Below are 57,671 nucleotides of genomic sequence, written 5' to 3'. Positions count from 1 at the left end.
CTCGAAAACCCCCTCGATTCCGAGATCGCAGGCCCCGCGCCCCGGCACCGGACCACCCAGGTCAAGGTCGGCAACGTCGCCGTCGGTGGCGGAGCACCGATCGTCGTGCAGTCGATGACCAACACCGACACCGCCGACATCGACGGCACCATCGCCCAGGTCGCAGCGCTCGCGCGCGCCGGCTCCGAAATGGTCCGCATCACCGTGGACCGCGAGGAGGCCGCAGCCGCCGTTCCGCACATCCGCGACGGCCTCGCCAAGCGCGGCATCACCACGCCCCTGATCGGCGACTTCCATTATATCGGCCACAAGCTGCTCGCGGCCTATCCGGCCTGCGCCGAGGCGCTCGCCAAATATCGCATCAATCCCGGCAATGTCGGCTTCAAGGACAAGCGCGACAGCCAGTTCGCCGACATCATCGAGATCGCCAACAAGAACAACAAGCCGGTCCGCATCGGCGCGAACTGGGGCTCGCTCGACCAGGAGCTGCTCACCAAGCTGATGGACGAGAACGCCGCCTCGCCGAACCCGCGCGACGTGCGCGCGGTGACGCGCGAGGCCATGGTGCAGTCGGCGCTGCTGTCGGCCGCGCGTGCCGAAGAGCTCGGCATGCCCAAGGACCGCATCATCCTCTCAGCCAAGGTGTCCGCGGTGCAGGATCTGATCGCGGTCTATCAGGATCTGGCGTCCCGTTCCGACTATGCCATCCATCTCGGCCTCACCGAGGCCGGCATGGGCTCGAAAGGCATCGTGGCGTCCTCCGCCGCGCTCGGCATCCTGCTGCAGCAGGGCATCGGCGATACCATCCGTATCTCGCTGACGCCGGAGCCGGGCGGCGACCGCACCCGTGAGGTGCAGGTCGGCCAGGAACTCTTGCAGACCATGGGCTTCCGCACCTTCGTGCCGCTGGTTGCGGCCTGCCCCGGCTGCGGCCGCACCACCTCGACCACGTTCCAGGAACTGGCCCGCTCGATCCAGGACTTCATTCGCGACGAGATGCCGAACTGGAAAACGAAATATCCCGGCGTGGAGGAGCTCAACGTCGCGGTGATGGGCTGCATCGTCAACGGCCCGGGCGAATCCAAGCACGCCAATATCGGCATCTCGCTGCCCGGCACCGGCGAAGCGCCGGCCGCCCCGGTGTTCGTCGACGGCAAGAAGTTCCGCACGTTGCGCGGGCCCACCATCTCCGCCGACTTCAAGGCACTGGTGATCGACTATATCGACCAGCGCTACGGCCAAGGCGCCAAGGTGCCGGTGACGGCGGCGGAGTAGGCGCTCCTCAACATCGGATTCGTAGGGCGGGTTAGCACAGCGTAACCCGCCTTATTTTTTGCGGGCGCGAAGTGGCGGGCTACGCTTCGCTAACCCGCCCTACATTGCTACGATCACTTCCAATCAAGAACGATCGGGAGACACGCCATGAGCTCACTCACCGGCAAGCAGGGTCCGCGCTATCGCCACACGGCCGAAGACGGCGCGCCCTACGAGACCATCGCAGTCGAAAAGCTCACGCCCATCATTGGTGCGGAGATCTCCGGCATCGACATCGGCCAGCTGGTCGAGGGTGACAGCCGCTCCAACCGGCAGATGGACGAGATCCATCGTGCGCTCGCCGAGAACCTCGTCATCTTCATCCGCGACCAGCACATCACGCCGCAGCAGCATCTCGCCTTCGGCCGCAAGTTCGGCGAGCTACATTTCCATCCCGCCGCGCCGCATGAGGATGAGGACCCCGCGCTGATGAAGATCTATGCCGACAAGAACTCGCCGCGAGCGAACGGCGAGGGCTGGCATTCGGACGTGTCCTGCGATCTCGAGCCGCCGATGGGCTCGATCCTCTACATCAAGCAGTGCCCGCCGCGCGGCGGCGACACGCTGTTCGCCAACATGTACGCGGCCTATGAGGCGCTATCGGACCGCATGAAGGCCTATCTCGACGGATTGACGGCGCTGCATGACGGCGAGCCGATCTATCGCGGGCTCTACGCGAATTACGGCGTCGCCGACCGGCCGAGCTATCCGCATGCCGAGCATCCCGTGGTGCGCACGCATCCCGTCACCGGCAGGAAGGCGCTCTACGTCAACCGCGGCTTCACCCGGCACATCAACGGCATCCCCCGCGACGAGAGCGACGCGATGCTCGCCTATCTCTATCAGCACGCCGAGAACCCGCTGTTCCAGTGCCGCTTCCGCTGGACCGAGAACGCCATCGCCTTCTGGGACAACCGTTGCACCCAGCACCGTGCGATGTGGGATTACTGGCCGCACACGCGTTCAGGCACGCGGGTGACGGTGAAGGGCGAGCGGCCGGTTTAGGAGGCGGTGCCGTAGGGTGGGCAAAGCAAAGCGTGCCCACAATCTCGCTCCGCATGCAACACGATGGTGGGCACGGCGCGTTGCGCCTTTGCCCACCCTACGAAACCGTTCCTGCGTTGACGCCTTCCGATTCCCGCGCCATCTTCCCCAAAGCAAATCGCGAATCGCGGCAGCGGAGTAGCGCTTGGGGCAATCGCGCAGCATCATCGCAATTTGGATCATGCCGCTTGTTGCATCGATCCTGCTGTCGCCGTTCGCCTTTGTCGATGCGACCGAGGCTGCTGCTACGCGAAAGATCGCGCGATCCAGGCCGAAGCCATCGCCGGCGGCCAAATGCGAGATGCCGAAGTTCAAGATCGTGGTGGATGTCGGGCACACTCCGGACTCCTATGGCGCGTTGAGCGCGCGCAATGATCCGGAGTTCGGCTTCAACTTCCGCCTCGCGAAGCTGATCACGGCAAAGCTCAAATCCGAAGGCTTTGCCGCAACCCGCCTGCTGGTCACGGACGGCAAGGCGAAAGCGAGTCTGTTCAAGCGTGTCAGTGCCGCGAATGACGGCCGGGCCGATCTGTTCCTGTCGGTCCATCACGATTCGGCGCCGGACAAGTTGCTCGAGAGGTGGGAATTCGATGGGACAAACAGCTATTTCAGTGACCGTTTCTCGGGGCACTCGCTGTTCGTGTCGCAACGAAATCCGCACTTCGCCACCAGTCTGAGGCTGGCGCGGATGATCGGCAGACAGTTGAAGGAGCAGGGCCTGAATTATGCGAACCAGTACACGCTGCCGGTGATGGGCCGCTACCGTCGCCAGCTGATCGACAGGAATGTCGGCGTCTATCGCTATGACGGGCTCGTCGTGCTCTCGCGGACGCGGAGTGCCGCCGTGCTGATCGAGGCCGGCTCGATCATCAACCGCGACGAGGAGATGGAAATGAACTCGCCGGAGCGGCAGGAAGCGGTAGCGGCAGCGGTTGCGGCGGCGATGAGGGAGTTTTGCGAGAGGCGATAGTCGTTCATCAATCGTCGTTGTGCTCGCAATGACGAGGAGGCTATAGCGGCGCGCCGCGATACTCCCGGTTCGCCAGGCTCGCCTCCTCCAGATCCAGATCGCGCTCGATCCTTCGTCTTGTCTCGTCGGTGATCTGGCCGTCGCGCAGCAGATCGTGGATGAACTTGCGCTCGGCGACGATCAGCGCGCGGGTCAGCGTGGTGCCGGCGGCCGAGACGTCGTGATGGGTGGGATCAAGCGCGTCGGGCAGCTGGTTGAGTCGGATCTCGTGGCGGGCACGAAGCAGCCGCATTACCTCGTCCGAGACTTCCTTTTCCGCGCTCAGCGCGTCCAGCGATCTCAGCGCGGCATCGAGGGCCTGTCGGCGCGCCGCGATCTCGGCCTCGTGCTCGGCCGCATGCTCGTTGCGGCCCGCCTCGGCGACGCCGAGCCAGCGCACCACCGGCGGCAGTGTCAGCCCGACGCCGACCAGCGTGACGAAGATGACGCCGAAGGCGACGAACAGGATCAGGTCGCGGTACGGAAACGCCTCACCACTTGGCAGCGTGAACGGCAGCGCCAGCGCTGCGGCCAGCGAGACCGCGCCGCGTACCCCGGTGAAGGCGAGCACGAACGGCCATTGCCATGGCGGCGACGGATCGCGCTCGCGCAGCGATTTGCTGAGCACCCGCGGCAGATAGGTCGCGGGATAGAGCCAGGCGAAGCGCGCAACGACGACGATCACGAGGACCACGGCGGTCGCGATGAGGATGTCGTCGAGGGGGAACGACTTCGACTTCTCGTAGAGCGCGCGCATCTGGAAGCCGGTGAGCAGGAACAGCAGGCCTTCGATCAAATAGATGATGAGATCCCAAAAAAAGATTCCTTGCAGGCGCGTTGCCGAGGAGATCAGCAGCGGGCCGTTCCAGCTCACATAGAGGCCACAGGCGACGGTCGCGATCACGCCGGAGCCGCCGACATGCTCCGGCAGCCAAAAGGAGACGTAAGGCGTGAGCAGCGACAGCGTGAGCTCGACCTGCGGATCCCCAGACCATTTGCGCAAGCGCAGGGACAGCCAGCCGACGCCGATGCCGAAGGCGATCTCGCCGGCGATGATGAGCAGGAATTCGCCGGCCGCCAGCGGCAGCGAGAAATGCCCGACCATGATCGCAGCGAGCGCAAAGCGGTAGAGGATCAGCGCGGTGGCGTCGTTGGCGAGCCCTTCGCCCTCGAGCACGACCAGGATACGGCGCGGCATGTGCAGCCGGCGCGCGATCGCGAGCGGCGCCACCACGTCCGGCGGCGCGACGATGGCCCCGAGCAGGAAGGCAAAGGTCCAGGGCAGGCCGATCAGATAATGCGTGGCGGCTGCCACCATCGCCGCCGTGAAGATCACGGCGCCGACTGCGAGCAGCACGATCGGACGCAGATTCTTCCTGAACTCGCGCCAGCTCATCGCGACGCTTGCCGAGTAGATCAGCGGTGGCAGCACGACCAGCAGCACCAGCTCCGGCGGCAGTTCCACCGACGGCATGCCCGGCACGAAGGCGAGGCCGACGCCGGCCAGCATCAGCAGGATGGCAGGAGCGACATTGAAGCGGCGCGCGGTCAGCGCCACGCTCGCCAGCACGGCCAGCAGGATGAGAAAGGTCTGAAATTTGGCTTCCATGATGGTCTGTCTTGACCCGGAAGCGGCCGCACCGTCAATGTGCGCGGCTTACGCCAGCCGCTCGGCCACCATCCGCCCGATCCGCGCGAACACGGCCGCGATCTGCGCCGCGCTCGGCGTACCGCCCTGAACATAGGTCGTGATCAGGATCGGCGTGTCGGGCTTCGGCCATACCACTGCGATGTCGCCCGCGGCGTCCTTGCCGTTGTAGCCGGTCTTGTCGCCGATCTTCCAGCTTGCGGGCAGACCGCCGCGCAGCCGGTTCGCTCCGGTCTTGCAATTCACCATCCAGTCCGTGAGCTGCGCGCGTGAGGCCGGCGACAATGCTGCGCCCAGCACCAGCCGCCGCAGATTTCCGGCCATCGCCGCCGGCGTTGTGGTGTCCCGGGGATCTCCGGGACGAGAGCGGTTGAGCTCGGGTTCGTTGTGGTCGAGCCGGGAGGTGGTGTCGCCGAGCGATCGCCAAAACGCGGTGAGCGCCGCCGGGCCCCCGATCCGCGCCAACAGCAGATTGGCGCAGGTGTTGTCGCTGAGCTCGACGATCGCCTTGCACATCTCGCTGACAGACATCGCGCCGGCCGCGAGATTTTGTCTGGCCACCGGCGCATACTCCAGGAGGTCGGCTTCGCGGTAAGGGATCATGGCCGCGAGTTGCTCCTCGCCGCGATCGGCCCGCGCCAGCACGCAGGCCGCGAGCGAGGCCTTGAATGTCGAGCACATCACGAACCGCTCGTCGGCGCGCCAGGCGAGCTTCGCGCCGCTGGCCAGGTTTTCCGCATGGAGCCCGATCCGCCCGCCGCTCTCCCGTTCATAGGCCTCGAATTCCGGCGGCGCATCCGCGGCCAGCACGGGGGAGGCCGCCATCCAGCACAGGGAGGCGAGCAGGGAGCGGCGGTCGAGAAGCATGAAAGGCCTTCATCAAGACAGACAAGCGGGGATGCGGCGGATGCTTTATCAGCACCGTCATTGCGAGCGTAGCGAAGCAATCCAGGATCTGTCCGCGGCGGGATTCTGGATTGCTTCGTCGCAAGGGCTCCTCGCAATGACGTGTGGCGAGAGTTGGGCTTGCAACTCGCGGAGAATGGAAGAGAGCGCGTGCCAGGTGGGGCAGCGGAGGCCTCACTCCCTCAGGTCATACCGATACGATTTCGACACGATCTGCCAGCCATCGGCGAGCTTCATCGCGACCAGATAGTCGGTGAAATAGCGCGGCGGCAGCTGGCATCGGACCTTGATGAAGGCGGTCTTGGCGTCGGAGCGATCGATGGTGACGATGAAATCCTCCCGCGGCTTGCCTTCGGCCTTGCCGGAGGGGCGCTTGCGCACGCGGTCGAGCCAGTCCGGCACGGTCAGCACCTGAAGCTCGCCCTTCTCGACCCAGCGCAGATCGGCAGAGGGATGGAAGATGGCGCCGAGTTTTTCGGCATCACCCTCGTAAAGGCCGTCGAAATAGGATTGCACGACGGCTTCGACACTCGACCGGTCCTGGCTCATAGGTCATCCTTTTGCATGATGGCTTGAAGCGAACTTAGTCGTATGCATCGAAATGCGCTATGGGTGTGTCTGCCATTTGCGTGAAAGCGTCGCCATGACCGGATCAGAAAATTCGAACGTTCGCATCCTGATCGGCGAATGCTATTGCCGCACCGTGCGCTTCGAGGTCGCAGACGAATTCTCCTATGCGATGAACTGCCACTGCTCGAACTGCCGTCGCACCACCGGCGCCGCCTTCAAGCCGTTCGCCGGCATCGCGCAGGACAAGCTCCGCATCGTCAGGGGCGGCGAACAGCGGATGATTTTCGGCGACGATACTACCCACAATGCCCATTGTGCCCGGTGCGGCTCGCTGCTCTATTCCCTGGTCCGCGAGGGACAATGGGTCCATGTCGCCATGGGAACCCTGGTCGACACCCCCTCGATCCGGCCAAGCGCACATATTTTCGTAGGCTCGAAGGCCCCCTGGCATGAAATTACGGACGATCTGCCGCAACATCGGGAGCACATCGGGGATGTCTGAAGGAACCCGGGGCGCCTGCCTTTGCCGGCGAACCGGGTTGGCGTTGGCGCGACAAACAAAAGGGGCCGTTCGTCCTGTCGTCGGCGTCGCCTTCGTGACCTCCATCACAAGCGCCGGCGGCGGATCCTGCTAAAGCGGTCCCACGGGCTCGAAAGGCCCCCGAACCTTCGGAAGTCGTGTCATGCGCAATCTGCTCAGACTTTGCCCGCTTCTCCTCGCCCTCGCGCTGCTGCTCGGCGCCGGGCCTGCCTTTGCCGGCAAGCGCGTCGCCCTGGTGCTCGCCAACTCGGCCTATCAGCACGCACCGTCGCTGGTGAACCCCGTCAATGACGGTTCGGTGATGGCCAAGACGCTGAAGGAGGCTGGCTTCGATGTCGTCGATTCCCGGCACGATCTGTCGGCGCTGGAGACGCGTCGGGTGCTGCGCGACTTCGCAGATTCAACCCGCGATGCCGACATCGCCGTGGTCTACTATGCCGGCCACGGCATCGAGGTCGAAGGCTCCAACTATCTGATCCCCGTCGACGCCAAGCTCGAGCGCGACACCGACGTGTACGACGAGGCGCTTTCGCTTGATCGCATCCTGGTCGCGGTCGATCCGGCAAAGCAGCTCCGCCTGGTGATCCTGGATGCCTGCCGCGACAATCCGTTCGGCAAGAGGATGAAGCGCACCGTCGCCTCGCGCAGCTTCGGCCGCGGCCTCGCCCAGGTCGAGCCGTCCAGTCCCAACACCTTGATCGCCTATTCGGCCAAGGCCGGCTTCACGGCGCAGGACGGCGACGGCGCCAACAGCCCGTTTACGGTTGCTCTGTCGAAGCATTTGACGACGCCGGGCCTCGATGTCCGCCGCGCTTTCGGCTTCGTGCGCGACGACGTGCTCAAGTCGACCGCTAACAAGCAGGAGCCGTTCGTCTATGGCTCGCTTGGCGGCGAGGACGTGCCGCTGGTGCCGGTCAAGGTGGCAGCTGCGCAAGCGGCGCCGGTGGCGAACCCGCAGGCCGACATCCGCCGCGACTACGAGCTCGCGCTCCAGGTCGGCAACAAGGCGGCATGGGATGCCTTCCTCGCCCAGCATCCCGATGGCTTCTATGCGAGCCTTGCCAAGCTCCAGGTCGAGAAGATCGGCGCCGAGCAGGCCCATGCGGCAGCGATCGCCAAGGCGAAACAGGCCGAGGCCGAGCGCGACCGCCTTGCCGCCCTCGGCGCGCAGAAGGATGCGCAAGCCAAAGCCGCCGCCGATGCGAAAGCCGCCGAGCAGGCACAGCTTGCCGCGCAGAAGGCCAAGGAGCAGGCGCAGCAGCAGGCGGCCGCTGCAGAACAGCAGCGCGTCAACCTCGCCGCCGCGGCGCCGGCTACTGCGCCGGCCAGCACGGCGAGCCCCGCCGGCACCAACGTCGCGGCACTGACGCCCGCGACTGCGCCCGCCGATCTCAGTCGCTCGGTGCAGGCCGAGCTCGGCCGCGTCGGTTGCTTCACCGGACAGGCCGATGGCAATTGGAATACGTCCTCGCAGCGGTCGCTGTCGCAGTTCAACCGCTATGCCGGCACCAAGCTCGACGTGAAGGTGGCCAGCACCGACGCGCTCGATACGGTCAAGACCAAGCAGTCGCGTGTGTGTCCGCTGGTGTGCGAGCACGGCTTCAAGGCCGACGGCGACAAATGCACGAAGATCGTCTGCCGCACGGGTTATGCCGTCAACGATGACAATGAGTGCGAGAAGCAGCGTGCGGCCAAGCCGGCCAAACCTGCGACCGCCAAGCGCGACGACGGCGATGAGCGTCCCGCACGCCAGCGTCGCCAGTCCGCAGGCGCGGCAGGCGGCTATGGCGCCGCTGCCGGCATTGCTGCTGGCGCCGGTCGCGCCGCCGGTGGCGGACAGGTCTACTGCAACAACACTGGTTGTCGTCCGGTCCATCGCGGTTGCCGTCTCGAATATCGCGGCGGCGGGGGCCCCGGCAACGACGCCAACGCCGAGGTGTGTTACTAGGGTTGCGGTATCGCGACATGTCGTCCTGACTTTTCGCCAGGACGACCGCTGAGACTAAGTCGAAATCGCGCTCGCCGCGATATTCACCGTCAGCGCCAGCAATGCCGTGTTGTAGATGAAGGACACGATGCCGTGCGCGGTCGCGGTGCGGCGGATGGTCTTGTCGGTGATGCCAACGTCGGAGACCTGCGCGGTCATGCCGATCACGAACGAGAAATAGACGAAATCCCAATAGTCGGCGTGGTCATCCTTGTCGCCGCTCGGGAATTGCAGGCCGCCCGGCTTGGCGTTGCGGTAATAATCATGCGCGTAATGCAGAGCGAACGTGGTATGCACAGCCGCCCATGACAGCACGATGGTGGTGATCGCCACCGTCAGTTCGAGGACGCCGCGATGCGGCGTGCCGAGCTCGGAGACGATCGCCGCGATGCTGGCGAACGCGCCGATCGCCGTTACCAGCAGGATCACGAAGCGGCCGTCGTCCTGCATGGCCGCGGCGCGACGAATGTGCTTGTGATCGTTGCACAGCATCATCGCGTAGACCAGTACGAGATACACCGCGATCAGCGCGTCCCACCCGAACAACAGCCGCGTCACCAGGCGGTGCGTGCCCGGCAGCAGCAGGCAGACGAGAATGCCGACGGCGAGCGCGATGAAGGTTCGCGGCCGCGCATAGAGCAGCCGCATCGGCCGCGACATCTGGCGGAAGCGGACGAGGGCGGGATCCTCTTTGCCGCCGGCCGCCATCGTCGCGCGTCAGTTCTTCCGTTCGGCGACAAAGCGCGCCGCGGCCTGCAGCACGGCGGCGCGGTCGCCGAAGATCGACACCGCGCTGTCGGCGCGCGCGAGCAGATCGCGTACGCGCTGCTTGGCGCCTTCGATGCCAAGCTGGGTGACGAAGGTGGTCTTGCCGAGCGCGGCATCGGCCCCGGCCGGCTTGCCGAGCGCCGCCGCATCGCCTTCGACGTCGAGCAGATCGTCGGCGATCTGGAAGGCCTCGCCGAGCGCGCGACCGTAATCGTCGAGCGCTTGATACTCTTTCTGCGAGGCCTGGCCGAGGATCGCGCCGGCTATGCAGCCGTAGCGCAGCAGCGCGCCGGTCTTCATCTGCTGAATGCGGGCAACATCGATCGGCTCGTTGCCGCCGAAGCGGCCTTCGCCGGCGAGATCGAGGATCTGGCCGCCGACCATGCCGCCGATGCCGGCGCAGCGCGCCAGCGCCCGCGTCAGCAGCAGCCGCACATTGGCGTCGCGATGGATCTCGTCGCGGGTGACGATGTCGAAGGCGAGCGTGAGCAGGCCGTCGCCGGCGAGGATCGCGGTCGCATCGTCGGTTTTCTTGTGCAGGGTCGGGCGGCCGCGGCGCAGGTCGGAATTGTCCATCGCCGGCAGATCGTCGTGGATCAGCGAATAGCAGTGGATGCACTCGAGCGCGGCGCCGACGAGCAGCGCCGCTTCACGGGGAACGCCGAACACGGCCGCGCTTTCGACCACCAGGAACGGCCGCAGACGCTTGCCGCCGTTGAGGCTTGAATAGCGCATTGCGTCCATCAGTCGCTTGGGCCGGGCGATCTCGTCGTGCAGGATGTCGTCCGACAGCAGGCGGCCGAGCAGGGCCTCGGTGTCATCAGCGGTCTTGTCCAGACGTTTGGCGAAATCGGACGGGGACGTGCCGGTCATCAAGAGGGGCTCCAGAACTAAAATTCGGCGGGACAATCCTTTATGCGCCCGCCCCAGTCAATCGTTTGGAAGGCCTAAAAAGTGCTGGAAAAGGCCCGAATAATCACAGACTTAACAGTCTGGCTCGTAGCCGCGTTTCATTTTGTGCCGGAAAGGTCGATTTGCGCATCGTCAAAATCCTTCTCCTGGCGCTCGTGGTCGCAGCTCTCGCGCCCTATGTGATCGCGCCGTTTTACCGGGTTGGTCATCCGGTTTCGACGCTGATGGCCTGGCGTTCGCTCCGTGGTGCGCCGATGCAGCGGCAATGGATCGATCTGGCGGCGATGTCGCCCTATCTGCCGCGCGCGGTGGTGGCAGCGGAGGACGCGCATTTCTGCAAGCATCACGGCATCGATTGGGGGGCGCTGCGCGAGGCGATCGACGACGCGCAGGAGGACGGCACGCCGTTCCGGGGCGCCTCCACCATCACCCAGCAGGTCGCAAAAAACCTGTTCCTGTGGCAGGGGCGGGACTTCGTCCGCAAAGCGCTGGAGTTCCCGCTGGCGCTCTGGATCGACCTCGTCCTGCCCAAGCAGCGGATCCTGGAGATTTACCTCAACATCGCCGAGCTCGGCCCGCAGGGGCAATTTGGCGTCGAGGCGGCCAGCGCCTTTGCCTTCGGCAAGTCGGCGGCCAACCTTTCGTCCCGGGAAGCCGCCCTCCTGGCCTCGATCCTGCCGAATCCGGTCAAACGCAGCGCCCGAATCCCCGGCCCGGGTGTCCGGCGGCTGGCGGCGACCTATATGGCGCGGGGGCAGGCGAGCTCGCTTGCGACCTGCTGGCGCGAAAATCGCTGATTTCGGGCCTATTTTGGGCCGATTTTCCGGCCCAAAAGCCTAGCTTTAGGGCCAGCCTTCCTCTATAAGCCCGGCCTTGATCGGCATTCAGCTCGCCTCCTATTGCGGGTGCTGAGCCGTCCTTCGCGGACGATGCCCTGATGACACCAATCCCTAGAGGATATTGAAATGGCCGTTCCGAGAAGAAAAACCTCGCCGTCGCGCCGTGGCATGCGCCGCTCGGCAGACGCCATCAAGAAGCCGACCTATGTCGAAGACAAGGACTCCGGCGAGCTCCGTCGTCCGCACCATCTCGACCTCAAGACCGGCATGTACAAGGGCCGTCAGGTCCTGAAAAAGAAAGAGTCCTGAAGGGACCTTTCTTCAGGCGGGACGATCGCGCTGCCTGATTTCAGCCAACCCATGAGCTAGACGGTGACGGCGGCGGAGCAAATGCTTCGCCGCCGCATTGTCCTGTCCGGATATCTTGATCGAGAAGGCGCCTTGCCGATGGTCGGTTTCCCGCTGCTTCTGATCCCGCTCGCGGTCTACAACATCATCGCCTTCCTGATGCCGACCGTGTCCTTCACGGACGTGCTGTTCAAGGTCCCGATGGTGTCCGGCGAGGTCTGGCCGGTCACGCTCGCCGATCTCCTGCTCGCGCTCGGCGTGGTGCTGCTGCTGCTCGAAGTGGTCAAGGGCGCCCGGCCCGGCTCCAAATTCCTCATGGACCATCTGCTGTCGCTGATCGTGTTCGGCGCGGCCGCAGCCGAATTCGTGATGTGGCCCAAATTCGGCAACTCCACCTTTTTCCTGCTGGTGCTGCTCGCGATGGCCGACTTTTTCGCCGGCATCGCCCAGCGCACGCGCCGTCGCGTCACCTATGTCGCCGAGACGACGGTGGCCGCGCCACGCAAGGCCAAGCGCCAGGCCGAAGCGGCCGCAGAGGATGTGGCGGCCGAGCGCAAGTTCGAGCCGGTGATTGCGCCGCAGGCGGCACCGGCCGAGCCGCCCGCACCTTCGGCGCAGTCCGTCGCCGAGTCCGTGCTGATGGATCACCCTGCGCCAAAGCCCGCACAGGGCGCGCCGTCGCCGGAAATTCCCTCGCCGCATCTCCAGCCGGGTAACGGCACGCCACCGTCTTCCGAGACGCCGCCGCGCTGATCGGCCTCAAGCTACCTGCCGTGTCCGCGCGCTGACGCTTTGCAGCGGACGCTTGCTGCCATAGGCAAGCAGCGCATCCTCGGAGGAGCCACGGCGAAGCCGGCTGGTCTGGGGCAGATGCTCGGCATTGGCGATCAGCTGGGTGACGAAGCTGGGATCGGGGCGGGGTAGGGGCATTTTATGGACCCACGCAAGCGTAGGCAGCATCGGCACCAGGTCCGTGCCCGTGCCGTTGTCCGCTTGGTCCAATCGATCGGTACCCAACATCGCCTATCACCGTTGATCCGGCGGAGCCTGTCGCGTTTCGGGACGCTGGCTCCGGTGCGTGTCAGTACTCGCAAGGCCTATGCCGGCTGAGCCTATTTGGTTCCCGACCGCCTTGGGAACGTGGTTTCCAAATTGTTTATGAACTTTGCCTAGGGTCGAAGACGAATCTGGCTTTATCCTGTACCGGCTCAGGACTCCTTGCTGTCCCGAAACGAGGCGATCTTGACCCCTGCATTGCCGCAAGCCTCCGACATTCTGGCCGCGCTCGGCCAGGCCGTGTTCGCCTGGGACATCGCCAGCGACGTCATCGTCTGGGGTGAGCAGGTCAGCGCCGTCTTCCCGGGCATTCCCGCCGAGCGGCTCGCGACCGGGGCCGAGTTCGCCAAGCTGATCGAGCCGGCGCAGTCTTTGCGGACCGCGGCGCTGGCGCAGACCTCCGCCGTGCATGGCGCCGACGGCACGCCCTATCGGGTCGAGTACGGCGTGCGCATGAGTGCCTCCGATCCCGTGGTCTGGGTCGAGGAGACCGGCCGCTGGTTTGCCGGCCCCGATGGCCGCCCCACGCGTGCGATCGGCTCCGTCCGCATCAACAATGAGCGCCATGCCCGCGATGAGGAGCTGTCGAAGCTGGCCCGGCTCGATCCGCTGACCGGCGAGCTCAACCGCTCCCATCTGATCGCGGCGCTGGCCGAGTCGATCGAGGAGACGACCCGCTTCCGCTCGACCGCGGCTTTCATGCTTGTCGGCATCGATCATCTCGCCCGCGTCAATGACGCCTTCGGCTTCGACGTTGCCGATGCCGTGATTCTCGACGTCGCCAAGCGCATTCGTGCGCGCCTGCGCGGCGGCGACGTGCTCGGACGCTTCTCCGGCAACAAGTTCGGCCTGATCCTGAAGAACTGCACCGTCGACGACATGAACGTCGCTGCCGAGCGCTTCCTCGCCGGCATCCGCGACGAGGTGGTGCCCACCAAATCGGGACCGGTCTCGGTCACGGCGTCGATCGGTGCGGTCAGCCTGCCGCGCTATGCGCGCAACACCGACGAAGCCGTCAACCGCGCGCACGAGACGCTGGACGCCGCCAAGCGCCGCCGTGTCGGCTCGTTCGCGGCGTGGCGTCCGGATGCCGCGCGCGACGCGCAGCGCCGCGTCAACATCCGCGTCACCGACGAGATCGTCACCGCGCTGAACGAGCGCCGCATCAAGCTCGCCTATGAGCCGGTGGTGGCGACCGCCTCGCGCGAACGCGCATTCCACGAATGCCTGGTGCGGATGGATCAAGGCGACGGCCAGGTGCTGCTGGCGCCCGATATCGTGCCGGTCGCCGAACGGCTCGGCCTCATTCGCCTGGTCGACCACCGCGTGCTGGAGCTCGTGGTGGCCGAGCTTGCCGCCGCACCCGACATCTGCCTCAGCCTCAACATCTCGCCGGATACGACGATGGATCCGGACTGGTGGGCGGGAATCGAATCGTTGATGCAGGCCCATCCCGGCGTTGCCGAGCGGCTGATCGTCGAGATCACCGAAACGGTCGCGATCCAGGACATCGACGACGTTCGCGCCTTCGTCGGCCGCCTCAAGCACTTCGGCAGCCGCATCGCCATCGACGATTTCGGTGCCGGCTACACCTCGTTCCGCAATTTGCGCAAGCTCGGCGTCGACATCGTCAAGATCGACGGCGCCTTCGTGCAGAACATCACCCGCTCAGCCGACGATCGCGCCTTCGTGCAGACGCTGATCGACCTCGCTCGCCGCCTCGACATCAAGACCGTGGCCGAATGGGTGCAGGACGAAGAAGCCGCAAGCATGCTGCTCGACTGGGGCTGCGACTATATCCAGGGCCGCCTGATCGGGCTGGCCTCGGCGGAGCGCCCGTGGGGCGCGCGGCCGGACAGCGCGCTGCCCGCGGCGGGGTGATGAATCGTAGGGTGGGTTAGCCGCAGGCGTAACCCACCACTTCTCTCATTCGCAAAGACCGAAGAGGTGGATTACGCCTGCGGCTAATCCACCCTACAAGTTCCTCACGCCCCTTCATCCAGCGCCACCAGCTCGCGCTTCTTGCGCAGTGCCGGCAATAGCGGCGCGATCAGCAGCACCAGCGCGAACGCCAGGCACGTCGCCGAGATCGGCCGCTGCACGAAGGTCCAGAGATCGCCTTGTGACAGGATCAGCGACTTGCGCAGATTGTTCTCCAGCATCGGCCCGAGCACGAAGGCGAGCACCAGCGGCGCCGGCTCGTAGCCGAGCTTGCGCATGAAGTAGCCGATGATCCCGAACGCGATCATCACATAGACGTCGAACACGTTGTTGCTCGAACAATAGACGCCGATGATGGTGAAGAGGATGATGAGCGGAAACAGGATGTTGTAGGGCAGCTTCAGCAGCTGCACCCACATGCCGATCATCGGCAGATTGAGCACCAGCAGCATGACGTTGCCGATATACATGCTGGCGACGATGCCCCAGAACAGGCCGGGATTCTGCGTGATCATCAGCGGTCCCGGCTGCAGGCCGTGAACCACGAAGGCGCCGAGTAGCAGCGCCATCACCACGTTCGGCGGGATACCGAGCGTCATCAGCGGAATGAAGGCGCCGCCGGCCGCGGCGTTGTTGGCGGATTCGGGGCCCGCGACGCCTTCGATCGCGCCATGGCCGAACCGCTCCGGCGTTTTCGACAGCCGCTTCTCCAGCGCATAGGAGCCGAACGACGCCACGACAGCACCGCCGCCCGGCAGAATACCGAGCAGGAAACCGAGCAGCGTACCGCGCCCTACCGGGCCTGCGCTCGCCCGCCAATCGGCTTTGCTCGGCAATAGCTGCGTGATCTTCGTGTCGATGATGTCGCGCTTGATCGCCTGCTCGGTGTTGAGCAGCACCTCGGCGACGCCGAACAGGCCCATTACGACCGGCACGAGGCCGATGCCATCGATCAGCTCCATGCGGCCGAAGGTGAGCCGCGGCTGTGCCGTGATGCTGTCGAGCCCGACCAGTCCGAGCACGACGCCGATGCAGGCCATCAGCAGCGCCTTCGGCATCGAGCCCTGGGTCAGGAAGGTCAGCACGACGAGGCCGAGCACCATCAGGCTGAAATATTCGGCCGGGCCAAACGCGATGGCGATGCTGGCAAGCCGCGGCGCCACCAGCATCAAGGCGATCAGCGCGAAAGTGCCGGCGATGAAGGAGCCGAAGGCGGCGATGCCGAGTGCGGGACCGGCGCGGCCCTGCTTGGCCATCTGGTGACCGTCGATGCAGGTGACGACGGAGGCGGCCTCGCCGGGGATGTTGACCAGGATCGACGTGGTCGAGCCGCCATACATGGAGCCGTAATAGATGCCGGCCATCATGATGATGCCGGATTCCGGCGTGCCCGACAATGTCACGGGCAGCAGCAACGACATCGCCGAGATCGGGCCGATGCCCGGCAGGACGCCGACCAGCGTGCCGATGAAGACGCCGATGAAGCAATAGAGGAGGTTGATCCCGGTCAGCGCGACGCCGAACCCGTGCGCGACATTGGCGAGCGTATCCATGGGTCAGCCGATCCCGAACAGGCCGGAGGGCAACTGGATCAAGAGCAGGCGTTTGAGCACCCACCACATGCCCATGGGCACCAGCACCGCGATCGGGATCGCCAGCGTCCAGCGGACGGGGTCGATCAGCCGTAACAGCAGCAGCACCAGAGGGATCGAGGACAACAGGAAGCCCAGCGGTTCCAGCGCAAGGGAGAATGCGGCGAGGCAGGCGATGACGAGGAGCGGCTTGCCCCAGCGTGCATTCTCCCAGCGCGAGGCCAGGGTAGGCCCGCCTTCGGTGACGGCGGAGATGATGATGGAGCCTGCGAACAGGCAGATCAGGATGCCGGTGTAGAACAGCACGTAGCCGGAGCCAGGATCATTGATGGTGCCGAGCTTCAGCTTCAGGCCCTGCCAGATCACGAAGCCGCCGATCGCGAGCCCGATCAAGCCGCCCCAGAGCTCGGAGTTGCTGAGGCGGAGTTTGACGTTGGTTTGGTCGTTCATCGATTCTCTCTCGTGCCCCGGACGCAGCGCAGCGGCCATAAGTACGTTCACGCACGTCTTCAACGTGCTATGGCGGTGCGGCTGCAGAGCCGGGGCCCATCAGTGTGGGCGAAGAAGATGGGTCCCGGCTCTGCGCAGCAGCGTTGCACGCTGCAGCGCGTCCGGGACACAAGCAGTGCGACTCTACTTCTTCGCCAGCCCAAGCGTCTCGATCACCTTGCGTTCGGACTCCGTGACCTCGACGACGAACTTCTTGTAGTCCTCGGTGTTCTTGTAGTTCGGCACCATGTCGAACTTGGCGAGCGTCGCGATCACTGCGGGGTCCTCGAGCGCCTTCTTGAAGGCATCGTGCAGCTTGGCGACGATCTTGGGATCCATTCCCTTCGGTCCGGCAATGCCGAAGGGGGAATCATAGACCATGGAATAGCCGAGCTCCTTCAGCGTCGGCACATCAGGATAGTTCGGCGAGCGGGCACCGGTCCACACCATCAGCAGCCGCAGCTTGCCGGCGTCGACCAGCGGCCGCCATCCCGTGGAATCAGCCTGAAGCATGGTGTGCTGGCCGAGCACGGCGGCATTGGTCTCCGCGCCACCCTTGAACGGCACCTGCGTCAGCTTGATGCCAGCCATCCCGGCGATCTGCTCCATCCCGATATGCAGCGAGGTGCCCGCACCGGGGGTTGCGTAGGTCACCTTGCCCGGGTTGGCCTTGGCGAACTCCACCACGTCCTTCCAGCTCTTGAACTGCGACTCCGCGCTGGTGGTGACACCGAAGGTGTAGCCGGTGAGGTGGACGATGTAGCTGAAATCCCTCGCCGGATCCCATGACACCTCCTGCATCAGGGGCAGGCGGAACACGGTGATCGGAATCTGCGAGATGGTGTAGCCGTCCGGTTTCGCTCCTGCTGCCATGGTCGCAGGTCCGACCGTGCCGCCGCCGCCGGCCTTGTTGTCGATCACGATCGGCTGCCCCAGGGCCTTCGAAGCGCTGTCGGCGATCGCGCGCATCGAGATGTCGGTCGACCCGCCAGCCGGCCATGGCACGATCAGCGTGACCGGTTTGCTGGGATAATCCTGCGCATTGGCGCCAGTGGTGAGCACTGCACCCATGACCGCATGCACGGCGGCAAAGGCAATCGTCTTCAGCCCGTATCGCAACATCGAAAAGCCTCCCTCGCAGCAACGGCGCTCGGGCCGCCGCTCCTCATTCTTGTGGCGGCGATTGTTCACGAAATCACGAGAGAAGAAAAGCGCCATTGCGCGTGCTGGGCGAGGAGCCGGACGACAACCCGACCGGCAACGCTGCGTGCGACGATTGGTCGTTTGAAGATGTACCGAGATACGGAATTTGAGCGGGCGATACCGCTACGCCACGCGCCGGAACGTGCTCAGCCTCTCGATGGCACGGTGGACCTCGGCCGCCGGGCAAGGCTTGCCGAAATAATAGCCCTGCACCGCGGTGCAGCCGCATTCGCGGACGAAGTCGAGCTGCTCCTCGGTCTCCACGCCCTCCGCCGTGGTCTCGACGCCGAGCACGGAGCCGAGGCTGGCAATGGTGCGGACGATGGCGACGCTCTCCGGGCTTTCGCCGAGCGTGCCGACGAAGGAGCGATCGATCTTGATGCGATCGAACGGGAATTTGCGCAGATAGCTCAGTGAGGAATAGCCGACGCCGAAATCGTCGAGACTGACCCGCACCCCCAATGCGCGGAGCTGGTGCAGGATCTCTATCGTCGCTTCGCTGTCGTCGAGCAATGCCGTTTCGGTGACCTCGAGCTCGAGCCGTTGCGGCGGTAGGCCGGCTTCGGCCAGCGCGCTCGTGACCATTGCCACCAGCCCGCGCGCGCGGAACTGCACCGGCGACAGGTTGACCGCGACGGTCACGTCGGGCCAGGACACGGCGGTCGCACAGGCGCTGCGCAGCACCCATTCGCCGATTGGGACGATCAGTCCGGTCTCTTCCGCGATCGGAATGAATTCGGCCGGCGAGACGAAGCCGCGCGAGGGATGCTTCCAGCGCAGCAGCGCCTCGAAGCCGGTGAGCTCGGAATTGTCGAGGCGGACCTGCGGCTGGAATACCAGATGGAACTCACGCGCCTCCAGTGCGCCGCGCAGGTCGTGCTCCAGCGCGTGCCGGCTGCGCGCCTCTTCCTCCATCTCGGGTTCGAACAGCTGATAGGCGCCGCGTCCCTTGGCCTTGGCCTGGTAGAGGGCGAGGTCGGCGCATTTCATCAGCTCGTCGGCGTCCAGCCCGTGATCGGGCGCGATCGCGATGCCGACGGAGACGCCGACATGGATCGACTGACTCTCCAGCGGCGGCGGATGACCGATGATCTCGACCAGGCGGCGTGCGAGCTTTTCGGCCGATTGCGGCTGCGGTCCGCGCTGCAGCACGGCGAACTCGTCGCCGCCGAGCCGTGCGACGGTGTCGTGCTCGCCGACATTCTCCTTCAGGCGCGCTGCGACCCAGCGCAACAGGCGATCGCCCGCGGCATGGCCGAGCCGGTCGTTGACGGTCTTGAAATTGTCGAGGTCGAAACACAGCACGGCCATCGCGCCGCCAGCGATCGCGACCTGGTTCAGCCCTTCGCTCATCTTCTCGCGGAACAGCGTGCGGTTGGGCAGGTCGGTCAGCGAATCGTGGCGCGCCATGTGTGCGACGCGGGCCTGGGCCTTGTGGCGCTCGGTGACGTCCTCATAGGTGACGACCCAGCCGCCATGCTCCATCCGCTTGTGATTGAGCTTGATGATGCGGCCGTCGCTCAAATGGCGGTGCAACGTGTGCTCGCCTTCGCGCAGCCTCTCGACATAGTCGGCATAGAGCCGCGCACCGGTGGTGTTGGGATGGATGCCGAGCTCGCAGCTGTGCTCCATGATCTCGCGCATAGAGACGCCGGGCTTCACGATCTCGGGCGACAGCCCGTACATCTCGATGTAGCGGCGGTTGCAGACGATCACGCGCAGGCTCGAATCGAGCATGCACAGGCCCTGGCTCATATTGTTCAACGCGGCATCGAAGCGGCGATACTGTTCGCTCAGTTCTTCGACCGCGTGTTCGCGCTCGGTGATGTCCTCGTAGGTGGCCACGAAGCCGCCATCTGGCAGCGCGCAATAGCGCACCGAGATGACGGTGCCGTTCGACATGCGTCGTCGCATTGGCGAGGAATCGCGGCTCGCAATCCTCGCGCTCGCGGCTTCCATGAGCTGTTGCGGACTGTACTCGGAAGCGAACGCGCCGTTGGCCATCGACCGTTCGATCAGTTCGGAAAGATGCGTGCCGGGCCTGGTCTCCTCCGGCGACAACAGGTAGATCTTGCGGTAGGTGGTGTTGCAGACGCGCAGGCGCATGTCGCTGTCGTAGAAGGCGAGCCCGTGCGCCATGTTCTCGAGAGCCGCATCGAGGATGAAGTTCTGCTGCCGCAGCGTCTCCTCATATTGCAGCCGCTCGGTGACGTCCTCATGCACCGTCACCCAGCCACCGTCGGGCAGGAAGCGGGAGACCGCCTGCACCATGCGTCCGTCGTAGCGCATCACCAGCAGGGTTTTCGCCTTTCTGGCGCGGATATCATCCAGTCGGCTCTCGTGAAATTCGTCGCCTGACATTCCCGGCAGATTGCCGCGCGACATCCAGTGCTCGATCACCGTACAGTGCGAAACGCCGGGCTTCACGATGTCGGGGTCGAGGTTGTAGAGCTTCAGGAAGCGCTCGTTGCAGACCACGACGCGGCTCTCGGCGTCGTACATGATCAGGCCATGCGACATGTTGGAGAGCGCATGCTGGCTGCGCTCGGTCTGCACACGCAATTCCGCCTCGAGTCGGGCGAGCCGGCTGACGTCGTCGCAGATCGTCATCCACCCGCCGCCAGGCAGCGGCTTCAGCTCGAGCGCCATGACGATGCCGCTTGCGAGCCGTTGCTCGGTTCGAAACGGTTTGCCGCCTGCGATCTGAGCGATCCGCGCCGAATACAGCGCGTCGAGCTCGCTTTCCGGAAAATTGCCGCGGCTCGCGCTGTGCGCGAGCACCTCGCGATAGCTCGTTCCCACCCCGACGAATTCGGCCGACATGTCGAAAAAGGAGAGATAGCGCTGATTGACCAGCACGATCCGGTTGTCGGCATCGTAGACGCAGACGCCCTGCTCCATATGGTCGAGCGCGAGCTGGCTCAGCGCAACCAGGGCTTCCGGGCCCTGTTCGCGGCGTGCGGCACCAAGCTCGTTGTCGCGGGTCGACGTCATGGGATCGGCGGGATCTCGGCGGGCAATGGACTTGACGCAACGTAATTCAGCCGCCGAGGGTAGCGAAGAGGCCGGAAAATTCCCTTAGGCGCCGTAGTTTACGGAGGGTGACCGGCGATGGAGAGAACGCGCTACCACCTATTCGGCAAGGCCATAGTCGTCCATGGTCCGACGAGGGCGGCGACATCCGGGACAGCCGTTCCCGCATGTCGTTTCGCTCATGCGGGCTACGCAGACAACTCGATCTCCTACGGCCCATACAACACGAGTTCCGTGTCGGTGAGGTCGGCGAGTTGCGGCCGGTGCGGGCCCTTGAAATATTTGCGGCCACGCCGCTCGGTATAAATACCCACCAAGCCGGGAATCGGGCCGTTGGAATCGACTGTCACCGAGATTTTGCCGAGCCGCAGCAGCAGCCGGCCGATGCGGCCCGCGCAGGCGACGTATTCGGCAGTGTTGCGGCAGTAGATCAGCTTCATGGCCGGCGGTGCGATGAAGCCGCGGCGGATGCGCACCGCTTGCAGGACGAAGGGGAAGGTCCCCTGCGGCGTGCGGCAGACCAGGCTGAGACAATTGTAGCGCGCATGCCGCGTCAACAGCTCGGTCTCGGCTTCGGATAGCCCCTCGATCGCCTTGGCGTGCTGCGAGATGACCTCGATCTTGCTCCAGCGCGGGGCCCGCGCCAGCGCAGGCACCGAGAAGAAGATGCCGTGGCAATAGGCACGGAAACCCTGCGTCTCGATGATCGGCCAGGTCCACGGCGCCGGGCTGATGTTGAGATAGGTGACGTCCTTGTGCCGCTGCGCGATCTTGGTGAGCAGCGGAGCATAGTTGCGGTAGGCCGGATCGACGTACCAGCTCGACAGGTTGCACTGGATGGCGGTCTCATCGCCGCCCTGGCGCGCCGTGTAGATCAGCAGCAGCACGCCGACCGGCGTGCCGCCATCGTCGAGCATGTAGCCGAAGCGCGGATAGCCTTCCGGCACGGATCGGAAGGCCTGCCGGCGCAGGCCCTGCATCCAGTATTCGCGCGAACGCCCGACGAAGCCGCGCGTCAGCAGATCCGCGATCTTATCGACGTCGGCCTCGGTAATCTCGCGGCATCGGACCTTGGTGTGAATCACGCTCGTCTTGCCCGTGGAAATGGTCGGCCTCGTGAATTTTGCTAGCGCCAGCCTTCGCCAAGGGCATCGGCCGAAGCGCGCGGCTGCATGCCCATGATCTCTCGGACCTTCGCGGGCCAGGCGGAAAGATCCGTGCCGTGGGTGTGGAACATGGCAACCGCGAGCCGGTCCATGCCGAAAGCGACGCAGCCGGTGTGGGCCGGCTCGCCATTGGCGTCTTGGATGCCCCAGGTCGTGCCGAAATGTTCGCGGTGATAGTTGAAGCTCATGCAGGCGGTCGGCTGCTCTTCCGAGCGCAGCGGGATCAGGAGCTCGAATTTGAGCTGCTGCTGCTTCTGGCTCACCGCCTTCATCTGGCCGACGCGGCCGAAGAAGGGATCGCTGGCATAGTCGACGCGGAAGGTCAGGCCGAGGTCGCGGGCGATCGCCTGCGCGCGGACCATCCAGCGCTCGCGGAAGTCGGCGACGTCCTCGGCCGTCCCGATGCAGACATATTCGCGCATCCGGAACGATTGCAGCCGGTCGAGGTGTTTCGACGGCTCGCGGCGGAAGCAATCGGCGGCGACGTCGAAGCGCAGGCCGCCTTTCGGCAATTGGCCGCGGCTTGCGGCGATCGGGTAGACCGGATAGCAGGCGGCCGGCGACAGCACGAGGTCGGCCGGCGAGAGCGAGGTGGTCCAGTCGCCGCCGGCGTCGAAGCGGCTCACTGCGGCGTTGATCTCGCGCTCGGTGCCGTGCAGGCCGCAGACGCAGCCGAGCAGGTTCGGAAAGCTCTTGAGGTACCCGGATTTCTCCAGCTGAGCCCGGCTCATCACCGGCGGAAAGCGCATCACCTCGGTACCGGCCTCGCGGTGGCCGGTGATCAGCGCCGCGAGCCGCTCGACGACGCCCTCGTAAAGCGCGGTGCGGGCGTAGACGCCGTCCGAGCCCATCGGATGGAACAGCTTGTCGGCGAGATGATCGAGCGGATCGATGAGTTGCGGCGCGGTCTCGGGCGAATCGGGGAGGACGGCAATGTTCATGGGTCGATGTCCTGCTATGTCAAAATTGTTCTTGTTGTTTCGGTCGGCAAGCACGTCAGTCGTGAAGGCTCGATGGCACGCCGCTCATCAAGGTCGATGTCGCGGCGTTGGCAAGTATGCGATCGTTGTTGATCATGATCGGCGACGACAGCACGTCGCGCAGGTGACGGCCCATGGTGAACTCGCCGTCGTTGCGGTAGCCGGAAAGGCCCGCCGTGCGCATCGCATGCATCACGGTTTCGACCGCGAGCTCGGACGCCTGCACCTTCAACAGCGTGATCGAGGACTGGAAGTCGAGCGAGCTCAGCGCGCGCTCGTCATGCTCGGCGCCGGCGAACGCGTCGATGTTGGCGGCAATCAGCGCGCGCAGCTTGGCCAGCGACATTTTCGCGGCCGTGAAGTGCGCCGCAGCCGGCGGCATCTGGCCTCCGGAAGAGCGCGCAGCCTTGCGGATGAAGGCCTGCGCGCGGGTCACGGCCGCAGCGGCAATGCCGGCCCAGGCCGACGACCAGCACAGATGTGCGAACGGCGTCATGGTCTGGGCATGGATCTTGTCGTAGGATTCCGGGAAGACACGGTCGGCGGGGCAGTCGACCTTCAGCTCGAAGCCGGTCGAGCAGGTGCCGCGCATGCCGAGCGTTTCCCAGCCCAGCGTCCGCTTCAGCGAGTAATCGTCCTTGGCGAGCGCCAGCAGCACCTGGTCGGAGGCCGCCGCATCGGTGGCGCGGCGGGCGATGGTGACGAGGCCGTCGGCTTCGGCACCGTAGGAGATCACGGTGGCGTCGCGGACCAGCGAGACGGTGTCGCCGGCGTGGTCGACGGCGGCCGCGCTGGCGCGGATGTTGCCGCCGTTCTGGCCTTCGGTCGTGGAGGAGGCGAGCAGCCACTGGTCGCGGGCGATCCGGCGCATCATGGTTTCCATCCAGGGGATGCCGTGGCCGTGCCTGACCACGCAGGCAACCTTGGTCTGGTGCATCGCGTAGATCATCGCGGTCGAAGCGCAGGCGCGCCCAAGCGTGTAGCAGATATCGGTGACGTCGTAGATCGAGGCTCCGAAACCGCCGAACTCGACCGGAATCATGACGCCGAGCAGTTTTTGCTCGCGCGCCACGTCGAAGGCCTTGTGGGGGAAGCGGGCGTCGCGATCGACCCCGTCGGCGTCGGCCGCCGCCGCTGCGGCGGTCCGGGCGGCGCGCTCGATCAGGGAGGGGCCCTGCTCGAGGAAGCTCGTCTGCATTTCGTCGACAGTGAGGACTGCTTCACGCACGTTCATGCTCGTCCGCCTCCGGTTTGCCGTTCGAGATCGCCGGCACCATTCGCGATGCCGCTTGAAGCGATCTTCCGACCATCTTTGCTTGTGAGACGAGGCTACGGATTTAATTCAAATTCGTCGATGAAATAGAGGGTAAACAAAGCCCAATTCCGAACGAACAGTTAAGGTCCGGTTGTTTGCATCTCCGGAATTTCCCAGGTCGCGTTAGGGATCTGGAAGAGGGCAGAATTTTAGTCAACCTGAGTCATCGTTTACTAAGGAAAGCGAAGTAATCCTCGCGCCCATTGCGGGATTGGCTGGCCGTGCTCATCGTAGCCGGCAGTCCGGTCCGACCTCGATAGACAGATGGGAATTTGCCGATGCAGGCCTTCGATACCGATTTGCGCAATCGCATCATCAAGCTGGTGAAAAGCATCCTCGAACAGAACTCGCTCAGCGTTAACATCACGCCGCAGGCGAAGCTGGTCGATGTCGGCCTGACCTCGATGGACATGGTCAATCTGATGCTCGGCGTCGAAGCCGAGTTCGACTTCACCATCCCGCAATCCGAGATCACGCCGGAGAACTTCCAGTCGGTCGAGACGCTGGAACGCATGGTCGCGACCCAGCTGCAGCCGGCGAACGCCGCTTAAACGAGGGCGCGCGGCTCCTTCCACCGTGTCGCCCTGCGAACGCAGGGACCCATACCGCGGAATCTATCGACCTGACGGTCGCACTACCGACGACGAGTCTTCGCCCAACCACGGCCTGTGGTTATGGGTCCCTGCCTTCGCAGGGACGACACTGGAGGGTGGGCCCCGCACTCCTCACACCACCGGCATCGCCCCCGTCCCCGTTCCAAATCCGTCGCAAAGCTGGCATAGCTTAACCATGTCGCAGGTAGCTGACAGGGTGGAATAGATATGACGCAGGCGGTATTGGGCATCATCGGCGGTTCCGGCATCTATGATCTGCCGGGGCTCGAGGGTGCGCACGAAGAGGCGATCAAGAGCCCGTGGGGCGAGCCGTCGGCACCGGTGCGGCGCGGCACCATGGCGGGCCTGCCGATCGTGTTTCTGCCGCGGCATGACAAAGGCCATCGGCTATCCCCCTCCGATATCAATTATCGCGCCAATATCGACGTGCTGAAGCGGGCCGGTGTCACCAGCCTGATCTCGCTGTCGGCCTGCGGTTCCTTCAAGGAAGAACTGTCGCCCGGAACCTTCGTCCTGGTCGACCAGTTCGTCGATCGCACCCACAAGCGTGAAAGCTCGTTCTTCGGCAGGGGCTGCGTCGCGCATGTGTCGATGGCGCATCCGGTCTCGCCGCGGCTGCGCATCCACCTGGCCGCGGCCGCCGAGGCCGAAGGCATCGCGATCGCGCGGTCCGGGACGTATGTCTGCATGGAGGGGCCGCAATTCTCGACCTACGCGGAGAGCATGACCTACAAGACGCTGGGCTATTCCGTGATCGGCATGACCAACATGCCCGAGGCCAAGCTCGCGCGCGAAGCGGAGATTTGCTATGCCACCGTCGCGATGGTGACGGATTTCGATTGCTGGCATCCCGACCACGACGCGGTCACCGTGCAGGACATCATCCGCGTGCTGACCTCGAACGCCGACAAGGCAAAGGCGCTGGTGGCGCGGCTGGCCAAGGATTTTCCGCGCGAGCACGAGCCGTGTCCGATCGGTTCGGACCGTGCGCTCGACACCGCGCTGATCACGGCGCCCGAGGCGCGCGATCCGGAGCTTCTGAAGAAGCTCGATGCGGTGGCAGGACGCATCCTGCGCGGCTGAAGGGAAAGGCAGAATTCCATGAAGGTCGACGGCAAGCATTTCCGCAGCATCTGGCGCGAGCGCGACGGCTGGTCGGTCGGCGCGATCGACCAGCGCAGGCTGCCGCACGAATTCGTCGTTGCGAAGCTGACGTCCTGCGAGGACGCGGCGGTTGCCATTCGCGATATGCTGGTGCGCGGCGCGCCGCTGATCGGCGCCACTGCCGCTTACGGCATGGCGCTCGCAATGCGCGAGGATGCCTCGGACGCCGGCCTGAAGCGCGCCTATGAGACGCTGGTCGTGGCGCGGCCGACCGCGATCAATCTGAAATGGGCGCTGGACGAAATGCGCGCGACACTCGCGCCGATCGATCCGGCCGAACGGGCGGAGGCGGCGTATGCGCGCGCCGACGAGATCGCCGAGCAGGACGTCGAGATCAATCGGGGCATCGCCGACAATGGTCTGAAGCTGATCGAGGCGGTCGCGGCGAAGAAGCCGGGCGAGACGGTCAACGTCCTCACCCATTGCAACGCCGGCTGGCTTGCGACGGTGGACTGGGGCACGGCGACGGCGCCGATCTATCTCGCGCATGAGCGCGGGATCAAGATCCATGTCTGGGTCGACGAGACCCGCCCGCGCAACCAGGGCGCCTCGCTCACCGCCTGGGAGCTCGGCCATCATGGCGTGCCGCACACGGTGATCCCGGACAATACCGGCGGCCACCTGATGCAGCACGGCATGGTCGATCTCGCCATCGTCGGCACCGACCGCGTCGCCGCCAATGGCGACGTCTGCAACAAGATCGGCACCTATTTGAAAGCGCTCGCCGCGCACGACAACGGTGTGCCGTTCTACGTCGCGCTGCCTTCGCCGACGATCGATTTTGCCGTTCACGACGGTATCCGCGATATCCCGATCGAGCAGCGCAGCGGCACGGAGGTCACCGACATGACCGGCCGCACCGCCGACGGCCGGCTGGAGACGGTGCGCATCGTGCCGGAGAACTCGCCGGTTGCGAATTATGCGTTCGACGTCACGCCGGCGCGGCTCGTCACCGGCCTCATCACCGAGCGCGGCGTGCTGAAGCCCGACCGTGCCGCGTTGGTGGCGGCATTTCCGGAGCGGATTGCAACTGCGGCGGAGTAGCGTGGCGGCCTACTAGGTGAGATGTCTCTGCGCGTCATTGCGAGCGTAGCGAAGCAATCCAGTATCCTTCCGCGGAAAGACTCTGGATTGCTTCGTCGCTTCGCTCCTCGCAACGACGACTTCACTATCCCAGCTTCAACCCTGTCGCCTTCTCGAGATCCGCGATCGCCTGGGCGCCGCTCGTCACCTTGATCGTGGTCATGCCCATCTCGCGCGCGGGCTTGAGGTTGACGCCGAGATCGTCGAGATAGACGCATCTGGCAGGATCGACCTTCAGCGTCTCGACCATCAGCCGGTAGATGCGGGGATCGGGCTTGCGCAGGCCGATCTTGGCGGATTCGATGACATGGTCGAACAGCACCATCACCTCCGCGACATAGAGTGAGCGTCCGGTCATGCTGCCAATGGCATTGGCCGGAAGGTTGTTGGTGATGCAGCCGGTCTTGAACTGCGCCTTGATGCGCTTCAGCGCCTCGACCATCTCGGGGCGCAGATCGCCCTGCAGCAGTGGCAGCACGTCGCGGCCGCGCACCTCCGCGCCGAGCGCGCGTGATTCTTCGGCGAACAAAAGATCGAACGTATCGATATCCACCTCGGCCCGTTCGAACTTGGCCCAGGCATTCTCCAGATGGTTGGCGGCGTTGGTGCGCCGGATGATGTCGGCGGGCAGGCCGCGCTCGGTCTCGAACCGCGTGAACGCCTCGAATGGCGAGCTCGTCAATACGCCGCCAAAATCAAAGATCACAGCTTCGATCGTCAAGGACCCGACCCCGTCATTTCCGTGCCAAGAGTGCTGACAAGACGGCTAGCACGCGCTATCGGCAAGGGCCAGCCCGAAGCAAACTCCGCCCTCGACCGACCCGACCGCCAAGGCGCAATCTCATGAAGACAATCGCGACGTTCATCACGGCCGTTCTGCTGCTCGCCACGCCGGCTCACGCCATCGTCGGCGGCGGCACGCCGCAGGCCGACGGTGTCGTACGCGCCGTCGTCACCATCGTCGGATCGCGCGGTAATTTCTGCACCGGCAGTCTTATCGCGCCGAAACTCGTGCTCACCGTCGCGCACTGCGTGCAGCCTGGTGCAGACTACAAGGTCGTCGATCGCGGCAACGACGGCCAGCCGCAATTGCTGAACGTCCGCACCGTCGCGATCCATCCGAACTTCAACATGCAGGCGATGCAGGCGCATCGGGCCACCGCCGACGTGGCGCTGCTGCAACTGGAAATTCCACCGAAGGGAAAATCCACGGTGACGGTCGGCACACCGACGATTCCAATCCGGGTCGGCAGCCGCTTCACCATCGCAGGCATTGGCGTCACCACGAGCGGCGATGGCAAGAGCGGCGGGATCACACGTGTCGCTGCGCTGGTTGCTACCGGCCAGCCGGGCACGCTCCAGATCCGACTGGTCGATCCCGTAACCAACGGTGTTCGCGGCGGAATTGGCGCTTGCACTGGCGATTCCGGCGGTCCCGTGTTCGAGGACAGGCCGAGCGGTGCCTTGCTCGTCGGTCTCGTCAGCTGGTCCACGGGGCCGAACGGCGCTGCCGGCTGCGGTGGGTTGACCGGCGTCACGCCACTCACGCTCTACCGCGACTGGATTCTGCAGACCGCGCGGAGCTGGGGTGCGGCGCTGTGATTTGACGTCGACCTGATCTATGTCATTTTGAATGGGAAGCGCGGCGGGCCACAGTGTCCGTCGCGGAGGAAACGCGCCGTCCGACCAAGGCCGGCCACAAGAACAAGCAAGGCAACAAGCAACGATGAATGTCGCCGTTCGCGGTCACACCGCCACCAAGCAAGCTTCCGAACATTTCGACGTGCTGATCGTCGGTGCCGGCATTTCCGGCATCGGCAGCGCCTACCACATCAACAAGCAGCTGCCGGGCACGAGCTACGTCATCCTGGAAACGCAGGCGACGTTCGGCGGCACCTGGAGTACGCATCGCTATCCGGGCATCCGCTCGGACAGCGACCTCCACACCTTCGGCTACAGCTTCAAGCCCTGGGTCGGGCCGCCGATCGCCACTGCCGAGGAGATCCTCTCCTACATGAAAGAGGTGATCGACGACAACGATATCGCCCGCCACATCCGCTACAAGCACAGGATCAACTCCGCGAGCTGGTCGAGCGAGCAGAATCTCTGGACCATCGAGGCGGTGACGACCGACACCGGCGAGCCCAGGTCCTTCACCGCGAATTTCCTCTGGATGTGCCAAGGCTATTATCGCCATTCGGAAGGCTACACGCCGCAATGGAAGGGCATGGAGCGGTTCAAGGGCCGCATCGTTCATCCGCAGACATGGCCTGACGATATCGATCTCGGGAACAGGAAGGTGGTCGTGATCGGCTCGGGCGCGACCGCGGCGACGCTGGTGCCGAACATTGCGGACAAGTGTGCGCATGTCACCATGCTCCAGCGCTCTCCGACCTATTTCCGGCTCGGCCGCAATGCCATCGAGATCGCGGAGGAGCTGCGCAGGCTTCAGGTCGACGAAGCCTGGATTCACGAGATCGTCCGGCGCAAGATCCTGTTCGAGCAGGATGCATTCACCAAGCTGTGCATGAGCAAGCCGGAGCAGGTGAAGAAAGAGCTGATCGGTCAGATCAGCGCGATCCTCGGGCCCGACTACGACGTCGAGACGCATTTCACGCCAACATACCGGCCGTGGCGGCAGCGCATCGCCTTCGTGCCCGATGCCGATCTGTTCAAGGGAATTGCCAGCGGCAAGGCCTCGGTCGTCACCGGCGAGATCGAGTGCTTCGTCGAGAACGGCATCCAGCTCAAATCCGGCAAGCTGCTGGAGGCCGATGTCATCGTTACCGCGACCGGCTTCAACCTCGCCACACTCGGCGACATCGCCTTCGAGATCGACGGCAAGCCGCTCGCCTTCGGCGACACCGTCACCTATCGCGGCATGATGTTCACGGGCGTGCCAAACATGGTCTGGGTGTTCGGCTATTTCCGCGCGAGCTGGACGCTGCGCGTCGATCTCGTCGCCGATTTCGTCTGCCGGCTGCTCGGCCACATGAAGGCCAAGGGCGCGAAGAAGGTCGAGGTGAGCCTGCGTCCCGAAGACCACAACATGCCGATCCTGCCCTGGATCGATCCGGAAAACTTCAACCCCGGCTATATGATGCGCAACATGGATCTGTTGCCCAAGCGCGGCGACAAGCCGGAATGGCAGCACAGCCAGGATTACTGGACCGAGAAGGACGATATCCCGAAGACGGACCTGGATGACAAGGCGTTTGTGTATGGCTGAGCCAACTCTTGTGTAAGGGGGCGATCGCCTCACATTCCGCCGTCGTCCCGGGGCGCGAAGTGAACCCGGGACCCATAACCACAGGGAGAGGTTATTGGGCGAACGGGTCGCTCCGAGTCTTGTCCAAACATCGCCCTGTGGTTTTGGGGCCCGGATCTGCGCTTCGCTTGTCCGGGACGACACTGTTTATTGGGTGAGCCGCGTTCCAACTCATTCACGCGACTGATTCACGAATTCCTTCGCGTCGCATTCGCGGCGATCGCTGCCGCCGCGGTGCGGTTCTCCACACCGAGCTTGGCGTAGATCTGCTCCAGGTGCTTGTCGACCGTGCGCGGGCTCAATCCCAGGATCTGCGCGATGTCGCGGTTGGTCTTGCCCTTGCTGAGCCAGGCCAGCACCTCGCCTTCCCGGCTGGTGAGGCCGAGCTCGGTGGCGAATTCGGGCGGCGGCGCGGTGCCGGCCTCCTTGGACAGCCGCAGCAGGAACTCGTTCGGCGCGGTTTCGCCCATGTAATGGAAGCGGAGCTGCGGATTGTCGGCCAGTGAAGCAGCTTGAGATTTCGAGCTGCCCTTGGCTTTGGCCTGATCCAGCCATTGCAGCAGCGAGGGCGGCAGCACGAAGTCGTCGGCCTGCGGGCCGTGGTGATCCGCCAGCAGCCTTTGCGCCTGCGGCGTCGCCCAGAGCAAGCCGCCCTGCCGGTTGACCGCAAACAGGAAGCGGCCGGAGACGTCGAGCGCGGCACGCGCGCTCTGGGTCAGGCGGGCATTGCCGAGATGGACGCGGATGCGCGCCAGCATCTCCTCGATCACGATCGGCTTCGTCACGTAGTCGACGCCGCCCGCCTCCAGCCCGCGAACGATATGCTCGGTCTCGGCAAGACCCGTCATGAAGATCACGGGCACATTGGCAAGGCCCGCATCGCGCTTGAGCCGGCGGCAGGTCTCGAAGCCGTCGATGCCGGGCATCACGGCATCGAGCAGCACGATGTCGGGCGTGATCTGGTCGACGATGCGCATCGCGGCGGCGCCGTCGAGCGCGACCATCACCGTCATCCCGGCGCCGTCGAGCGCGTCGGTGAGCAGCCGCAGCGTTTCGGGAGAGTCGTCGACGACGAGCGCGACGTCGCGCTTCTTGGGCTCAATGCTCATGCGCATGCAACGTCTTCAATGTGGTCATGTACTGATCGAGATCGAAGCGATCGACCAGAAAACGCATCTGCGCGACGAAGTCGGCATGTTCAGGATGCTCGCTGCCGATCTCGTCTAGCTTCAGCTGGATACCCCTGACATAGCCGATCTGGCCGAGCCCGATCAGCGCCTCGATATGTCGCACCGGCGGTCTCGATCCGCTCTCCGGCCGCCAGAATGGCACGACGATCTCGTCCGAGCCGTATTGCCATTCGATCCTGAGGAGCTGCCGGACCGTCTCCAGGAGCCGGGGAATGTCGATCGGCTTCATCAGATAGCCGTCATGGAACGGCTGGGCCAAAGGCGTGCCATGCGCCTCCAGCGCACTCGCCGACACCATCAGGATACGCGCTGCGTGATGGCCGCTCGCACGCAAGGCTTCCGCCACGGCCCAGCCATCCATGGCCGGCATCGAGATGTCGAGCAGGAACAGGTCGGGCCGGCAATGCTGCGCCAGCGCGAGGCATCCGGGCCCATCGGGAGCACTGAGCAGGATGAATCCGAGCGGCGCCAACACTTCGCGCAGGAGGTCGCGATGAACGGGATCGTCGTCGGTGATGAGGATGGTCTTGCGCGCACCATGATAGCCCGAGACCGGTGCCTCCACCGGCGCGATGCGCTGGGGATTGGTGACCTCCGACAGAAGGATCTTGACCTTGAACGTGGAGCCGGCGCCGACCGTGCTCATGACTTTGATGTCGCCGCCCATGACGCCGGCGAGCAGCCGGCTGATGGTAAGGCCCAGCCCTGTCCCAGTCTGCGGCTGCGAGACGCCGAGCGCGCCGCGCTCGAAGGGCGCGAAGATGCGCTCGAGATCGTCGCTCTGGATGCCCGGACCGGTGTCGATCACCTCGAATTCGGCGACTGGGCTGCGATAGTGAACCACGAACTGCACGCTGCCGGCCTGGGTGAACTTGATTGCGTTGGAGAGCAGGTTGATCAGCACCTGGCGGAGCCGCTTCTCGTCGGCGTAAACCACGAGGGGTAGCGCGGCCGGCCGTCTGAACACGAAGTCGATGCCTTTGGCCGCCGCCTGAAGGCGGAACATGCCGACGAGTTGGTCGAGAAACTCGCTGAGGCGCACCTCGTCGCGCGACAGATACAGCCGTCCCGCTTCGATCTTGGAGATGTCGAGTATGCCGTCGATCAGGCCGGAGAGGTGGTCGGCGCTGCGTCGGACGACGCGGACCTGGTCGCGCGGCTTGGTGGCCAACGTCGAATCCTGCTCCAGCAGCTGAGCATAACCGCTGATGGCGTTCAGCGGCGAGCGCAGCTCGTGGCTCAGGCCGACGACGTAGCGGCTCTTGGCGAGGTTGGCGGATTCGGCCACTTCCTTGGCGCGCTGGAGCTCGGCGTCGGTGCGCTTATGCGCGTCGATTTCCTGGATCAGCAGCGTCGTCTGCCGTTTGGTTTCTTCTTCCGCGGCACGGCGGCTCTGCTGCGCCAGCACGAACAGCCAGGCCACCACGCCAATGATGATGCTGAGCGAGAAGAACACCTTCCAGAGCACGTCAGAGACGAGAACGTTGTCGCCATGGACGCTCGCCGAGGTCTGGAGATAGATCAGTCCAAGCACCAGCGCGACGAGACCCGCGGAGATCACGAACACGCCGACGTAATGGCCGAACTGCGAGTTGATCCGCTGGTAGATCGGCTGCGGCAGGATCCTGCCGAGCGCCTCGGAGAACTGCACCTGGGCGCGCGCATGCGGCTTGCAGAGATCGTGGCAGCGGGCATCGAGCGAGCAGCACAGCGAGCAGATCGGGCCGGCATAGGCCGGGCAGGACGTGGTATCTTCCGGCTCGAAGCTGTGCTCGCAGATACAGCACTGGATCGCCTCGATATTGGCCCAGCTCTTCTTGGGTTTACGCGCGATGTAATATTTGCCGCCGGTAAGCCAGGCGATGACAGGCGCGGTGACGAAGGCGACGGTCAGCGCGACGAAGGCGGCCAGCGCCTTCATGGTCGGGCCGAACAGGCCATAGAATGCCGCGATCGAGACGATGGTGGCGATCGTCATGGCGCCGACGCCGACCGGGTTGATGTCGTAGAGATGGGCGCGCTTGAACTCCATCTGCGGCGGGCGCAGGCCGAGCGGCTTGTTGACGACGAGGTCGGCCACCAGCGCGCCGACCCAAGCGATCGCGACGTTTGAGTAGAGCGCCAGCGTCTGCTCCAGCGCCTTGTAGACGCCGATCTCCATCAGCAGCAGCGCCACCAGCACGTTGAACACCAACCACACCACGCGGCCGGGATGGCTGTGGGTCAATCGCGAGAAGAAATTCGACCAGGCAATCGAGCCGGCATAGGCATTGGTGACGTTGATCTTGATCTGCGACAGGATCACGAACGCCCCGGTGAGCGCCAGCGCCATGTCCGGCTGCGACAGCACATAGCGGAACGCTTCGAGATACATGTGCGCGGGCTCGGCCGCCAGCTCGTCGGAGAGGCCGTGGCTCAGGGCAAAGAAGGCGAGAAACGAGCCCAGCAGCAATTTCAGCGCGCCGAAGATGATCCAGCCCGGCCCTGCGATCAGCAGGGCGATCCACCACGAGGTTCGCGACGTGCGGCGGTCGCGCGGCAGGAATCGGAGGAAGTCGACCTGCTCGCCGATCTGCGCCACCAGCGAAAACACCACGGACGAGGCGACGCCGAACAGCAAAAGGTCGAAATGCCCGTTCACGTCGCCGTGCTCGCCGGCGAATTTGCGCCATTCCCCGAATGAGTAGGGATTGGCCCAGGCAATCGCGGCAAAGGGCAGGATATGCAGGACGACCCAGATCGGCTGCGTCCAGAGCTGGAAGCGGCTGATCAGGGTGATGCCGTAGGTGACGAGCGGGATGATCGCGACCGCGCTGATGAGGTAGCCGATCGGGCGGGGAATGCCGAAGCACATTTCGAGCGCGGTGGCCAGGATCACCGCTTCGATGGCGAAGAAGATGAAGGTGAAAGAGGCGTAGATCAGCGAGGTGACGGTTGAGCCGATGTAGCCGAACCCGGCCCCGCGTGTGAGAAGGTCGATGTCGATACCGCATTTGGCTGCGTAATAGGCAATCGGCACGCCGCAGAAGAAGATGATGATGGAGACGGCAAGGATCGCGGCACAGGCGTTGGTGACGCCGTAATTGAGCGTGATGGTGCCGCCGATCGCTTCCAGTGCCAGAAAGGAGATCGCGCCGAGCGCGGTGTTGGCGACGCGGGCGGCAGACCAACGGCGCGCGCTCTTCGCCGTGAAGCGCAGCGCGTAGTCTTCCAGCGTCTGGTTGGCAACCCATTGGTTGTACTGGCGCCTGACGCGGTCTATTCGCTGCCGCCCTGCCACGCTTTACCCCACTCCCGATACGGACCCGGAGCCCCTCGCAAATTCCGTACCAAAAGCCTACGTCGGCATTTTGCGGTGCAGTATACGCGATCTTGCGTATGCTTGAGCTGCACAAATTCGAGCCATCCTCACGGCACCAACGCGTGTCTCGAACAAAAGTGGGGTGCTCATGTCAGACGAAGCAAACAAGGGGTTGTTGTCGCCGTTCAGGCGTAAACTGTTGATGGGAATGGCGGCCGTGCCTGCCATCACGATGCTGCCGAAGGCATCGTTTGCGCAGGCGCCCGCGACCTCGGCCGTCAATACCACGGGCCTGGCCGTCACCGACACCGAGGTCACGGTCGGCATCCTGCATTCGGCGACCGGCACCATGGCGATCTCCGAAACCGGCTCGATCCAGGCCGAAAAGCTCGCGATCGAGCAGATCAACGCGGCCGGCGGCGTGCTCGGCCGCAAGATCAAGTTCATCCAGGAGGACGGCGCATCGGACTGGCCGACCTTCGCCGAGAAGGCGAAGAAGCTGCTCGTCAACGACAAGGTCGCGGCGATCATGGGCTGCTGGACCTCGGCCTCGCGCAAGGCGGTGCTGCCGGTGGTCGAGCAGTATAACGGCATGCTCTACTACCCGACCTTCTATGAGGGCCTCGAGCAATCCAAAAACGTGATCTACACCGGCCAGGAAGCGACCCAGCAGATCCTCGCCGGCCTGAACTGGATCGCCAAGGAGAAGGGCGCCAAGTCGTTTTTCTTCATCGGCTCCGACTACATCTGGCCGCGCACCTCCAACAAGATCGCGCGCAAGCACGTCGAAAACGTGCTCAAGGGCAAGGTCGTCGGCGAGGAGTATTATGCACTCGGCTCGACGCAGTTCAACTCGGTCATCAACAAGATCAAGCTGACCAAGCCGGACGTGATCTTCACCGACGTCGTCGGCGGCTCCAACGTCGCATTCTACAAGCAGCTCAAGGCTGCCGGCATCGATCTCTCCAAGCAGGCGCTGCTCACGATCTCGGTGACCGAGGACGAGATCGACGGCATCGGAGGCGAGAACATCGCAGGCGCCTATGCCTGCATGAAATACTTCCAGTCGCTCGACAACGCCAACAACAAGGCCTTCGCCTCGGCTTTCAAGAAGATGTGGGGCGAGAAGACCGTGATCGGAGACGTCACCCAGGCTGCCTATCTCGGCCCGTGGCTGTGGAAGCTGACGGTCGAGAAGGCCGGGTCCTTCGACGTCGACAAGATCGCCACGGCCTCTACAGGTGTCGAGTTCAAGGGCGCGCCGGAAGGCTATGTGCGCATCCATGAGAATCATCATCTCTGGTCGAAGACCCGCGTCGGCCGCGCCAAGCTCGATGGCCAGTTCGAGCTGATCTACGAGACCGCCGATCTCGTCGAGCCGGATCCGTTCCCCAAGGGCTACCAGTAAGAAGCCTTACCAGTAGTCGCGGCGCCCGTCGCACTTTCCCTCAAGGCAAAACCGCTCCCTGGCGTGGATCGCAAGTCCATGCCTCAAGCTCCCGCGTCGCGAACCTGCTCGCGACGCGGGACCCTTTACCGACGGAGGACATGGATGTTCGGCGACTATTCGATTGGCGACCTCGGCTCGATCTTCGTCATGCAGGGGTTTGCCGGACTGATCCTGTTCTCCGTCTATGTCCTGATGGCACTCGGCCTCGCCATCATCTTCGGCCAGATGGGCGTCATCAACATGGCCCATGGCGAGTTCATGATCCTCGGGGCCTACGTCACCTGGATGACCTCCAATTTCTTCCAGGCCTATTTGCCGAGCCTGTTCAGCGGCTACTTCTTCCTTGCAATGATATTGGCCTTCCTCGCATCCGGCGCGCTGGGCATGCTGGTGGAATGGGGGCTGATACGGCACCTCTACAAGCGCCCGCTCGATACGCTGCTCGCGACCTGGGGCCTCAGCCTGATGCTGCAGCAGGCCTATCGCTCGGTGTTCGGCGCGCGCGAGGTCGGCGTCGAGCTGCCGCAATGGATGCTGGGTTCGCTCCACGTCACCGAGAGCATCGAGGTGCCGATCAACGGCGTCTTCGTGATGTGTCTCACCGTGCTGATCACCATTTCCGTCGCCTATGTTCTCTACATGTCGCGCTGGGGCCGCCAGGTGCGCGCGGTCGTGCAGAACCGCATCATGGCCGGCGCGGTCGGCATCAACACCGAGAAGGTGGATCGCTACACGTTCGGCCTTGGTTGCGGCATCGCCGGTGTCGCCGGCAGCGCCTTCACCATGATCGGCTCGACCGGGCCGACGTCGGGCCAGCTCTACATCGTCGACACCTTCCTCGTCGTCGTGTTCGGCGGCGCCGCCAGCCTGCTCGGCACCATCGCCTCCGCCTTCTCGATCTCGCAGACGCAATCGACGCTCGAATTCTTCATGTCGGGCTCGATGGCCAAGGTGCTCACGCTGCTCGCCGTCGTCGGCATCCTGATGCTGCGGCCGCAGGGTCTCTTCGCCCTCAAGGTCCGCAAATAACGAGAGGCAGGCAAGTCATGATCATCAACTCGCGTTTCTTCAATCGATCCGAGCTCATGGGCTTCATTGCCCTGGCCGCCGTGCTGTTCGTGATTCTGCCGCTGACGCTGGATGTATTCCGCCTCAATCTGGTCGCGAAATATCTGACCTACGCCTTTGTCGCGCTCGGCCTGGTGCTGTGCTGGGGCTATGGCGGCATCTTGAGCCTGGGGCAGGGCGTGTTCTTCGGCCTCGGCGGCTATTGCATGGCGATGTTCCTCAAGCTCGAGGCCTCCAGCGTCGAGAACACCAAGATCCAGTCGACGCCTGGCATTCCTGATTTCATGGATTGGAATCAGATCACGTCTCTGCCGTTGTTCTGGCAGCCGTTTCACAGTCTCACCTTCACCATCCTCGCCATCATCCTGGTGCCCGGCCTCTTCGCCCTGATCATCGGCACCGCGATGTTCAAGCGCCGGGTCGGCGGCACCTACTTCGCGATCATCACCCAGGCCGTCGCCGCCATCCTCACCATCCTGATCGTCGGCCAACAGGGCTATACCGGCGGGATCAACGGCATGACCGATCTGCGCACGCTCAAGGGTTGGGACATCCGGCCCGACCACGCCAAGGTCATCCTGTACTTCGTCGAGGTAGTGCTGCTGTTCGCCTGCATCGGCATCGCGCAGTTCATCCGCCTGACCAAGCTCGGCCGCATCCTGGTGGCAATGCGCGAGCAGGAGGATCGCGTCCGCTTCTCCGGCTACAGCGTCGCCAACTTCAAGATCTTCGCCTTCTGCATGGCCGCGGTCTTCGCCGCCATCGGCGGCGCCATGTTCGCGCTCAATGTCGGTTTCATGTCGCCGTCCTTCGTCGGCATCGTGCCGTCGATCGAGATGGTCATCTACACAGCCGTCGGCGGACGGATGTCGATCTTCGGCGCGGTCTGGGGGGCCATCCTGGTCAACTTCGCCAAGACCAGCCTGTCGGAATCCTTCCCGCAGCTCTGGCTGTTCGGACTCGGCGCACTGTTCATCGCGGTCGTGCTCGCCTTCCCGAACGGCCTGTCCGGCCTCTGGGCCGACTACGTGCAGCCGCGCATCGACCGGCTGTTCGCCTCGCGCAAGCCGAAGCCGGGCTGGAACGACAATTCGGTCGCCGACGGCGCGCCGGCGGAGTGAGGAGATAGATCATGCTCATTGGACACCAGCCCAAGGAATTCTTGCTCGCCGTCTCTGGACTGACTGTCTCGTTCGACGGGTTCAAGGCGGTCAATGATCTCTCCTTTTATGTCGAGGAGAACGAGATCCGCGTCATCATCGGCCCCAATGGCGCCGGCAAGACCACGGTGCTCGATCTGATCTGCGGCAAGACCAAGGCCACCTCGGGCTCGATTCAGTTTCGTGGCAAGGAGCTCACGAAAATGAAGGAGAACGAGATCGTGCAGACCGGCGTCGGGCGCAAGTTCCAGACGCCGTCGGTGTTCGAGGACCTCACGGTCTTCGAGAACCTCGAGATCTCGTTCCCGCGGGGCCGCTCCGTGTTCGGCTCGCTGACCTTTCAGCGCGATCAGCTCGTCAAGGACCGGGTCGCGGAGGTCGCCGAGATGATCTTCCTCAAGGACAAGCTCCACACCTATGCCGACGAACTCAGCCACGGCCAGAAGCAATGGCTCGAGATCGGCATGCTGCTGATCCAGGACCCGGACCTCCTGATGCTGGATGAGCCCGTTGCCGGCATGAGCGTGTCCGAGCGCGCCAAGACCGCCGAATTGCTCAACCGCATCATCAAGAACCGTTCGGTGCTCGTGATCGAGCACGACATGAAGTTCGTGGAAGACATCGCGCACAAGGTCACCGTGCTGCACCAGGGCCAGATCCTCTCCGAGGGGACGATGGAGAAGGTGAAGAACGATCCCAAGGTCGTTGAAGTTTATCTGGGGCACTAAGGAGCGCGACGATGCTGGCAATTTCGGATCTCCACGTCGCCTACGGCCAGAGCGAGGTACTGCACGGGCTCAACGTCAAGGTCGCGCCCAACGAGATCGTGGCGATCATGGGCCGCAACGGCATGGGCAAGACCACGCTGATGAAGTCGCTGATGGGCATCCTGCCCGCGAAGAGCGGCTCGGTGAGCATGGACGGCGCCGAGCTCGGTGGCCTCAAGAGTTTTGAGCGCGTCGCGAAGGGTCTCGCGTATGTGCCCCAGGGCCGCATGATCTTCTCCACCATGACGGTGAAGGAGAACATCGAGACCGGGCTCGTGGTCTCCGGCGGGTCGGAGGTGCCCGAAGACATCTACGAATTGTTCCCGGTGCTGCTGGAGATGAAGGGCCGCCGTGGCGGCAATCTCTCCGGCGGACAACAACAGCAACTGGCCATCGCCCGCGCACTCGCCACCAAGCCGAAGGTCCTGCTGCTGGACGAGCCGACCGAAGGCATCCAGCCGTCGATCATCAAGGACATGGCGCGCACCTTGAAGCGCATCCGCGACGAAAAGGGACTTTCGATCGTCGTGTCCGAGCAGGTCCTGAGCTTCGCGCTCGACATCGCCGACCGCGTGCTGGTGATCGAGAACGGCGAGATCGTGCGCGACGATCCGCGCGACGCCGTCGATGCCGCGCAGGTCTCGAAATATCTGTCCGTCTAACCAACCGCAGTAAAGGGGAGCCTCTCGATGCCAGAGACACTGATCAAGGTCGATCTCACCAAGTCGGCTTACGAAAATGACATGGTGCATAACCGCTGGCACCCCGACATCCCGATCGTGGCCTGGGTCAATCCCGGCGACGACTTCATCATCGAGACCTATGACTGGACCGGCGGCTTCATCAAGAACAACGATTCCGCCGACGACGTGCGCGACATCGACCTGTCGATCGTGCACTTCCTCTCTGGCCCCATCGGCGTCAAGGGCGCCGAGCCCGGCGATCTCCTGGTGGTCGACCTGCTCGACGTCGGTCCGCTCAAGGAGAGCCTGTGGGGCTTCAACGGCTTTTTCTCCAAGCAGAACGGCGGCGGCTTCCTCACCGACCATTTCCCGCTGGCGCAGAAGTCGATCTGGGACATCAAGGGCCTCTACACCTCGTCGCGCCACGTGCCCGGCGTCAACTTCGCCGGCCTGATCCACCCCGGCCTGATCGGCTGTCTGCCCGATCCGAAAATGCTGGACACCTGGAACAAGCGCGAGGCCGAGTTGATCTCGACCAACCCGACCCGCGTGCCCGGACTTGCCAATCCGCCATTCGCGCCGACCGCCCATGGCGGGCGCGCCAAGGGCGATGTGAAAGCCAAGATCGGGGCGGAGGGCGCCCGCACCGTGCCGCCGCGCGAGCATGGCGGCAATTGCGACATCAAGGACTTGTCGCGCGGCTCCAAGATCTACTTCCCGGTCTACGTGCCTGGCGCGGGCCTCTCGATGGGCGATCTGCATTTCAGCCAGGGTGACGGCGAGATCACCTTCTGCGGTGCGATCGAGATGGCCGGCTGGCTGCATCTGAAGGTCGAGGTGATCAAGGACGGCATGTCGAAATACGGCATCAAGAACCCGATCTTCAAGCCGTCGCCGATCACGCCGAACTACAAGGACTATTTGATCTTCGAGGGCATTTCGGTCGACGAGGCCGGCAAGCAGCATTATCTCGACGTCCACATCGCCTATCGCCAGGCCTGCCTCAACGCGATCGAGTACCTGAAGAAGTTCGGCTATTCCGGCGCCCAGGCCTATTCGATCCTCGGCACCGCACCGTGCCAGGGCCACATCTCCGGCGTGGTGGACGTGCCCAATGCCTGCGCCACGCTGTGGCTGCCGACGGAGATCTTCGACTTCGACGTGATGCCCTCAGCGGCAGGGCCGATCAAGCACATCACGGGCGATATCCAGATGCCGATTTCGCCTGACAAATGACGCCGCGCTCCCTCTCCCCGTTCTTACGGGGAGAGGGGCTCTCTCCGCATGAGCGGGTAGCAGTGAACTGTTGTTGAACGTGCATTAGGGGTGATGCGATGCCAGTCTATGAATATCTCTGTGACGATTGCGGTCCCTTTAGGGATATGCGCCCGATGGCGGAATGCGACGATCCGCAAAGCTGTCCGCATTGCGAGACGCCGGCGCCGCGCGTGATCCTGACCGCTCCCAATTTCTTCTGCATGCCGGCCGACAAGCGCAAGGCGCATGCCGTCAACGAACGCAGCTCGCACGCGCCGCGGACGCTGGCGCAATACAAGGCCTCGCACGGCCCCGGGTGCGGCTGCTGTTCGTCGGGCAAGACCGTCAAGGACAAGGGCGCGTCCGACAGGAAGAAGCCCGCGCGGCTGATGACCAAGTCCAGGAGCGGCGCCAAGGGTTTTCCGACGGCCCGTCCCTGGATGATCAGCCACTGAAGCAACACGCCATCATCAAACGAACACGGTACAGGAGCGCTCGACATGCTTCACGGTGATATCTCCAGCAGCAACGACACGGTCGGTGTCGCGGTCGTCAATTACAAGATGCCTCGCCTGCACACCAAGGCCGAGGTGCTCGACAACGCCCGCAAGATCGCCGACATGATCATCGGCATGAAGGTCGGCCTGCCCGGCATGGACCTCGTGATCTTCCCGGAATATTCCACGCAAGGGATCATGTACGACTCCAAGGAGATGTACGAGACGGCGTCCGTGGTGCCGGGCGAGGAAACCGCGATCTTCGCCGAAGCCTGCTGCAAGGCGAAAGTGTGGGGCGTGTTCTCGCTCACCGGCGAGCGCCACGAGGAGCATCCGCACAAGGCGCCCTACAACACCTTGATCCTGATGAACGACAGGGGCGAGATCGTGCAGAAATATCGCAAGATCATGCCCTGGGTGCCGATCGAAGGCTGGTATCCTGGCAACTGCACCTATGTCTCGGACGGACCGAAGGGCCTGAAGGTCAGCTTGATCATCTGCGACGACGGCAACTACCCGGAGATCTGGCGCGACTGCGCCATGAAGGGCGCGGAGCTGATCGTGCGCTGCCAGGGCTACATGTATCCGGCCAAGGAGCAGCAGGTCATGATCTCCAAGGCGATGGCATGGGCCAACAACGTCTATGTCGCGGTCGCCAACGCGGCCGGCTTCGACGGCGTCTATTCCTACTTCGGTCACTCCGCGATCATCGGCTTCGATGGCCGCACGCTCGGCGAATGCGGCGAAGAGGACTACGGCATCCAGTACGCCCAGCTGTCGAAGCATCTGATCCGTGACGCGCGCCGCAATGGCCAGTCGCAGAACCACCTCTACAAGCTGGTCCACCGCGGCTACACCGGCATGATCAATTCCGGCGACAACCCGCGCGGCGTCGCGGCCTGCCCGTATGATTTCTACAAGAACTGGATCGCCGATCCCGAAGGCACGCGCGACATGGTCGAAGCGATGACCCGCTCGACGCCGGGGACCGACGAGTGTCCGATCGACGGCATTCCGAACGAGGCTGCGGCGTCCAACTATTAGCCATTGCCGGCAGAACACCGCGGCGCGGAGCTTGATACGGGATGATCCGTCATCGATGTGAATGGCCGTCCATATGCATTGCGGGTCGAAGACATCTCCGCATGCGCGGAATGGGAATGGCGCGCGGCAAACCGTGGCGCGGTTGCAACATGGAGTGTTGAATCGGCCCAAGACGCGGTCCCTTCGGCGGATTCTCGCTGCGCCGTAGTTCTACCGGCCGTCCTCATCGCCTAAGTTCCACGGGGCGCCGCTGGGAGCGCCGCGGGGCGAGGGGAATAGCGTGGGGGCTTGGTGGCCATCGAGTGGGCTCGGTTGCTCGCGTCGGAGCAGCACGACTATGCGCGCGGCATTCGGCGTGAGCCTTGCCCTGGGCGTGGCTGTCGTGACGACCCCGGCCGGAGCCCAGCAGTACTTCAATGGATCGCAGACCATACCGAACGGTGCCGTCAACGGCGGCGGCGGCGTCTGGGACGCCACCACCACCAACTGGACGGACTTCTCCGGCTCGATCAGCACCGCTTACGATCCGTTGTCGGCCGGCACGATGTTCGGCAGCGGCGGTCCTTCGACGCCGGCAATGGGAGGGACGGTGACCGTCACGCCGACTGGCGTGCAGCTGACCAGTCTCGTGGGCTTCGACCTCACCGGCGACGGTTCGATCTATACGATCCAGGGCGGCGACCTCAGGCTCGCCCCGGGAGGCACCACGTTCGTCACCAACGATGTCACAGGGACTGGGGACCCGTCGGCGGCGATCGCGTCGCGCATCACCGGCAGCGGCGGCATCACCGTAGACGGGGCCGGTTTCCTGGCGCTGCTCGGCGCAAATACCTATTCCGGGGGCACTTTCATCTGCAACTGCGGCTCGCTTCAGCTTGGCGACGCGACCCATACCGCCAGCATCATAGGCGCTATCACGAATGAGGGTCTCTTCAACGTCGTCAATGCCGACATGTCGGGAGTCACGTTGCTCCTGAATGAGCTCTCCGGCCTGACCACGTTTCGCAATGCGACCTCCGCCAGCTCAATGGCGATCACCAACAGAGGCCAGCTGTACTTTGGCGATTTGACGGGAGGCGGGACCGACACCGCGACGGCTGGCCGGGCGACCATCATCAACGATGGCGGCTTGACCGGCTTCTTTGGCCGCACCAATGCGGGCATGGCCAGCATCACCAACTACAATGGCGGCGGCACCGTGTTCATCGAGCAATCCTCGGCGGGCTCGGCGACTATCGTGAACAATGATCTCAGCGGAACCGTCTTTGGTACGATGATCGGATCCGACACCGCGACCGCAGGCAACGCGACGATCATCAACGAGTCCGGCGGCCGGACCAATTTCGCCGCGTTCACCACGGCGGGCAATGCCACCATCGTCACCAAGGACGGCGGCAAGACCGAGTTCTACGACAATTCCACCGGGGGCACTGCGCGCTTCATCACGACCGATACAGGCATCGTCAATTTCGGCGTCAGCATCGGTCCGAACGGCGACGGCCGCATCACGGCCGGCTCGATCGAAGGCAACGGCTTCTACTATATCGGCGGCGGCAATACCCTCGTCGTCGGCGGCAACAATCGCACGACCGAGGTCAGCGGCGCCATCGGCGATTTTGATCCCTGCAGTTGCGGTCCTGCCGGTCCGGGTTCGTTGGAAAAGGTCGGCAGCGGCACGCTGATCCTCTCTGGCACCAATACCTATACCGGCGCGACGACCGTGAACGGCGGCATCCTGCGGGTCGACGGCAACATCTCGCAGTCGAGCCTCACCACCGTGAACGCGGGCGGCGCGCTGTTCGGTGCCGGAATCGTCGGCAATACCGTCATCGCCAATGGCGGCATCTATGCGCCCGGCGATGGTGGGCCGGGCTCGAGCATGTGGGTTCAAGGCGACCTCGCCTTCCAGCCCGGTGCGCTGTACCTCGTTCAGGTCGGTAGCGGAGCCACCGCAAGCTTTGCCAACGTTTTCGGCAACGTGACCCTGAACGGCAATGTCGGCGTCTCGCTCTACGCCGGCAGCACCATATTGCCCCAATACACGATCATGCAGTTTTCCGGCGCCGCAGCCGGCAATTTTGCCGGCGTTGCCGCCCCCGGTGGTCTCATCGGCACGACCACCGTGGATCCCAGCGGCACTGTCCATCTCAATTTCACGCTCGACTATGGTGCCAAGTACGCACTCAACATCAATCAGAAGAATGTAGCCACCACGCTTCAGAACTTCTTCAACGCCAATGGCTCTCTGCGTTCCGAATTTGCGGGTCTCGGTCCCAACGGCTTGACGCAGGCGTCCGGCGAGTCCGCGACAGGCGCGCAGCAGACGACGTTCAACGCGATGAACCTGTTTCTCGGGCTGCTGACCGATGTCTACAATTCAGGACGGAGCGGCATGTCCGGTGCGATGCCATATGCCGATGATGCGAGCGCCAATGCCTACGCCGCACGTCGAAGGGACGCCCGCGACGCCTTCGCCTCGATCTACCGCAAGGCGCCGGGGGCGACTTTCCAGCAGCGTTGGGATGTGTGGGCGGCCGGCTATGGCGGCTCGCAGACCACCGACGGCCACGCTGCGCTCGGCTCGAACGACACCACCAGCAGTGTCTACGGCACGGCCGTCGGTCTCGACTACCGCTTCTCGCCGTCGACCGTCGCCGGTTTCGCGCTTGCCGGCGGGGCCACCAGCTTCGGCGTCAACGGCCTTGGCTGGGGCCGCTCCGACCTGTTCCAGGCCGGCGCGTTCGTGCGTCACACCGCTGGTCCCGCCTATGTCACGGCTGCGCTGGCCTATGGCTGGCAGGATGTCACCACCAATCGCATCGTCACCGCCGCCGGGTTCGACCAGCTGCGCGCCCAGTTCAATACCAACGCGTTTTCGGGGCGCGTCGAGGGCGGGTATCGCTACGCCATGCAATGGGTCGGCGTCACGCCTTATGCAGCGCTCCAGGCCACCATGTTCAGTCTACCGGGCTATTCGGAGTTCGCCGTGGCCGGCAGCAACGTCTTCGCCCTCAACTATGCCGCCAAGGATGTCATCAGCACCCGCACCGAGTTCGGTCTTCGCGCGGACAATTCGTTTGCCGCGCCCGGCGGCCTGGTGACCCTGCGCGGCCGCCTGGCCTGGGCGCATGACTACAATCCGGATCGTACCGTCGGCGCGGTGTTTCAGACCCTGCCCGGATCGGCCTTCGTCGTGAACGGCGCCGCCCAGGCGCGCGATTCCGCGCTGACCACGGCATCGGTGCAGATGAACTGGATGAACGGCTGGTCCGCGTCGGCGACCTTCGAGGGCGAGTTCTCGAACGTCACCCGCTCCTATGCCGGCAAAGGCCTCGTGCGCTACACGTGGTAGGCTAGCGCTTCTGCTCCGTGGGCCTGCGCGGCGGTCGCGGTGCCACGGGCGTTCCCGCCATCTTGTTGGCGGTCTCGCTGACGTCGAGCAGCGAGCGGCGGATGTCCTCGAGATAGCCCGCCGATTTCTTCTTCATGGTATCGGCGAGCTCGTGCAGCCCCTTTATCTTCTCGAACAGCTCGTCGGCCTTGCCGTCGACGAAGCCCGGCACCGCGCCCTCGATCTTCGTGACCGCCTTGTCGAAGCCCGCGAAGGCGTCGTCGACCTTGGCCATGACGGCGTCGATGTCGCCGCCCTTGCTCCTGAGGTCGGCGGTGTAGCTCTCGAATGTGCGCAGGCCCTCCTTGATCGCTGGGGCGTTGCTCACGATCGAGCGGTCGACGCTGTGCAGGGTCTCCACGATCGACTCGGCGTCGCTGAGATCGGCGGTCAGGATCGGGATGCCATCAGAGTCCAGCGGCACCGGCGGCGCGGTCGGGGCGCCCCCGATCAGCGAGATCGCCGCGATGCCGGTGAGGCCCTGGAATTCGATGCCGGCGACGGTGTCCTTGCGGATCGGCGCGGCGTTGTCGAGCATCACCAGCGCCACGATCCTGCGAGGACTGTCCAGCTTGATCGACAGGATCTGGCCCGCAGGCACGCCGTCGAAATTGACCGGCCCACCGCGCCGCAGGCCGCTGGCGGAGCCGCCTTCGAACACCACGCGCAACTGGCTGCGGCTCTGGATGGTGCGCCATTTCTGGACGCCGAGGAATCCACCGAACGCCACGGCGATCGCCGCAAGCGTCGCTGTTCCGATCACCAGATTGCTCGCGCGTGCCATGCAGGGGCGATTTTACGGCCAAAGCGGGGAAGTTGGAAGGAGGCCGGATGATAAGTAGGGCGGGTTAGCGAAGCGTAACCCGCCGCCTTCTTAGCATATCGTACAGTGGCGGATTACGCTGCGCTAATCCGCCCTACGGAGTACAGTACTCTAATGCCCCGCCGCGCGCTTTGCCGCAGCGTTGTTCAGGACGATGAGCGCATCGACGGCCACGCCGGTTTTGGTGTTGATCAGGAACGGGTTGATGTCGATCGAGGCGATCCGGTCGCCGGCATCGGCGATCAGGTTGGAGAGGCCGACCAGCGCCTTGACCGCGGAGGTCTCGTGCAGCGCCGGCTTGCCGCGGTAGCCGCGCAGCTTGATCCCGGCCTTGGTGCGGCCGATCAGCAGCCGTGCCTCGGCCTCGTCCAGCGGCGCGCCGGCGAGCGCGACGTCCTTCATCAGCTCGATGTCGATGCCGCCGGTGCCGAACAGCACGACCGGTCCCATCTCGGCATCGAGTGAGGCGCCGACCACGAGCTCGAGCTCGGCCTTGACCTGCTGCGCGATCAGGATGCCGTCGAGCTTCGGCTGGCCCTTCAGCTTATTGACCCGCGCGGTGATGTCGGCGAACGCCTTCTTCACCTCGGCGGCGCTGTTGAGGTTCAGCACCACGCCGCCGATGTCTGATTTGTGCAGGATCTCGGCGCTGACGACTTTTGCCACGACCGGGAATCCGATCTGCTTGGCGATATTGGCGGCCTCCGCCGCCGTCTGCGCAATCGCCTCCTTCGAGACCGGGATGCCGTAGGCCTTCAGAAGCTTCTTGGAGGCGACCTCGTCGAGCGCGGCGCCGGCGGCTGATTTCAGCGCCTTCTCCAGCACGACACGTGCGGCCGGCTTCGAACTCGACACGATATTGGGGACTTCCTTGCGCAGCTTCGCGTAGTCGAGCAGCGATTTGATCGCCGTCACCGCGCGATCCATGCCCTGCATGACGGCCAGATGTGGCAGCGACTCGCGCAAGCCCTTGGTGAATTCGGTGAAACCGATCGACATGGCGCTGATATAGATCACGGGCTTTGCGGCCTTGCCCGCCATCTCGTTGACGATGCGCAAGTTACGTTCGCGCAGCTCGTGCGGGGCCTTCGGCAGCTCGGCGTCGATGATGACGACGTCGATGTCGGGATCGTCGATCATCAGCTCGATCGACTTCATGTAGACGGAGGGATCGACCACGGCGGCAAATCCTGCATCGAGTGGATTGCCGACGATCGAGCCGGGGCCCAGCATCTTCGCCAGCTCGGAACTGACATGCGGGCTGAGTGGCGCGAAGTTCAGGCCGGCGGCATAAAAGGCGTCGATCAGCATGCCGCGCTTGCCACCGGAGAGCGTCACCGCGGCGAGCCGGTCGCCTTTGGGTGCTGCGGCGTGGACGAAGCACTCGGTGGTCTCGATCAACTCGTCGAGCCCGCTCACCCGAATGACGCCTTCGCGCGTTGCGATGGCATCAAACGTCTCGATCGAGCCGGCGAGCGCGCCGGTATGCGCCATCGCCGCCGCGCGACCACCTTCGGATGCCCCGAGCTTGAGCGCGATCACCGGTTTGCCCGCGGCGCGTGCCGCCTTGCAGGCTTCGCGGAAGGCCTTGGTGTTGCGTACGCCTTCGAGGTAGACGACGATCACCTTGATGCTCGGGTCTTCGGCGAAATAGCGCATCAGGTCCGGCGTCTCGAGCCCGGCCTCGTTACCCGTGGTCACCATGTAGCCGACGCCCACGCCCCGATCCTCCAGCGCCTGGCGGATCGCCATGACGATCGCGCCGGATTGTCCTGCGATCGCCACCGCTCCCTGCTCCATGGTGACGATGCGGTCGTCGATGTTGGTGAAGAGCTTTTCGCCGGCGCTCAGGTTGCCGAGGCAGTTCGGCCCCGTCACCGCAAGTCCCGTCTCGCGCACAGCCGCCTGCAGTTCGGCGGCGAGCTTCTGACTTTCCGCGTCCTGCAATTCGCTGAAGCCCGAGGTGACGATGGTGGCCGAACGTGCGCCGGCTGCGGCCGCATCGTGGATCACCTGCACGGCTGCGCGCGCCGGCACCAGCACCAGGACGTGATCGGGTTTTTCCGGCAGGCTGGCAAAGTCCTTGTAGCACGGGACGTTCCAGATCGTGTCGCGCTTGGCGTTGACCGGATAGAGCCCGCCCTCATAGCCGTATCTGACCAGATTATTCCAGATGCGCTCGGCATAATTGCCGGGCTTGTCGGTCGCGCCCACCAGCACGATGTTGTGCGGGTGCAGCATGGCATGGATGCCCTTGACGATGTCGCTGGCGTCGGGCGGCGGAGACCATGGGCGCGGAGAGACCGACGCAACAGGCACCTGAGCTTCCATGGCGTGACCTCACCTCTTGTTCTTATTTGGTGGCGCGTCGCTCTGTTCTATGGCGAGTCCTTCGAGGTGGCAACCATATGCGTCATGCCGTGTGGTGGAATGAAGCGCGCGTGGGCGCATATCGCGCGTCCGGGGGGCGACCTATCCGTCGGCCCCGATCAATGTCGCATGCAGGATGTAGCGCTCAGGACCGGCCGTGACGGCGTCGAATGGCCAGCAGGTTGCGAGAATGAGCTCAAAGTCCCGTGCTGTGGGATCGATGCCCGATGCGTTGAAACGGACGACGGCCGAGGAATCTGCGCGATAGCGAAAATGTCGACCGTCGCTGCGTGTGACGTCGATGACGTCACCAATGGCAACATTCCGCAGGAAGCGGAAATGGGTGTCGCGGTGGGCGGCATACACGGCAATTCCGCGTCCTCCCGCATCGGCCGTGTGCGGGATATGGCCGGGCCCGAAAGCCAGCGCCTGTCCGCTCGCACCCTCCAGCACGATGGCCCTGGCGCCGATCCGCTTCACCTCGATCCGCGCGACGGGCCAGGTGTCGGCCCATGACCATGGCTTAACCGGCCGGCCCGTCGCGATGCTTTTGTCGAACGCGCGCTCCAACAACATCTGCGCAAGCCACGCCTTGGCATGGACGTAAGCGCCATCGCCGAACAGGATCAGGCCGATCAGCGCAAGGACCAGGGGAGGGATGAAGCGGGGCATAACAAGATTCCCGGTCATTGCGAGCGAAGCGAAGCAAAGCAATCCAGTCTGTCTGCATGGTCGGCAGTCTGAATTGCTTCGTCGCTTCGCTCCTCGCAATGAATTGACAAAAAGGCGCGCGCGGCCGTTGGTTGTGGGACGGGCAGCCGCGCGCGCTGAAGCAGAGGAGTGGGGGACTCCTCTCTCAAGCGGCGTCGGTGAGCAACGGCCGACGCCGGTTGAACACGAACAGAACCAGGGCGAGCATGATCAGGATCAGCCCTGCGATCATCTTCAGCTCGGCCGAGGTTGCAGTCTTGGGCAGGCGGATCGCGTCAGGCGCCGAAGGTGCCGGCCGCCGCACGGTCGGCTGGTTGCGTGCATCCGCGTGGCGTTCGCGCAACTGCTCGGGCAACGGCTGTCGTTCGCCAAAGACCTTCTCGAAATCCCAGCCGGCCGGCAGGTTGAGCGGCAATTCGCTGAGCTTGAGCGGCTCGCCTTCGGGGCGGCTCGGCGTCTTGTCGATCGCGACCAGGCTGGTCAATCGCGTGACGATCTGATGGTCGAGCGCCAGCGCCAGGATCGCCTTGTCGGAGTCTTCAGCGGTCATTTCGCGCAAGCTGCGCGCCACTTCGGCATCGCCGATCTTGCGCTTGGCCCAAAGTTTCGACAGGCCCTTGCCTTCGGCAGCACTTTCAAGCGGCAGCGTCAGCGACCACGGGCGATCACCGACGCGACCCTTGATCTCGACCGAGCCCGCGAGCTTGTCGAGCTTGGCCGCCAGCACCAGGGGCTCGTCGCGATAGACGTCTGGAAGGATCGCGGGGGTGACGTCGGTCTTGGCTTCGGAGAACGTTGCAGTGAGGCCGGTCACCACAGGATTTTCCAACTTGGCGAACAGGCCACGCATGCGCTCTTCCACCTGTTCGACGGAGCCGATATGGGTGAAGGCGCCGCGGCCGAGCTCGGCGGCACGTGTCATCAGGTAGGTATTGGGCGCAGACCCGATGCCGACCATGAACACGCGCGAGCGGCCGCGCATCGCCGTGATCGTTTCGAACAATTGCTGTTCGTTGCCGATCGCGCCGTCGGTCAGGAACACGACTTGGCGGACCATGCCGGTGTCGCCGAGCTTGTCGGTCAGCGCCGCGCGCATCGCCGGCACCATCTCGGTGCCGCCACGCGCCTGCAGGGCGCCGACGAAGGAGGTCGCCTCACCGACATGCGCGGCATCCGCCGGCACCGAGGCTGGAAACAGGACGTTCATGGTGTCGTCGAAACGGATGACGTTGAAGCGGTCCGTCGGCTGGAGGCGAGAGAGCGCGTAGGTCAGGCTGGCCTTGGCCTGGACCATCGACGTGCCACCCATCGACCCCGAATTGTCGATCACGAACACGACCTCGCGCGGCAGCGGCTTCTGCGTCGCTTGATCGACGCTGGGCGGGGTGACAAAGGCGAGCAGGTAATCGGCACCGCCGACATGCTCGCGGAACAGGCCGACCGATGGCGCCTTCTCCCCAGCGGGCTTCCAGGTCAGCTCGAAGTCGCGATCGGCCGCAACGGTGCCATCGGCGAGGGTGACCACGCGCGTCGTGGCGTCAGGGCTCTCGATCTTGACGTTGTGGTGATGGCTCTTGATTTCGCCGAGCGCAAAGCCGGCCTTCAGGCGTACCGTGATGCTGGTCGGGTTGACCGGCGCGTGCTTCGCGGGATCAAGCGCCGGCGGCGAGATGCGGTCGCGGTCCGGAACCGGGTCCGAGTTGATCGCGCCCCAGCCCGAGCCGTCCTTGCGGAAGTCGACGCTCTGCACGATCGGCGCCGGATTGTAGCGCGGTGCCACCACGAGCGGCAGGCGCAGCGAATATTCATTGCCGGACTGATGCACCGGCTCCTGGTACTCGATCTGCACCAGCACGGTTTCGCCGGGCCCGATATTGGCGAGCGAGTTGGTGAAGATGTTCGGCCGTTCCTGCTCGGTCAGCGCCGCCTTCTGGCCGGCGCGACGCGCCTCCTCATAGATCACGCGGGCCTGCTGCCGCTCCTTGATGTCGCCAACGATGATGCGGTCGCCCACCACCATCTTCAGGGTATCGACGGCACCGCCGGTCGCGAGCGGATAAACATAGGTCGCCTCGACCCAGTCCTTGGTCGGATTGCGGAAGACCTGCGTGACCCGGGCGCGCAGCGTCGGACCTGACACGGTGAGGTCGATGTCGAGGCCGAGGCGGATGGCTTCGCTGGTGATGCCGTCGTGCTTCAGGAGGAGAGTGCCGGAGCGGGCATCGCCGGGCTGGAGCGGGCTCGCCTGCTCCGTCGTCGCCGACCAGCCCGGCTGGAAGCTGACCAGCAGCGCGACGAAGGCGACCAGCACCACCGCGATGCCTTGTGCCAGAAGAAAGAGGCCGACCACGATCAGCCTGCCGAGCCAGGGATGTTCGTTGCTGCCGATCGTGTCGCAATTGTCCATCTGGTCCGCTCCCAATGGGTGTTTGACGACGCGAGCATCGGTCGGAAGGGCCTGATTTCGCGACCAGAATGATCGGCAATGTTCCGCCGTGGCCGGCCCGGGCGCGCCGCCGCCGCGGCGGCCATGTGCGGTTTTGTGCTGGTTTGTCCGCCCTGCTAGACTGGCGGTCCTGGAGCAGGGACTTGATGCAGACGCAGGATAAACTCACCGACAGGCAGCTTTCGGACGAGCAGAGCCGGGAGATTGCCGAGACCATTCGCGAGGAGCTGGCCAGACGGCGGATGTCCCGGCAGGCCTTGGCCGAGCTGGCTAAGCTCAGCCTGTCGACGCTGGAGAAGGTGCTCGGCGGCCGGCGGCCGTTCACGCTGGCGACGACGGTCCGGCTGGAGCAGGCGCTGGGCCTGTCCTTGCGCAAGAGCGCCGTGGCGATGACGCCGCCGTCCGCAAACGATGTCGCACCCGACAGCCTCGGCTCCTACGCGCACCGCGCGGTGAGTTGGCTCGAGGACGTCTACATCACCCTGCGGCCGTCGTTCGGCGACAAGGACGCGATCTTCGCCTATCGCACCGAGATCGCCTGGGAGCCGAAAGTTTCTTCATTGGTCTTTCGCGAGGGTGATCGGACCGATGCGGCCTATGAACATACCGGTGAGGTCGCCGTCCCCCACCAGTCCGGCTTCATCTATCTCGTCATCATCAAGCACGGCCAGCATCGGGTCATCACAGTGTCTCGGCCGACCGTTGCCGGCGAAATGTATGGCATCATCTCGACGCTCCGCGCCGGCCCTGGCTCGCAGCTCACGCCGATCGCCGCGCCGATCGCCTACGTGCCACTCAAGAATATTGCGAAGCCGTCGTTGGGACGCGTTGCGCCCGACGACGTCAACTACGGCCTGTATCGAAAGCATCTGCGCCGCACGGTGGAAGAATCCTTTGCGCTCTTCCTGCCGGCCTAGCCTTGCTTCGGCTTCGCTTACACGAAAAAGATAGCGGCCCTTTTGGCCGCTATCTCGTTGGGCATGGTCAGCTGATGCGAGCTAACCTCCGGTTTCCGCGCTGATGATGTCGCCGAACAGCTCCCACTGACCAGACTTGAAGCGGATCATCTTGAGCTGCTCGATCGGCGCGAAGTCGTTGGGGCCGGTGTTGATCTTGATGCCGGGGATCAGCGTATCCGGCGCGAAGTCCTTCAAGCTGGCGGCCTGCTTCATCACGTTCTCCCGCGTCAGCACGTCGCCGCACTGCTTCAAGGTCTGGACCAGGGTCTGCGCGGCGGCATAGCCGTAGACGACGTTGGTGTCGGAGACGTTGGCGCCGGGCATGTACTTGTCGACGAACGCCATGAACTTCTTCATGCCTTCATCGTCCTTCCATTGCGGGTCGGACGCGTCCTTCAGATAGCTCGCCGACAGCACGCCTTCGGAGGCCTCGAGACCGGCGGGCTTCATCACCGCGCCGATCGAGATCGACACGTCGGTCATTACGTGCATCGGCTTCCATTCGAGCTCGGCAATCTTCTTGATCGCTTGCGCGGCGAATTTCGGCGTCGAGATGTTGACGAAGACGTTGGCGCCGGTGCCCTTCAGCTTGACGATGTGGGAATCGATCGAGGGCTCGCTGGTCTCGTAGCTCTCTTCCGCGACGATCAGCGATGAGGCCTTGTCGCCGAAGATCTCCTTGATGCCGGCGACGTAGTCCTTGCCGAAATCGTCATTGGCATAGAAGATCGCGACTTTGGCATCGGGCTTGGCCTGCAGGATATATTTGGCGAAGATCCGCGCCTCGACGCGGTAGCTCGGCTGGAAACCCATGGTCCAGGGAAAACCCTTGGGGTCGTTCCATTTGCTGGCGCCGGTGGCGAGGAAAAGCTGCGGGACCTTCTTGGAATTGTGATACTTCTGCACGGCGGTCTGGGTCGGCGTGCCCAGCGCGTTGAAGACCAGGAACACCTCGTCGCTCTCGATCAGCTTGCGGACCTGCTCCACGGTCTTCGGCGGCGAATAGCCGTCGTCATAGGAGATCCAGTTGATCTTGCGGCCGTTGATGCCGCCCTGGTCGTTGATCATCTTGAAATAGGCCTCCTCGGTCTTGCCGATGATGCCGTAGGCCGAAGCCGGGCCGGAATAGGCCTCGACGTTGCCGATCTTGATCTCGGTGTCGCTGGCGCCGGTGTCGTATTTTTTCTGCGCGTAGGCGCCTTGAACCGAGAGCAATGTCACGGCCGCTGCCGCGGCGAGGAGGACGAGTTTCTTGTTCTTCATGGAAATTCCTTGGCGTTTCTTGTGGGTTGGGCAGGCACGTCAAAAAGAAAAGCGCCCCGAAGGGCGCCTCGATTAGGCGTTGGCAGCTTTCTTGTCGATCTCGGAAGCCACCGAGAATTCCTTGCGCAAGGTCGGCTTGTGGATCTTGCCGGTCGCGTTGCGCGGCAGCGCCTCGACGAAGCGGATCTGGCGCGGGCATTTGAAGCGCGCCAGATTGGCGGCGCAATGCGCGTGCACGTCGGCCTCGGTCAGCTTCTGGCCGGGCTTGACCGCGACAATGGCAAGGCCCACCTCGCCCCATTGCGGATCGGGAATGCCGATCACGGCGGCTTCCGCGATGGCATTGAGCTGATGCAGGACGTTCTCGACCTCGGCCGGATAGACGTTCTCGCCGCCGGAGATGTACATGTCCTTCCAGCGGTCGACGATGTAATAGAAACCTTCCTCATCGATGCGGGTGGCGTCGCCCGTGTGCAGCCAGCCGTCGGTGAAGGAGGTCTTGTTCGCTTCCGGCCTGTTCCAGTAGCCCGGCGTGATATTGGGCCCCTTGACCCAGAGTTCGCCGAGCTCGCCGACATCGGCATCGCTGCCATCGGGGCGGACGATACGCACCTCGGTATGCAGCACCGGCTTGCCGGCGGAGCCGGCCTTGCGCGCCGCGTCCTCGCGGTCGAGCACCAGGACGGCCGGAGAGGTCTCGGTCATGCCGTAGCCCTGCTGAAGCGCAACACCGCGCGCCTCCCAGACCTTGAGCAGCGGCACCGGCATCGGCGCGCCACCGACACCGCCGACGATCAGCCGGCTGAGATCGGTCGTGGCGAAGGCCGGATGCTGTGCCATGAACTGGTAGATCGCGGGCACGCCGAAGAACACGTTGATGCCCTGCGCAGTGTCATTGATCAGGCCGAGCGCCGTGCCGGGATCGAAGGCGCGCATGATCATCACGCTGCCGCCGGCATGCAGGACGGGATTGGTGTAGCAGTTGAGGCCGCCGGTGTGGAACAGCGGCAGCACGGTGAGCAGCACCGAGGATGGACCGATGCAGGCGGGGCCGCCGAGATTGACGCAATTCCAGAACGTCATGCCATGGGTGATGGTGGCACCCTTGGGATGTCCGGTCGTGCCCGACGTGTACATGATGGTGGAGACGTCATCGAGCGTGACCTCCTCAGCACGGTCGAGCGGCTTTGCGGCGGCGATGCCGGCTTCGTAGGTGCCGCCGGGGCCGAGCAGCAGGCTGGTCGGGATGCCGCAGAGCTTTGCGACGCTGAGCGCGGTCTCGGCCAGATCGGTGTCGTGGATCATCACCTTCGGCGCGCAGTCAGCGGTGATGAACTGCAGCTCGGGAACGGTGAGGCGGGTGTTCAGCGGCACGAAGATCGCGCCTAACCGCCCGCAGGCGAACTGCACCTCCAGCGTATCGGTGGTGTTCAGTGCCAGCACAGCGACGCGGTCGCCGCGCGAGACGTTGAGCGTGTGGCGCAGGAAGGAGGCGAGGCGCGAGACGCGCGCATCGAGCTGCGCGTAGCTGAAGCGGCGCTCGCTCGCGAGGTCCACCAGCGCGACCTTATCAGGCGTGCGGCGGCCATGGTGGACGATCCAGTCATAATAACGAACGGCCAAAGGTCCTCCCTCGGCGGCTTCGCGCCGCCTGCGTGTCCATTGTCGTGCACCATGCCCGGCATGGCCCTGGGGCCAGCCGGAGTCTGTGCACCACGTTTTTTTGATGCGGAGTTGGCCTGCGAGGAGCGAAAATCGTCTTGCGTTCAGTTGCTAGGACATCGGCCGCGCGAACCGGCTGATCTGGATCAGCCACTCCACGCAAGTGAACCAACAATGTTCCGGCCATGGTGGCTGGACGAATCCGTCCGAGGCGCGAGTGCCATGAAGAGCCCGTTCTATACTGCGGAGCACGACGCCTTCCGCGACGTCATGCGTCGCTTCGTCGACAAGGAGATCACCCCGTTCGCCCATGAATGGGACGAGGCCGGCGAATTCCCGCGCGCGCTCTATCGCAAGGCGGCCGAGATCGGCCTCTTGGGCCTCGGATTCCCCGAGGAATATGGCGGCATCGCCGCCGATCAGTTCATGAAGATCGTGGCCAGCCAGGAGCTCGCGCGGGCCGGCGCCGGCGGCGTCAGCGCCAGCCTGATGAGCCACACCATCGGCTCGCCTCCGATCGCCCGCGCGGCGCGTCCCGAGGTGAAGGCACGCGTGCTGCCGCAGGTGCTGGCCGGCGAGAAGATCTCCGCGCTCGCGATCACCGAGCCGGGCGGCGGCTCCGATGTCGCCAACCTGCGCACCCGGGCGCGCCGCGATGGCGATCACTACGTCGTGAGCGGCGAGAAGACCTTCATCACCTCGGGCGTGCGTGCCGATTATCTGACCGTTGCCGTGCGTACCGGCGGCGAGGGCGCCGGCGGCGTCAGCCTGCTCCTGATCGAGGGAGATACGCCCGGCCTGTCGCGGACCAAGCTGAAGAAGATGGGCTGGTGGGCCTC

At 64.4% G+C, this 57,671-nt stretch carries 47 protein-coding genes (2 of these 47 only partly in view); 25 read left to right on the top strand and 22 right to left on the bottom strand.

The window, feature by feature from the left end:
- The 3 genes from ispG to LPJ38_RS02835 all read left to right on the top strand — a co-directional run.
- Positions 1-1,275: the 3' portion of a flavodoxin-dependent (E)-4-hydroxy-3-methylbut-2-enyl-diphosphate synthase gene (ispG, locus tag LPJ38_RS02845; protein WP_145638427.1), read on the top strand. 9 nt of this gene lie to the left of the window's left edge; only the last 1,275 of its 1,284 coding nucleotides appear in the window; the start codon falls outside the window, past its left edge; it ends in the stop codon at positions 1,273-1,275.
- A gap of 147 nt (positions 1,276-1,422) precedes the next feature.
- The gene (locus LPJ38_RS02840) at positions 1,423-2,319 is read left to right on the top strand and encodes a TauD/TfdA dioxygenase family protein (protein WP_145638429.1); all 897 of its coding nucleotides are present in this window, start codon (positions 1,423-1,425) and stop codon (positions 2,317-2,319) included.
- A 184-nt stretch (positions 2,320-2,503) separates the two neighbouring features.
- Complete coding sequence (locus tag LPJ38_RS02835) at positions 2,504-3,328, top strand: N-acetylmuramoyl-L-alanine amidase (protein ID WP_167520601.1); 825 nt, start codon at positions 2,504-2,506, stop codon at positions 3,326-3,328.
- Positions 3,329-3,368: 40 nt separating this feature from the next.
- On the opposite strand, the gene LPJ38_RS02830 is transcribed toward LPJ38_RS02835, so the two are convergent.
- The 3 genes from LPJ38_RS02830 to LPJ38_RS02820 all read right to left on the bottom strand — a co-directional run bounded on the left by LPJ38_RS02830 (position 3,369) and on the right by LPJ38_RS02820 (position 6,470).
- Positions 3,369-4,976 (bottom strand): Na+/H+ antiporter, encoded by a 1,608-nt coding sequence (locus tag LPJ38_RS02830; protein ID WP_167520602.1) that lies wholly within the window; start codon positions 4,974-4,976, stop codon positions 3,369-3,371.
- 48 nt (positions 4,977-5,024) lie between these two features.
- Positions 5,025-5,882: a class A beta-lactamase gene (gene bla / locus LPJ38_RS02825; RefSeq protein WP_145638435.1), complete on the bottom strand. Its 858-nt coding sequence runs from the start codon at positions 5,880-5,882 to the stop codon at positions 5,025-5,027.
- Positions 5,883-6,095: 213 nt separating this feature from the next.
- The gene (locus LPJ38_RS02820) at positions 6,096-6,470 is read right to left on the bottom strand and encodes a nuclear transport factor 2 family protein (protein WP_145638437.1); all 375 of its coding nucleotides are present in this window, start codon (positions 6,468-6,470) and stop codon (positions 6,096-6,098) included.
- Between the two features lie 94 nt (positions 6,471-6,564).
- On the opposite strand from LPJ38_RS02820, the gene LPJ38_RS02815 reads away from it, so the two are divergent.
- Positions 6,565-6,993: a GFA family protein gene (locus LPJ38_RS02815; RefSeq protein ID WP_167520603.1), complete on the top strand. Its 429-nt coding sequence runs from the start codon at positions 6,565-6,567 to the stop codon at positions 6,991-6,993.
- 181 nt (positions 6,994-7,174) lie between these two features.
- Positions 7,175-8,980: a caspase family protein gene (locus LPJ38_RS02810; protein ID WP_145638441.1), complete on the top strand. Its 1,806-nt coding sequence runs from the start codon at positions 7,175-7,177 to the stop codon at positions 8,978-8,980.
- Between the two features lie 54 nt (positions 8,981-9,034).
- Here LPJ38_RS02810 and LPJ38_RS02805 read toward each other — a convergent pair whose 3' ends face one another.
- Positions 9,035-9,727, bottom strand: coding sequence for a DUF1345 domain-containing protein (locus LPJ38_RS02805; protein WP_145638443.1), 693 nt, complete (start codon positions 9,725-9,727; stop codon positions 9,035-9,037).
- 9 nt (positions 9,728-9,736) lie between these two features.
- Entirely contained in the window at positions 9,737-10,660 is a 924-nt protein-coding gene (locus LPJ38_RS02800) for a polyprenyl synthetase family protein (protein ID WP_145638445.1), read from the bottom strand.
- Between the two features lie 161 nt (positions 10,661-10,821).
- Here LPJ38_RS02800 and mtgA point away from each other — a divergent pair, with 161 nt between their 5' ends.
- The 3 genes from mtgA to LPJ38_RS02785 all read left to right on the top strand — a co-directional run bounded on the left by mtgA (position 10,822) and on the right by LPJ38_RS02785 (position 12,639).
- The gene (gene mtgA, locus LPJ38_RS02795; protein ID WP_145638447.1) at positions 10,822-11,496 is read left to right on the top strand and encodes a monofunctional biosynthetic peptidoglycan transglycosylase; all 675 of its coding nucleotides are present in this window, start codon (positions 10,822-10,824) and stop codon (positions 11,494-11,496) included.
- A gap of 168 nt (positions 11,497-11,664) precedes the next feature.
- A complete protein-coding gene (rpmF, locus tag LPJ38_RS02790) occupies positions 11,665-11,847 on the top strand; it encodes a 50S ribosomal protein L32 (protein ID WP_007598106.1) in 183 nt (60 codons plus the stop codon).
- A 138-nt stretch (positions 11,848-11,985) separates the two neighbouring features.
- The gene (locus LPJ38_RS02785; RefSeq protein WP_167520604.1) at positions 11,986-12,639 is read left to right on the top strand and encodes a hypothetical protein; all 654 of its coding nucleotides are present in this window, start codon (positions 11,986-11,988) and stop codon (positions 12,637-12,639) included.
- Positions 12,640-12,645: 6 nt separating this feature from the next.
- Here the strand turns inward: LPJ38_RS02785 and LPJ38_RS02780 are convergent, their stop codons facing one another.
- The gene (locus LPJ38_RS02780) at positions 12,646-12,816 is read right to left on the bottom strand and encodes a hypothetical protein (protein WP_404438398.1); all 171 of its coding nucleotides are present in this window, start codon (positions 12,814-12,816) and stop codon (positions 12,646-12,648) included.
- A 312-nt stretch (positions 12,817-13,128) separates the two neighbouring features.
- On the opposite strand from LPJ38_RS02780, the gene LPJ38_RS02775 reads away from it, so the two are divergent.
- Entirely contained in the window at positions 13,129-14,823 is a 1,695-nt protein-coding gene (locus LPJ38_RS02775; RefSeq protein WP_145638454.1) for a bifunctional diguanylate cyclase/phosphodiesterase, read from the top strand.
- Between the two features lie 104 nt (positions 14,824-14,927).
- On the opposite strand, the gene LPJ38_RS02770 is transcribed toward LPJ38_RS02775, so the two are convergent.
- From LPJ38_RS02770 to LPJ38_RS02740, 7 genes are all read right to left on the bottom strand, one after another.
- Positions 14,928-16,436: a tripartite tricarboxylate transporter permease gene (locus LPJ38_RS02770; RefSeq protein WP_145638456.1), complete on the bottom strand. Its 1,509-nt coding sequence runs from the start codon at positions 16,434-16,436 to the stop codon at positions 14,928-14,930.
- A gap of 3 nt (positions 16,437-16,439) precedes the next feature.
- Complete coding sequence (locus LPJ38_RS02765; RefSeq protein WP_145638458.1) at positions 16,440-16,925, bottom strand: tripartite tricarboxylate transporter TctB family protein; 486 nt, start codon at positions 16,923-16,925, stop codon at positions 16,440-16,442.
- A gap of 183 nt (positions 16,926-17,108) precedes the next feature.
- Complete coding sequence (locus tag LPJ38_RS02760; protein WP_145638460.1) at positions 17,109-18,086, bottom strand: tripartite tricarboxylate transporter substrate binding protein; 978 nt, start codon at positions 18,084-18,086, stop codon at positions 17,109-17,111.
- Between the two features lie 204 nt (positions 18,087-18,290).
- The gene (locus LPJ38_RS02755) at positions 18,291-21,161 is read right to left on the bottom strand and encodes a PAS-domain containing protein (protein WP_145638462.1); all 2,871 of its coding nucleotides are present in this window, start codon (positions 21,159-21,161) and stop codon (positions 18,291-18,293) included.
- A gap of 248 nt (positions 21,162-21,409) precedes the next feature.
- A complete protein-coding gene (locus LPJ38_RS02750) occupies positions 21,410-22,285 on the bottom strand; it encodes an acyl-CoA acyltransferase (protein WP_145638464.1) in 876 nt (291 codons plus the stop codon).
- A gap of 41 nt (positions 22,286-22,326) precedes the next feature.
- Positions 22,327-23,307, bottom strand: a complete 981-nt coding sequence (locus LPJ38_RS02745) for an amino acid--[acyl-carrier-protein] ligase (protein WP_145638466.1) — start codon at positions 23,305-23,307, stop codon at positions 22,327-22,329.
- 55 nt (positions 23,308-23,362) lie between these two features.
- The gene (locus LPJ38_RS02740) at positions 23,363-24,580 is read right to left on the bottom strand and encodes an acyl-CoA dehydrogenase family protein (protein ID WP_145638468.1); all 1,218 of its coding nucleotides are present in this window, start codon (positions 24,578-24,580) and stop codon (positions 23,363-23,365) included.
- 359 nt (positions 24,581-24,939) lie between these two features.
- Between LPJ38_RS02740 and LPJ38_RS02735 the strand changes: the two genes are divergently transcribed.
- The 3 genes from LPJ38_RS02735 (at position 24,940) to mtnA (ending at position 27,483) form a co-directional block, all read left to right on the top strand.
- Positions 24,940-25,212 (top strand): phosphopantetheine-binding protein, encoded by a 273-nt coding sequence (locus LPJ38_RS02735; protein WP_145638470.1) that lies wholly within the window; start codon positions 24,940-24,942, stop codon positions 25,210-25,212.
- Between the two features lie 270 nt (positions 25,213-25,482).
- Positions 25,483-26,358, top strand: a complete 876-nt coding sequence (locus LPJ38_RS02730) for an S-methyl-5'-thioadenosine phosphorylase (protein ID WP_145638472.1) — start codon at positions 25,483-25,485, stop codon at positions 26,356-26,358.
- Between the two features lie 18 nt (positions 26,359-26,376).
- Positions 26,377-27,483 carry an S-methyl-5-thioribose-1-phosphate isomerase gene (mtnA, locus tag LPJ38_RS02725; RefSeq protein WP_145638474.1) on the top strand — a complete coding sequence of 369 codons (1,107 nt, stop codon included), beginning with the start codon at positions 26,377-26,379 and terminating at the stop codon, positions 27,481-27,483.
- Positions 27,484-27,607: 124 nt separating this feature from the next.
- On the opposite strand, the gene LPJ38_RS02720 is transcribed toward mtnA, so the two are convergent.
- Entirely contained in the window at positions 27,608-28,243 is a 636-nt protein-coding gene (locus tag LPJ38_RS02720) for an HAD-IA family hydrolase (RefSeq protein WP_167520605.1), read from the bottom strand.
- 122 nt (positions 28,244-28,365) lie between these two features.
- Between LPJ38_RS02720 and LPJ38_RS02715 the strand changes: the two genes are divergently transcribed.
- A complete protein-coding gene (locus LPJ38_RS02715) occupies positions 28,366-29,124 on the top strand; it encodes a S1 family peptidase (protein ID WP_145638477.1) in 759 nt (252 codons plus the stop codon).
- A 124-nt stretch (positions 29,125-29,248) separates the two neighbouring features.
- Complete coding sequence (locus tag LPJ38_RS02710; RefSeq protein WP_145638479.1) at positions 29,249-30,751, top strand: flavin-containing monooxygenase; 1,503 nt, start codon at positions 29,249-29,251, stop codon at positions 30,749-30,751.
- A gap of 227 nt (positions 30,752-30,978) precedes the next feature.
- Here LPJ38_RS02710 and LPJ38_RS02705 read toward each other — a convergent pair whose 3' ends face one another.
- Positions 30,979-31,905, bottom strand: coding sequence for a response regulator (locus LPJ38_RS02705; protein WP_167520606.1), 927 nt, complete (start codon positions 31,903-31,905; stop codon positions 30,979-30,981).
- Positions 31,889-35,260 (bottom strand): hybrid sensor histidine kinase/response regulator, encoded by a 3,372-nt coding sequence (locus LPJ38_RS02700; protein ID WP_145638481.1) that lies wholly within the window; start codon positions 35,258-35,260, stop codon positions 31,889-31,891. The genes LPJ38_RS02705 and LPJ38_RS02700 overlap by 17 nt, the downstream gene beginning before the upstream one ends.
- Before the next feature lie 169 nt (positions 35,261-35,429).
- Between LPJ38_RS02700 and urtA the strand changes: the two genes are divergently transcribed.
- The 9 genes from urtA to LPJ38_RS02655 all read left to right on the top strand — a co-directional run bounded on the left by urtA (position 35,430) and on the right by LPJ38_RS02655 (position 46,559).
- Positions 35,430-36,689: an urea ABC transporter substrate-binding protein gene (gene urtA / locus LPJ38_RS02695; protein WP_145638483.1), complete on the top strand. Its 1,260-nt coding sequence runs from the start codon at positions 35,430-35,432 to the stop codon at positions 36,687-36,689.
- Between the two features lie 144 nt (positions 36,690-36,833).
- On the top strand, positions 36,834-37,760 hold the full coding sequence (gene urtB / locus LPJ38_RS02690) for an urea ABC transporter permease subunit UrtB (protein ID WP_145638485.1): 927 nt from the start codon (positions 36,834-36,836) through the stop codon (positions 37,758-37,760).
- Positions 37,761-37,777: 17 nt separating this feature from the next.
- Positions 37,778-38,920 (top strand): urea ABC transporter permease subunit UrtC, encoded by a 1,143-nt coding sequence (gene urtC / locus LPJ38_RS02685; RefSeq protein ID WP_167520607.1) that lies wholly within the window; start codon positions 37,778-37,780, stop codon positions 38,918-38,920.
- A gap of 11 nt (positions 38,921-38,931) precedes the next feature.
- Positions 38,932-39,687 (top strand): urea ABC transporter ATP-binding protein UrtD, encoded by a 756-nt coding sequence (urtD, locus tag LPJ38_RS02680; RefSeq protein ID WP_145638487.1) that lies wholly within the window; start codon positions 38,932-38,934, stop codon positions 39,685-39,687.
- Between the two features lie 11 nt (positions 39,688-39,698).
- A complete protein-coding gene (gene urtE / locus LPJ38_RS02675) occupies positions 39,699-40,388 on the top strand; it encodes an urea ABC transporter ATP-binding subunit UrtE (RefSeq protein ID WP_145638489.1) in 690 nt (229 codons plus the stop codon).
- A 27-nt stretch (positions 40,389-40,415) separates the two neighbouring features.
- On the top strand, positions 40,416-41,645 hold the full coding sequence (fmdA, locus tag LPJ38_RS02670) for a formamidase (RefSeq protein ID WP_028133835.1): 1,230 nt from the start codon (positions 40,416-40,418) through the stop codon (positions 41,643-41,645).
- 98 nt (positions 41,646-41,743) lie between these two features.
- Positions 41,744-42,121 (top strand): FmdB family zinc ribbon protein, encoded by a 378-nt coding sequence (locus LPJ38_RS02665; RefSeq protein WP_145638491.1) that lies wholly within the window; start codon positions 41,744-41,746, stop codon positions 42,119-42,121.
- Positions 42,122-42,166: 45 nt separating this feature from the next.
- On the top strand, positions 42,167-43,207 hold the full coding sequence (locus tag LPJ38_RS02660) for an aliphatic amidase (RefSeq protein ID WP_145638493.1): 1,041 nt from the start codon (positions 42,167-42,169) through the stop codon (positions 43,205-43,207).
- Positions 43,208-43,544: 337 nt separating this feature from the next.
- Positions 43,545-46,559 carry an autotransporter outer membrane beta-barrel domain-containing protein gene (locus LPJ38_RS02655; protein WP_145638495.1) on the top strand — a complete coding sequence of 1,005 codons (3,015 nt, stop codon included), beginning with the start codon at positions 43,545-43,547 and terminating at the stop codon, positions 46,557-46,559.
- 1 nt (position 46,560) lies between these two features.
- Here the strand turns inward: LPJ38_RS02655 and LPJ38_RS02650 are convergent, their stop codons facing one another.
- From LPJ38_RS02650 to LPJ38_RS02635, 4 genes are all read right to left on the bottom strand, one after another.
- Complete coding sequence (locus LPJ38_RS02650; RefSeq protein ID WP_145638497.1) at positions 46,561-47,382, bottom strand: MlaD family protein; 822 nt, start codon at positions 47,380-47,382, stop codon at positions 46,561-46,563.
- A 150-nt stretch (positions 47,383-47,532) separates the two neighbouring features.
- Positions 47,533-49,752 carry an acetate--CoA ligase family protein gene (locus LPJ38_RS02645; RefSeq protein ID WP_145638499.1) on the bottom strand — a complete coding sequence of 740 codons (2,220 nt, stop codon included), beginning with the start codon at positions 49,750-49,752 and terminating at the stop codon, positions 47,533-47,535.
- A 141-nt stretch (positions 49,753-49,893) separates the two neighbouring features.
- On the bottom strand, positions 49,894-50,463 hold the full coding sequence (locus tag LPJ38_RS02640) for a class GN sortase (protein ID WP_145638501.1): 570 nt from the start codon (positions 50,461-50,463) through the stop codon (positions 49,894-49,896).
- Between the two features lie 184 nt (positions 50,464-50,647).
- Positions 50,648-52,909 carry a marine proteobacterial sortase target protein gene (locus tag LPJ38_RS02635; RefSeq protein ID WP_145638503.1) on the bottom strand — a complete coding sequence of 754 codons (2,262 nt, stop codon included), beginning with the start codon at positions 52,907-52,909 and terminating at the stop codon, positions 50,648-50,650.
- Positions 52,910-53,094: 185 nt separating this feature from the next.
- Here LPJ38_RS02635 and LPJ38_RS02630 point away from each other — a divergent pair, with 185 nt between their 5' ends.
- Positions 53,095-53,865, top strand: a complete 771-nt coding sequence (locus LPJ38_RS02630; RefSeq protein ID WP_145638505.1) for a helix-turn-helix domain-containing protein — start codon at positions 53,095-53,097, stop codon at positions 53,863-53,865.
- 81 nt (positions 53,866-53,946) lie between these two features.
- On the opposite strand, the gene LPJ38_RS02625 is transcribed toward LPJ38_RS02630, so the two are convergent.
- Positions 53,947-55,170, bottom strand: coding sequence for an ABC transporter substrate-binding protein (locus LPJ38_RS02625; RefSeq protein ID WP_145638508.1), 1,224 nt, complete (start codon positions 55,168-55,170; stop codon positions 53,947-53,949).
- Between the two features lie 72 nt (positions 55,171-55,242).
- Positions 55,243-56,793: an acyl-CoA synthetase gene (locus LPJ38_RS02620; protein WP_145638510.1), complete on the bottom strand. Its 1,551-nt coding sequence runs from the start codon at positions 56,791-56,793 to the stop codon at positions 55,243-55,245.
- 261 nt (positions 56,794-57,054) lie between these two features.
- Here LPJ38_RS02620 and LPJ38_RS02615 point away from each other — a divergent pair, with 261 nt between their 5' ends.
- Positions 57,055-57,671, top strand: partial view of an acyl-CoA dehydrogenase family protein gene (locus LPJ38_RS02615; protein ID WP_167520608.1) — the 5' portion only. It continues 520 nt past the right edge of the window; the window shows 617 of its 1,137 coding nt (coding positions 1-617); it begins with the start codon at positions 57,055-57,057; its stop codon lies beyond the right edge, outside the window.

Source organism: Bradyrhizobium daqingense, assembly GCF_021044685.1.
Lineage (GTDB): Bacteria > Pseudomonadota > Alphaproteobacteria > Rhizobiales > Xanthobacteraceae > Bradyrhizobium > Bradyrhizobium daqingense.
This window is presented reverse-complemented; position numbering and strand designations above follow the sequence as displayed.

Excerpts from the sequence above, each read along its gene's own strand:
- LPJ38_RS02840 (WP_145638429.1), top strand. The coding sequence starts at position 1,423 with ATGAGCTCACTCACCGGCAAGCAGGGTCCGCGCTATCGCCACACGGCC.
- LPJ38_RS02830 (WP_167520602.1), bottom strand. The coding sequence starts at position 4,976 with ATGGAAGCCAAATTTCAGACCTTTCTCATCCTGCTGGCCGTGCTGGCG.
- bla (WP_145638435.1), bottom strand. The coding sequence starts at position 5,882 with ATGCTTCTCGACCGCCGCTCCCTGCTCGCCTCCCTGTGCTGGATGGCG.
- LPJ38_RS02820 (WP_145638437.1), bottom strand. The coding sequence starts at position 6,470 with ATGAGCCAGGACCGGTCGAGTGTCGAAGCCGTCGTGCAATCCTATTTC.
- LPJ38_RS02815 (WP_167520603.1), top strand. The coding sequence starts at position 6,565 with ATGACCGGATCAGAAAATTCGAACGTTCGCATCCTGATCGGCGAATGC.
- LPJ38_RS02810 (WP_145638441.1), top strand. The coding sequence starts at position 7,175 with ATGCGCAATCTGCTCAGACTTTGCCCGCTTCTCCTCGCCCTCGCGCTG.
- LPJ38_RS02805 (WP_145638443.1), bottom strand. The coding sequence starts at position 9,727 with ATGGCGGCCGGCGGCAAAGAGGATCCCGCCCTCGTCCGCTTCCGCCAG.
- LPJ38_RS02800 (WP_145638445.1), bottom strand. The coding sequence starts at position 10,660 with ATGACCGGCACGTCCCCGTCCGATTTCGCCAAACGTCTGGACAAGACC.
- rpmF (WP_007598106.1), top strand. The coding sequence starts at position 11,665 with ATGGCCGTTCCGAGAAGAAAAACCTCGCCGTCGCGCCGTGGCATGCGC.
- LPJ38_RS02785 (WP_167520604.1), top strand. The coding sequence starts at position 11,986 with ATGGTCGGTTTCCCGCTGCTTCTGATCCCGCTCGCGGTCTACAACATC.
- LPJ38_RS02780 (WP_404438398.1), bottom strand. The coding sequence starts at position 12,816 with ATGCCCCTACCCCGCCCCGATCCCAGCTTCGTCACCCAGCTGATCGCC.
- LPJ38_RS02770 (WP_145638456.1), bottom strand. The coding sequence starts at position 16,436 with ATGGATACGCTCGCCAATGTCGCGCACGGGTTCGGCGTCGCGCTGACC.
- LPJ38_RS02765 (WP_145638458.1), bottom strand. The coding sequence starts at position 16,925 with ATGAACGACCAAACCAACGTCAAACTCCGCCTCAGCAACTCCGAGCTC.
- LPJ38_RS02760 (WP_145638460.1), bottom strand. The coding sequence starts at position 18,086 with ATGTTGCGATACGGGCTGAAGACGATTGCCTTTGCCGCCGTGCATGCG.
- LPJ38_RS02755 (WP_145638462.1), bottom strand. The coding sequence starts at position 21,161 with ATGACGTCGACCCGCGACAACGAGCTTGGTGCCGCACGCCGCGAACAG.
- LPJ38_RS02745 (WP_145638466.1), bottom strand. The coding sequence starts at position 23,307 with ATGAACATTGCCGTCCTCCCCGATTCGCCCGAGACCGCGCCGCAACTC.
- LPJ38_RS02740 (WP_145638468.1), bottom strand. The coding sequence starts at position 24,580 with ATGAACGTGCGTGAAGCAGTCCTCACTGTCGACGAAATGCAGACGAGC.
- LPJ38_RS02735 (WP_145638470.1), top strand. The coding sequence starts at position 24,940 with ATGCAGGCCTTCGATACCGATTTGCGCAATCGCATCATCAAGCTGGTG.
- LPJ38_RS02730 (WP_145638472.1), top strand. The coding sequence starts at position 25,483 with ATGACGCAGGCGGTATTGGGCATCATCGGCGGTTCCGGCATCTATGAT.
- mtnA (WP_145638474.1), top strand. The coding sequence starts at position 26,377 with ATGAAGGTCGACGGCAAGCATTTCCGCAGCATCTGGCGCGAGCGCGAC.
- LPJ38_RS02715 (WP_145638477.1), top strand. The coding sequence starts at position 28,366 with ATGAAGACAATCGCGACGTTCATCACGGCCGTTCTGCTGCTCGCCACG.
- LPJ38_RS02710 (WP_145638479.1), top strand. The coding sequence starts at position 29,249 with ATGAATGTCGCCGTTCGCGGTCACACCGCCACCAAGCAAGCTTCCGAA.
- LPJ38_RS02705 (WP_167520606.1), bottom strand. The coding sequence starts at position 31,905 with ATGCGCATGAGCATTGAGCCCAAGAAGCGCGACGTCGCGCTCGTCGTC.
- urtA (WP_145638483.1), top strand. The coding sequence starts at position 35,430 with ATGTCAGACGAAGCAAACAAGGGGTTGTTGTCGCCGTTCAGGCGTAAA.
- urtB (WP_145638485.1), top strand. The coding sequence starts at position 36,834 with ATGTTCGGCGACTATTCGATTGGCGACCTCGGCTCGATCTTCGTCATG.
- urtC (WP_167520607.1), top strand. The coding sequence starts at position 37,778 with ATGATCATCAACTCGCGTTTCTTCAATCGATCCGAGCTCATGGGCTTC.
- urtD (WP_145638487.1), top strand. The coding sequence starts at position 38,932 with ATGCTCATTGGACACCAGCCCAAGGAATTCTTGCTCGCCGTCTCTGGA.
- urtE (WP_145638489.1), top strand. The coding sequence starts at position 39,699 with ATGCTGGCAATTTCGGATCTCCACGTCGCCTACGGCCAGAGCGAGGTA.
- fmdA (WP_028133835.1), top strand. The coding sequence starts at position 40,416 with ATGCCAGAGACACTGATCAAGGTCGATCTCACCAAGTCGGCTTACGAA.
- LPJ38_RS02665 (WP_145638491.1), top strand. The coding sequence starts at position 41,744 with ATGCCAGTCTATGAATATCTCTGTGACGATTGCGGTCCCTTTAGGGAT.
- LPJ38_RS02660 (WP_145638493.1), top strand. The coding sequence starts at position 42,167 with ATGCTTCACGGTGATATCTCCAGCAGCAACGACACGGTCGGTGTCGCG.
- LPJ38_RS02655 (WP_145638495.1), top strand. The coding sequence starts at position 43,545 with ATGCGCGCGGCATTCGGCGTGAGCCTTGCCCTGGGCGTGGCTGTCGTG.
- LPJ38_RS02650 (WP_145638497.1), bottom strand. The coding sequence starts at position 47,382 with ATGGCACGCGCGAGCAATCTGGTGATCGGAACAGCGACGCTTGCGGCG.
- LPJ38_RS02645 (WP_145638499.1), bottom strand. The coding sequence starts at position 49,752 with ATGGAAGCTCAGGTGCCTGTTGCGTCGGTCTCTCCGCGCCCATGGTCT.
- LPJ38_RS02640 (WP_145638501.1), bottom strand. The coding sequence starts at position 50,463 with ATGCCCCGCTTCATCCCTCCCCTGGTCCTTGCGCTGATCGGCCTGATC.
- LPJ38_RS02635 (WP_145638503.1), bottom strand. The coding sequence starts at position 52,909 with ATGGACAATTGCGACACGATCGGCAGCAACGAACATCCCTGGCTCGGC.
- LPJ38_RS02630 (WP_145638505.1), top strand. The coding sequence starts at position 53,095 with ATGCAGACGCAGGATAAACTCACCGACAGGCAGCTTTCGGACGAGCAG.
- LPJ38_RS02625 (WP_145638508.1), bottom strand. The coding sequence starts at position 55,170 with ATGAAGAACAAGAAACTCGTCCTCCTCGCCGCGGCAGCGGCCGTGACA.